The sequence below is a fragment of the Mesorhizobium sp. M4B.F.Ca.ET.214.01.1.1 genome (assembly GCF_004791545.1).
Taxonomy (GTDB): Bacteria; Pseudomonadota; Alphaproteobacteria; order Rhizobiales; family Rhizobiaceae; genus Mesorhizobium; species Mesorhizobium abyssinicae.
The window spans coordinates 1-55,645 of sequence record NZ_SRUX01000008.1 but is presented as its reverse complement, the minus strand read 5'-3'; the positions used below and the strand labels follow the sequence as shown (position 1 = coordinate 55,645).

Sequence of the window (55,645 nt, the reverse complement as noted above, 5' to 3'; positions counted from 1 at the left end):
CTCATGGCGGCCGCGCAGGCGCATGATTTCCTGTCCGACCGCGCGGCACGGGCGCCAGGCACCGATGCCATCTATCGCGCCATCCGCCAGCGCGTCGCGCACTACAGCGATGACCGCCCGCTGTCCTGGGACATGGAAAAGCTGCGCGATTTCATCCGCGAAGCCGATGTGGGTCAGTGAAAGGCAGCTCCGAGCCGCCCGCCTGCGCCAAAGCTTCGGAGGGGCAACCTGCTTCGCACGAGGAGCGGGCTGTTCCCCGAAGCTCGAAGAACGAGCAGGATGGCGGAGAGGGAGGGATTCGAACCCCCGATGCCCTTGCGAGCATGCCGCATTTCGAGTGCGGTGCATTCGACCACTCTGCCACCTCTCCGCGGTCATGGTCGGCCGTTGCCGGCGCGGCGCACTAGATAACGACTGGACGTCAAGGTTACAAGGCCAAATCTGCCGGATGTCAGGCTTCTTTGACGTGGTGTCGATTTGGTCACCGCCAAGCGCTTCCCGCGGGGCGGCCAGGTGGCCAGTCGGCGGCGTCAACGTTCGCCTCTCACATGGATGACGGCGGCCGGCCTGGGCGCCGCTAACCGCCCGACGTTCATGGTGTCGGCTGCTTGCCTTGACTTTGACCGGACCTTCGGTTAGGGAACGCGCGCAATCGGCGTGGAGGGGTCTTCCGCGCCGCTTGTTTTTTGAACCCGCAGACTGACAAAAAGACGGCCGAACCGCTTGATGCGGTTCATCGAGGCCGACCGAACAGCGAAAGGCAAAAAATGTTCGCAGTCATCAAAACGGGCGGCAAGCAGTATCGCGTCGCCGCCAACGATCTCCTGAAGATCGAGAAACTCGAAGCCAAGGTCGGCGACATCGTCGAGATCGGCAATGTGCTGGCGCATGGCGAGGGCGAGAACGTCACCTTCGGCGCGCCGTTCGTCGATGGCGCTCTGGTCACGGCCGAAGTCGTCGAGCAGGGCAAGAACCGCACCGTCATCGCTTTCAAGAAGCGCCGCCGGCAGAATTCGCGCCGCAAGATCGGCCACCGCCAGCTTTTGACCACCGTCCGGATCGCCGAGATCCTGCTGGGTGGCGCCAAGCCGGCGAAGAAGGCCGCCGCCAAGCCGGAGGCCAAGGCAGAGGTTGCCGCCGAGGCGAAGGCCGAAGCCGCTCCGAAGGAGGCCAAGGCCAAGAAGGAAGCCGCTCCGAAGGCGGAAGCTACTGTCGAGGCCGCTGCCGCGCCGCTGTTCAAGGCGCCGAAGGGCGAGCCGGACGACCTGACCGTGATCAAGGGCATCGGCCCGGTCGCCGCCAAGGATCTCAACGAGCAGGGCATCATCACCTTCGCGCAGCTCGCCAAGCTCTCCGACAAGGATGTCGCCAAGATCGACGAGCACATGCCGTTCAGCGCCGACCAGATCAAGGACTGGCGCGAGCAGGCCAAGGAGCTGGCGAAGAAGTAAGGCGGAGCCGGCGAAACGATCGCCGGATCGGACTTGAAACGGAACGCGAACGCGTTCATAAGACCATTCAAACGCCCCTCGAGGCGTATCGGAGTTAGTTAGATGGCACACAAGAAAGCTGGCGGTTCGTCGCGCAACGGTCGCGACTCGCACTCCAAGCGGCTCGGCGTGAAGAAGTTCGGCGGCGAAGCCGTGATTCCGGGCAACATCATCATTCGTCAACGCGGCACCTCGTGGCATCCGGGCACCAACGTAGGCATGGGCACGGACCACACCCTGTTTGCGCTCGAAGCCGGCGCAGTCGCCTTCAACAAAAAAGCCAACGGCCGAACCTACGTTTCGGTGAACCCGATTACCAAAGCAGCGGAATAGCCGGTTCCGCACCACAACACCGGCACCCATCTCGGGAACCGGTGTCTGGCCAGGCCAGGAAAAGGATCAGGGGAGATGGGTTTCCATCTCCCCTTTTTCTTTGCCTGGAGGACTGAAAATGGTTGCCGAAGCGGAAGACACGGACGACGAAAGTTACGCGATAGACTGCCCGGCGCTGGCCACCGAGCGGCTGGTGATGCGCGCCCCGCGCGACAGCGATGTCGGGCAACTGGTGGCGCTCGCCGACAACCGTCATGTGGCCGAGATGCTGGCCCGCATGCCGCATCCCTACGGCGAGGCCGAGGCTCGCGCCTTCCTGGCCATGGCCTCATCGCGCCGGGCAGGCATCGTCTATGCGCTGACGCTAGCCGGCACCGGCACCTTCGTCGGCTGCGCGGGCTTGAACACCACCGATCGCGGGCTGGAGCTCGGCTACTGGATCGGCGAACCCTACTGGAAGCGCGGCTATGCGACGGAGGCCGCGCACGCGCTGGTCGACCTCGCCTTCCAGAACACCTCGACCCAGGTGCTGCACGCCTCGACCCGGGTCATCAATCCGGCCTCGCGCCGGGTCATCCACAAGTGCGGCTTCCAGTATGCCGGCCAGGGCATGCTGAACTCGATCGTCGCCGGCCAGGTGCCGGTCGAGCGCTACCGGCTCGATCGCAAGACGTGGACCAGCCTGCGCAACTGGGTCCACTTCTAAAGATGGGCCGATATTCAGGTGAGGCTGGCCTGCGAACGGCGACTTCCTGCGCTTCCGGTGCTCACGTGCTTCAAGCACGCTCCGCTCCGGGTCTCGGAAGTCACCATTCTCGGCGCAGCCTGACCTGAATCTCGACCCATCTTGGGCGCATCTGAGGGCGCTCAGCCCAACTCGACCCATACCGGCAAATGGTCCGAACCCACCGCTTGCCGGTCGACCCACGAGCGCTTCAGCGACCTGGCGAGCGAGGCGCTGGTGAAGATGTAGTCGATGCGCTTGTGGCGGCTCGCATCGTCGGGCCGTTTCGGGTCGACCCAGGTGGCGAGATCCGGGACGCCGAGGCGCTCGGCGACGTCGACGGCGAGGTCGGCGGTCAAGGGCATACCGAATTCGTGGTCCGGGCGGCCGGCAAGCTCGGCATATTCCGCCGAGCCGGGCAGCATGTTGAAGTCGCCCATGACGATGAAGGCTTCAGGGTAGGGCAGGTCCGGCAGGCCGATTTCGGGAATGCCGGAAAGGCCGCCGCCCTCCAGCGCATAGTTCAACAGGCGCTGGCGCAGGAAGCGGATCTGGCTCTGGCGCTCGACGGGGCTGCGATGGTCGAGATGGGTGGAGTAGAAGCGGATGAAGCCGAGCGGTGTCTCGATCAGCGCCTCGAGCGCGCCGCGCTGGAAGTTCATCGCTTCCAGGCTGCGGCTGCGCGGCAGAAGAAGGTTGCGCGACAGATGAATGGGTGTCTTCGACAGCACCATGTTGCCGAGCTGGAAGGTGGTGGTGATGGCGCGGCCGGCCTCCAGGCGCGAGGAGATGTTGACCTCGAAATTGCTGCCATAGGCGGCAAAATAGTCGGGCAGCGCCTCGCCGAGCTCGGCCACCATGTCGCGGTTGTTGTTCCTGGGGTTGTTGCGGGTGACCTCCTTCAAGGCGATCACATCGGCGCCGCGCACGGCATCGGCGATGCGGGAAACATCGTAGCTGCCGTCGAGACCTATGCCGTACTGGATGTTGTAGGTGACAAGCTTCATTCCCGCGCCCCTCCAGCTCCGCCCGCCCACAGTGCTACCGCGTCCCTGGCAAAAGGGCATCCGGCGCTTTAGTCGCAAACCGCCCTCGCCCTTCGCCCCGCTTGATGGACCGGGTCTGCGTTTCCCGGAAACGGCGACCCGCCCTATCTCGTTCTTCCTACGCAATTCCGGACGGAAAACCGCTCACACTTTTCCTGGAATTGCTTTAGAGCAATCCCGCAAGCGCAATAGCAGAAACCCGAAGATCCGATGAAATTTCTCGACCAGGCAAAGGTTTATATCCGCTCCGGCGACGGTGGCGCCGGCTCGGTGTCGTTCCGCCGCGAGAAATTCATCGAGTTCGGCGGACCGGATGGCGGCGACGGCGGCCGCGGCGGCGATGTCTGGGCGGAGGCGGTCGACGGGCTGAACACGCTGATCGACTATCGCTACCAGCAGCATTTCAAGGCCAAGACCGGCATGCACGGCATGGGCCGCAACATGACCGGCGGCAAGGGCGCCGACGTCACGCTCAAGGTGCCGGTCGGAACCCAGATCTTTGCCGAGGACAATGAGACGCTGATCTGCGACATCACCGTCGTCGGCCAGCGCTTCCTGCTCGCCAAGGGCGGCAATGGCGGCTTCGGCAACCAGCATTTCAAGACCTCGACCAACCAGGCGCCGCGCCGCGCCAATCCCGGCCTGCCGGGCGAGGAGCTCAGCATATGGCTGCGGCTGAAGCTGATCGCGGACGCCGGCCTGGTCGGCCTGCCCAATGCCGGCAAGTCGACCTTCCTCGCGGCCGTCACCGCGGCCAAGCCGAAGATTGCCGACTACCCCTTCACCACGCTCTATCCCGGCCTCGGCGTCGCCCGGATCGACGGTCGCGAATTCGTCATCGCCGACATCCCCGGGCTGATCGAGGGCGCGCATGAGGGCGTCGGCATTGGCGACCGCTTCCTCGGCCATGTCGAGCGCACGCGCGTGCTGCTGCATCTCGTCTCCGCCCAGGAAGAGAACCCCGGCAAAGCCTACAAGACCGTGCGCGCCGAGCTCGAGGCCTATGGCCACGGGCTGGCCGAGAAGGTCGAGATCGTGGCGCTCAGCCAGATCGACATCCTCGACGCCGAGGCGCGCAAGAAGAAGACGGCCTCGCTTAAGCGCGCCGCCGGCCGCGCGCCGCTGCTGTTGTCGGCCGTCACCGGCGAAGGCGTGGAAGCGGTGCAGCGCGCGCTGATGGCTGTCGTGGCCGAGGCCCGCGACGCCGTTCCGGCGCCCGTCGACACGCGCTGGCAGTGACCATGCAATCGCTGAAGAAATACCGGCGCATCACCGTCAAGATCGGCTCGGCGCTGCTCGTCGACCGCGGCACGGGGCTGAAGCGCGACTGGCTGGATTCGCTCGCCGACGACATCGCCGGGCTTGCCCATGGCGGCGCCGAGGTGCTCGTCGTCTCGTCGGGCGCGATCGCGCTCGGCCGCACGATCCTTGGCCTGGGAAAGAGAGCGCTGAAGCTTGAGGAGAGCCAGGCGGCGGCGGCCGTCGGCCAGATCGCGCTGGCCGGCGCCTGGTCGGATGCGCTCGGCAAGGGCGGGCTGAAGTCCGGCCAGATCCTGCTCACGCTCGGCGACACCGAGGAGCGACGGCGCTATCTCAATGCGCGCGCCACGATCTCGACCTTGCTCAAGATGAAGGCGGTGCCGGTCATCAACGAGAACGATACGGTGGCGACCTCGGAAATCCGCTACGGCGACAACGACCGCCTGGCGGCGCGTGTGGCGACGATGATGGGCGCCGACCTCCTGGTGCTGCTCTCCGACATCGATGGGCTCTACACGGCGCCACCGGCCAGGGACCCGCAAGCGAAATTCATCCCGGTGGTCGACCGCATCACCCCCGACATCGAGGCGATGGCGGGCGCGGCCGCCTCCGAGCTGTCGCGCGGCGGCATGCGGACAAAGCTCGACGCCGGCAAGATCGCCAATGCGGCCGGCACCGCCATGGTCATCACGTCGGGCACCAGGCTGTCGCCGCTGATGGCGATCGAACGCGGCGAACGCGCCACTTTCTTCAAGCCGAGCGCCAATCCGGTGAAGGGCTACAAGACCTGGATCGCCGGGCAGCTCGAACCGGCGGGGCGGCTCACCGTCGATGCCGGCGCCATCGGCGCGCTGCTATCGGGCAAGTCGCTGCTGCCGGCGGGCGTCAAGCTGGTCAGCGGCAATTTTTCGCGCGGCGATACGGTGGCGATCCTATCGCCCGAGGGCCGCGAGATCGCGCGCGGCCTGGTTGCCTACGATGCCGCCGATGCCGTAAGGATCGCAGGCCTGAAGACGGCCGAGATCGAAACCGTGCTCGGCTACGAGGCGCGCTCGGCGATGATCCACCGCGACGACCTTGTGGTGAGCCATTCGAGTGATCAAGTATTGGCCGTTGATCAAGTATTGGCCGGCCGAAGCGGAGGATGAGCCATGCTGAAGCTGCATGAAAAATCCCGAGACGACACTGCGGCGCTGATGGCCGATATCGGCCGCCAGGCGCGCGCCGCAGCCCGACCGCTGGCCATTGCCACCACCGCCGCCAAGAACGCCGCGCTTGTCGCCATGGCCGAAGCCATTCTTCGCAACGAGCAGGCGATCCTCGACGCCAACGCAATCGACGTCTCGAATGGCGAGGAATCCGGCCTTTCCGGTTCCTTCATGGACCGGTTGAAACTGACACCGTCGCGCATCGAGGCGATGGCCGACGGCATTCGCGAGATCGCCGCGCTAAAGGATCCGGTCGGCGACGTGATCGCAGAATGGGACCGGCCGAACGGACTCCATATCGAGCGCGTGCGCACGCCGCTCGGCGTCGTCGGCGTCATCTATGAGAGCCGGCCGAATGTGACGGCCGATGCCGGCGCGCTCTGCCTGAAGGCCGGCAATCCGGTGATCCTGCGCGGCGGCTCGGATTCGCTCAACTCGTCCGCGGCGATCCATGCCTGCCTGGTCGAGGGGCTGAAAGCGGCCGGCCTGCCGCAGGATGCGATCCAGCTGGTGCCGACCACCGACCGCGCCGCCGTCGGCGAGATGCTGAAAGGCCTCGGCGGCAATCTCGACGTGATCATTCCGCGCGGCGGCCGCAGCCTGGTCGAGCGTGTGCAGAGCGAGGCGCGGGTGCCGGTCTTTGCCCATCTCGAAGGCATTTGCCATGTCTATGTCGATCGATCGGCCGATCTCGACATGGCGGTGAAGATCGCCGTCAACGCCAAGATGCGGCGCACCGGCGTCTGCGGCGCGGCCGAGACGCTGCTGGTCGACCGTGCGGCGGCGGGAACGCATCTGGTGCCGATCCTCGAGGCGCTGCGGGCCGCCGGCTGCGAAATCCATGCCGATAACGAGGTGCTGAAGGCGTTCTCCGACGCCAGTCCCGCGACCGATGCCGACTGGGTAACCGAGTATCTCGAAGCCATCATCGCGGTGAAGCTGGTCGATGGCGTCACCGGCGCGATCGAGCACATCGAGAGCTTCTCCTCGCACCATACGGAGGCGATCCTGGCCGAGGACGCTGAAGCGGTGGAGCGCTTCTTCAACGAGATCGATTCGGCGATCCTGTTGCACAACGCCTCGACGCAATTTGCCGATGGCGGCGAGTTCGGCATGGGCGCCGAGATCGGCATCGCCACCGGCAAGATGCATGCGCGCGGACCGGTCGGCGTCGAGCAGCTGACCTCGTTCAAGTACCGCGTGCGCGGGTCGGGACAGGTGAGGCCTTGATGCTATTTGCCGCTAGAGGTTGAAGCTTGCGCCCAGGCCCCCCTCTCTGGCCTGCCGGCCATCTCCCCCTCAAGGGGGGAGATCGACTTGCGCATAGGGCTTCGCCAATCGCCTACGTCATAAGATTTGCGCCTGCGGACGATCTGCCGATCTCCCCCCTTGAGGGGGAGATGCCCGGCAGGGCAGAGAGGGGGGCCTAGCACCGTGCTCTCGTCCCCTCAGCCCGCCGTCCCAGCGCACTATCTGCGCATGCCGCATGCCGGCAAGGGCGTTGCCGTCGGCCTGTTCGGTGGCTCGTTCAATCCGCCGCATGCCGGCCACGCGCTGGTCGCCGAGATCGCGCTGAGAAGGCTGGCGCTCGACCAGCTGTGGTGGATGGTGACGCCGGGCAATCCGCTGAAGAGCACGCGCGAGCTGGCGCCGCTGGCCGAGCGGTTGCAGCTGTCCGAGCAGATCGCAAAAAATCCGAAGATCAAGGTCAGCGCTTTCGAGGCCGCTCAACACATCCGTTTCACCGCCGACACGCTGGCGCTGGTCAAGGCGCGCAATCCCGGCGTCGACTTCGTCTGGATCATGGGCGCCGACTCGCTTCGCGATTTCCATCGCTGGCAGCGTTGGCGCCAGATCGTCATGACCTTCCCGATCGCCGTCATCGACCGCCCGGGCGCGACGCTGTCGTTCCTCTCCTCGGTGGTCGCCAAGACCTTCGACTACGCCCGCGTCGACGAGGGTGACGCGCCGCGGCTTGCTCGTATGAAGGCGCCGGCCTGGACTTTCATCCACGGCCCGCGCTCGTCGCTGTCGTCGAGTGCCATCCGCAAGGCGGCAAGGAGCTGAAACGTCCCCCTTAGCGAGAAGGGGAAAGTTCGGCCATGTCGCTTTTGCGGCGGCCTTTCGCCGGCAGGTCGGCGATGCTGCGTGAATGCTGGAGAAGAACCGCACCACCATCGAGCCAGATGACGGCAACCAGCCGGCGCCGCTGATCGCCATTGCCAGCGTCGTGGCGTCGATGGCGCTGATCGCGATCGGCAACGGGCTGATGTTCGCCTTCATCCCGGTGCGGCTCGGCGCCGACGGCTTCGATCCGACCTGGGCCGGGCTGATCGTCACCGGGCTTTCGGCCGGTGGGCTCGCCGGCTGCATCCTGACCGGGCCTCTCGTCCGGAGAGTTGGTCACGCCCGCGCGTTCATGGTGCTTTCGGCGCTGATCGCGCTCTCCAACGCGGCGATCGGCGCTGGCCCGATCCCGCTTATCTGGATCGCGGCGCGCGCGCTTTACGGCTTTGCCATTTGCGGTCTGTTCATCGTCGCCCAGAGCTGGCTGAACGATGCCGTCCCCAATGCCATACGCGGCCGCGTCATGGCGGTGTTCTACGTCGCCTATGTCGCCGGCCTCGGCGTCGGCTATGCGACGCTCGCCGCCATCGACATCCGCACCGCGGCAGCGCCGCTGATCGGCATCACCTTCACGGCGCTGTCGATCCTGCCGGTCGGCATGACGCGGCTGGCGCAGCCGCCGCCGCCGCAGGCGGCCTCGGTGGCGCTCGGCCGCGCCTGGCGGATCTCGCCGGTCGGGGTGGCGGGCATGCTCGCCGTCGGCGGCCTGTCGATGATCATTTCCGGTTTCGCGCCGATCCATGCCACCGCCAAGGGCTACAGCCAGGCGGATGTGGCGCTGCTGCTGTCGGCGATGCCGGTCGGCACGCTGATCCTGCAGATACCGCTCGGCTGGATCTCGGACCGGACCGACCGGCGCTATGTGCTGATCGGCGCGGCACTGCTTGCCCTCGTTGCCAGCCTGCTCGCCATCGCCTTCGACGGCGGCGCGCTGGCCGTTCTGCTCGTGGTCTATCTGATCTGGGATGGCGCGTCGGAATCGATCTATTCGCTGTCCAGCGCGCATGCCGCCGACCGCGCCGGCAAGGACGATCTGCTCGCCCTGTCGAGCTCGATGCTGTTTGCATGGTCGCTGGCGGGGTTTGTGGTGCCGGGCATCGTGACAGGGCTTTCCGCGGTCTATGGCACCGGGACGTTCATCTATGTCGGGATTGTCATCGCCTCGGCGTTTTGCCTGTTCGTGTCGTGGCGGGTGCTGGCGGCACGGCCGGTCCCAGCCACCGCGACAGGCAGCTTCGCGCCGATGTGCGCGCAGGCGCCGCTGCCGGTGGAGCTTGCCTTCGCGCCGGACGAGCAGCCTCGCCCCGGCAATTGAGGCGCGTTGTCGACAGCTTGCGCTACTGCCTGGTTGAGGGCGGTTCCTGGTGCGATGCTTCCGGCGGCGGCACCGGGACGGAAATGCCTTCGGTGTCGAAGGCCTGCTTGGCGCGTTTGGTGAGATCGATCTGGGTGGCGAAGAAATCGGCGGACGAAGTCCAGTAGCGCAGGCTGATGGCGACGCCGCTGTCGCCGACCGTGGCGACGAAGGCGATCGGCGCCGGCTCGCGCCTGACGCGCCGCTCGGTGGCGGCGACGGCGAGCATCGTCTTTTGCGCGAGGTCGATGTCGTTCCAGGAGCCGATGGTCAGCGTGACGTCGCCGCGGCGGACGCCGTTGCGCGTATAGTTGCGCACCGGCTGGTTCCACAGCGTCGAATTGGGCGCCAGCACATAGACGCCGTCGACCGTCCGCAGCCGGGTCGCGAACAGGCCGATCTCCTCGATGGTGCCGGAAATGGGGCCGACCTCGACATACTCGCCGATGCGAAACGGTCTCAGCGCAAGCAGCATGATGCCGGCGGCGATGTTCTGCAGCGTGCCCTGCAGCGCCAGGCCGATGGCGAGGCCGATGGCGCCGATGGCGGCGATGATCGAGGCGGTCTGCACGCCGAACTGGCCGAGCACCATGATCACGACGAGGATCAGGATGGCGTAGCGGACGATCTTCGAGAAGAAATGGCGCAGCGTCGCGTCGAAGCCGTGGATGTGACCGAGGCCGGCGAAGATCGAGCGCTCGGCAAGGCCGGCGACGAGATAGCCGACGACCAGCAAGATGACGGCGCCGACGGCCGAGAAGGAGTAGGAGACGATCAGGCTGCTGAGTTGCGCGAGGCCAGCCTGCACGGAGAGGAGCGTGTCCTGGGGATCGATCGGCATGGTGGGAAATCCGGTTGGTGGGCGAGCCGATAACCCATGTGGACGCCATGGGTTCCCGACTTTTTTCCCGCTTTGCGGAACCAAGCGGAGGGGGTCGCGTTGGCGAGCGCGGGGCCACCGTCTTGAAACTGCAACGGAACTCTGCCTATCTAAGTGGTGTCACCTGATTTCACGGGTGATTTGGTTGTTCTTGCTGCGAAAGGAAAGACACTGAGAACAGCACTGCGGAAGAAGGCCGACATCGTGCCTTCGCCGGCCGGGATCAGCGGAAATGACGCCGTGTCCCGCGCCATCAAGACAGTCCTTGCCAGTCTGGAAGACTCCAAGGCCGAAAACATCGTCTCAATCGAGATCCAGGGGAAATCGAGCCTCGGCGACTACATGGTCGTAGCGTCGGGCCGATCGCACCGTCATGTCTCGGCTGTCGCCGATCATCTCCTCAAGGCGCTCAAGGATGCCGGCCTCGGCATGGCGCGCGTCGAGGGGCTGGCCAGCGCCGACTGGGTCCTGATCGATTCGGGCGACATCATCGTCCATGTCTTCCGTCCCGAAGTCCGCGAATTCTACAATCTCGAAAAGATGTGGCAGGCGCCGGACCTCGAGGAAGAGACCCTTCACTGAGCCGTAACCGTTGGGGTGCGTGTCCCCGAATCCCTGGGTGACATGCACTAGCGGCTCTTCGAGGCAAGGATGAAGATCACCGTTCATGCCGTGGGCCGGATGAAAGCCGGCCCCGAGAGAGAACTCGCCGACCGCTATTTCGAGCGCTTCGCTAGGAGCGGCCCGGCGGTGGGGCTGGAATATGCCGGCCTCGTCGAGATTGCCGAAGGCCGCGCCCAGACCGCCAACGAGCGCCGGCGCGAGGAAGGCCAGAAGCTGCAGACGATGCTGCAGCAAGGCACGGCGCTGATCCTGCTCGACGAGCGCGGCAGGAGCTTCTCCTCCGAGGAATTCGCCGGCCGCCTCGGCCTGCTGCGCGACAGCGGCCGAAAGGCGCTGGTGATCGCCATCGGCGGCGCCGACGGCCACGACCAGTCGCTGCGCGACCAGGCAGATCTGGTGGTCTCGTTCGGCGCGCTGACCTGGCCGCATCAGCTGGTGCGGGTGATGCTGGGCGAGCAGCTCTACCGGGCCGCGACGATTCTTGCTGGACACCCCTACCATCGCTCCTGATGTCGCGGCCAAAGGACACGCCAGGGTCAGCACGCTCGGCCCAAGCTTTCCGGCGGCCGGATCGGCGTCATGAGCCATCCTGCATGATCGGATGGACGTGCCTGTACGCCTGGCCGAGGACCTGAGGACCCTGGAAGCGCGATCGGAAGATGCGTAGTTCTCCGAATTTCCGCCTCAATGGCCCGACATCACGGTAGTTGTGGGTTCTCCATCATGGTTGATGGTTCGTTAACGAAGCGGCGGATAGAGTCTGGGCCTGATGTCTGAAGGCTGGAATTCGAGAACGCGCGCCTGGCGCAGCCGCTGCGGCCTGACATTTGTCGCCGCGCTGATTGCGTTCCGTCCGGCGCTGGCGGCGGAAAACACCCTTGATCCAGCGCCCGATCCCGACCGGAGCCGGGCCGAATACGAACAGGTCTCGAAGGAAATCACGCTCTCGTCCGAGCGGCTGGCCAAGCTCGCCGCCGACATTGCGGCGGTCAAAAAGGACCATGCCTCGATTACCGCGGCGTTGATCCAGTCGGCGATGACCGAGCAGAAGCTCGGCCAGGACATCGAGGACATCGGCGCCAAGCTGGAAGGCCTGAAAGCGGAAGAGCAGAAGATACGTGCCTCCCTGGCGGCGCGGCGCGACGTGCTGGCCGAAGTGCTGGGCGCGTTGCAACGCATGGGCCTCAATCCGCCGCCGGCGATCCTGGTCAAGCCGGAGGACGCGCTGTCGTCGGTGCGTAGCGCCATCCTGCTCGGCGCGGTGGTGCCGGAATTGCGCCAGCAGACCGAGGTGCTGCTCGCCGACCTCAAGGAACAGACGCGGGTGACGACCTCGATCGAGGCGGAGCGGGCCAGGCTGACGACGGCGGTCGGCGAACAGGCGGCGGAAAAGAAGCGGCTGAGTATGCTGCTCGAGGCCAAGCAGAAGCTTCAGGCCGACACCGAGACGGAGATCGCCGCCGAGAAGCAGCGCTCACAGGTACTGGCCGCCAGGGCGGGCAGCCTCAAGGAACTGATCGCCTCGCTGGAGGCCGACAAGGCGCGCAGGGCGACAGACCAGGCCAAGGCGGCCGAGCGCAAATCGGCCGATGGCGACCAGGCTCCGGGAGGAGACGGCAAGACGCCGGCGCCGGCGGAATTGGCCGCGCTGCCGGTGCCGGAAGGCAACCGGCTCACGGCCGCGGCACCGTTCTCGGCGCTGCAGGGACAGATCGCGCTGCCGGTGACCGGCAAGATCAAGCGGCGCTTCGGCGCCGATGACGGTAACGGCGCGGTGATGCAAGGGGACATGGTTGCGACACAATCGGGAGCCATCGTCACCGCGCCGGCGGATGGAAATGTGCTTTATGCGGGGCCGTTTCGCTCTTATGGTCAACTCTTGATCCTCAATGCCGGCGACGGGTATCATGTCGTCCTGGCTGGGATGAGCAGAATCAGTGTCGCGACTGGCCAGTCGGTGCTCGCAGGAGAACCGGTCGGCGCGATGGGAGAGGCCCGGGTGGCGAGCACCTCGGCCTCGCAGAATGGAAATGCCACGCCGGAGCTCTATGTCGAGTTCCGCAAGGATGGAAAACCCGTCGATCCGACCCCATGGTGGGCGGACCGTTTTTCTGGAAGGACGTGAAATGATGCGGAAACTTTCGCTTCTGTTCGCCGGCGCGCTGATGGGCGCGTCAGCGATGAGCCTGGTCTACGGCGCGCCAGGCTCGACGGCGAACGCTGCGGGCTCCGAGACCTACAAGCAACTGGCGATCTTCGGCGACATTTTCGAGCGCGTGCGGGCGCAGTATGTGACGCCGCCGGACGACAAGTCGCTGGTCGAGAACGCCATCAACGGCATGCTGGCCTCGCTCGATCCGCACTCGTCCTACATGAACGCCGAGCAGGCGCAGGACATGCGCGTGCAGACCAAGGGCGAGTTCGGCGGCCTCGGCATCGAGGTCACCATGGAGAACGACCTGGTCAAGGTGATCACGCCGATCGACGACACGCCGGCCGCCAAGGCGGGCGTGCTGGCCGGCGACTACATCGCCAAGATCGACGGCGAGGAGGTGCGCGGCCTGACCCTCAACGACGCCGTCGAGAAGATGCGCGGACCGGTCAACACGCCGATCAAGCTGACCATCCTGCGCCAGGGCGCCGACAAGCCGATCGAGCTGACGGTGGTGCGCGACATCATCAAGGTCAAGGCGGTCAAGTTCCGCGTCGAGAACGACGTCGGCTACATGAAGATCACCTCGTTCACCGAGAAGACCTACGACGATCTCGAGAACGCCATCGACACCATCAAGAAGCAAGTGCCGGCCGACAAGCTCAAGGGCTATGTGCTCGATCTGCGCCTCAATCCGGGCGGCCTGCTCGACCAGGCGGTGAGCGTGTCGGATGCCTTCCTCGACCGCGGCGAGATCGTCTCGACGCGCGGCCGCGATCCGAAGGACGTCACCCGCTTCGACGCGAGGGCGGGCGACGACATCGGCGGCAAGCCGCTGATCGTGCTGGTCAATGGCGGTTCGGCGAGCGCGTCGGAAATCGTCGCCGGCGCGCTGCAGGACCTGCGCCGCGCCACCGTGGTGGGCACCCAGTCCTTCGGCAAGGGCTCGGTGCAGACCATCATCCCGCTCGGCGAGAATGGCGCGCTGCGGCTGACGACGGCGCTCTATTACACGCCTTCGGGCAAGTCGATCCAGGGCAAGGGCATCACGCCCGACATCAAGGTCGAGCAGCCGCTGCCGGCGGACCTGCAGGGCAGGGACCTGACGCGCGGCGAATCGGACCTCAAGGGCCATATCAAGGGCGCGGACGAGAGCTCGACCGGCTCCGGCTCGGCCGCCTATGTGCCGCCGGATCCGAAGGACGACCTGCAGCTGATCTACGCCGAGCAGCTCCTGCGCGGCCAGAAGACCGATCCGGCGTTCCCGCCGAATCCGCAGAAGGCCGTGCTCAACCAGTAAGGATTCGGCGGACCAGACCGAGAGGTCTGGCCGCCCGTTCGAAGCAATGCGATGCTGCCGGGACCGCGAGGTTCCGGCAGTTTGATTCGGGGGGTCGCGGCCGGCGCGCCGCGCCCGAGGCGTGGCAGGCGCCGAGGAGACTTGGATTGGCGTGGCGTTCCGGGAGGTGAGCCCACCTGCCGGTCCCAACGCTTCGGGGTTGCGGCTTGGTGGACATCGGCAAGGACATAGAACGACCGCTCGGGCAGGCTCCCAGGCCGCAGCGCGTTGCCTCGCGCGGCATCAGCACCGGCGCGGTCGCGGCGACGCTCGCTGTGCTTGCGGTGATCGGTGTCTCCGGCGCGATCGCCTTGCGCGAAAAACCGTTCCGCAAGCCGCAAGAGGTCGCGGTGTCGACGCCGAAGGTGACGCCGGCCGCGGCCGCGACGCCTGCCCCGGCACCCGCCGCGGAGACGGCGACGGCAGCACCCAAGGTCGAAACGCCCAAGACCGGCGGACCGCAGATCATCCATGTCCAGACCGAGGAAGGCGATGGCCCGCCCAAGGCGGCCATCGTCATCCGCGATCCTTCCTCGATCGGCCAGAACCTGAAGATCGCGCATATCCCTGACAAGGCGTTGATCGAAGCCAGCGACACCGGCCCGCTGCCGGTCCGCGCCGCCGACGGCAGGCGGCCGTTCGACGTCTATGCGCGGCCGTGGTCGGGATCGCGGGGCGCGCGCGTGGCGATCGTCATCGGCGGGCTCGCCGTCTCCCAGACCGGCACGCAGGCGGCGATCGCCAAATTGCCGGCCGAGGTGACGCTGGCCTTCGCTCCGCAAGGCAACAGCATCGGTCGCTGGATGCAGGCGGCGCGGCAGAGCGGGCACGAGATCGTCATGCAGATACCGCTCGAGCCGTTCGATTACCCCAACGTCAATCCCGGCCGCAACACGCTGACGGTGGCGGCGAGCCCGGACGAGAACCTGAAGAACCTGCACTGGGCGCTGTCGCGGACGACCAACTATACAGGCGTCATGAATTACATGGGCGCGCGCTTCTCGGCCGATCCAGGGGCGATGGCGAGTTTCATGGCGGAGCTCGGCAAAAGGGGTCTCGCCTATGTCGACGACGGCTCGTCGGCGCGCAGCCTGGCGCCCGACCTGGCGCTGAAGGACGGCGTGCCCTTCGTCGCCGGCGACACATCGATCGACGCCGTGCAGGATCGTGGCGCGATCCTGAAGAAGCTGGACGAGCTGGAAGCCACCGCGCGGGCGAAGGGCACTGCCGTCGGCATCGGCTCGGCCTTCGATCTCACCGTCGATACGGTTTCGGCCTGGGTGGCCGAGGCGAGGAAGCGCGGCATCGAGATCGTGCCGATTTCGGCGGTAGCCATCGATCCGCAAAAAGGGTGAATAGTGAATAGTGAATAGTGAATAGTTTCGGTGCCGTGATCTGATTCTGCCAGCTATAGGTACTTACTACTCACTACTCACTACTCACTACTCACTACTCAGACGTCACGCCGCAGCGCAGAAGGTCCGACGATGGCCAAGAATATCGATCCCGAAACGCTGCCTTACCGTCCCTGCGTCGGCCTGATGATCCTCAATGGCGACGGGCTGGTCTGGGTCGGCCATCGCATTGCCGAGCCGGACAGCGAGTTCGCCGGCACGACGCAGCTCTGGCAGATGCCGCAAGGCGGCATCGACAAGGGCGAGGAGCCGTTCGAGGCGGCGGGACGGGAACTTTACGAGGAAACCGGCATGCGCTCGGTCTCGCTGCTCGCCGAGGCGCCGGAATGGATCAACTACGATTTGCCGGCGCACTTGGTCGGCGTTGCCTTCAAGGGGCGCTATCGCGGCCAGACGCAGAAATGGTTCGCCTATCGCTTCCACGGCGACAGCGGCGAAATCCAGATCAACCCGCCGCCTGGCGGCCACACCGCCGAGTTCGACAAATGGGCTTGGCGGCCGATGCAGGACCTGCCCGGGCTGATCGTGCCGTTCAAGCGCAAGGTCTATGAAGAGGTGGTGGCGGCGTTCCGGCATCTCGTCCCGTAGAGGCGCGTTCGATCGCACTGTTCGGGATCGGGCACTCTTGATATTGATGCCGGTGCGCCGCAAGTACCAGAGGCTGACATGAACCATGCATGGCAAGAGCATCATAGAGGAGCGCCGGCGCTGCCCCTCACCTGCCTGCCGGCATCCTCTCCCCGTATAGTGACGGGGAGAGGGAAGCTGTCGGCGCCGATTTCGCTAATCGCCAACGTTGCAGGAAGACAACCGAGGCTGCGGCCAGCCCCTTCTCCCCGTCACTATACGGGGAGAAGTGGCCGGCAGGGCGATGAGGGGCGGCGCCGGCGTCGGCAATCGCGCGTCTTCGCAACAGGCGCAACCCTGGCGCGGTCGCCTCGATGAGCGGCGACAAGGCGCCTTTGCCGCAAGCGCCTGACGCGGGTAGCTGCATGCCTAGCGAGGCCACAGCCGGGGCGATCCTGACCATCGATCTTGGCGCCATCAGGGAAAACTACCGGCGGCTGAAGGCGCGACTCGGCGCCGCGCAATGTGCCGGCGTGGTCAAGGCGGACGGCTATGGGCTGGGTGCCGCCGAAGTGGCGCGGGCGCTGGCGGCGGAAGGCTGCACGAGCTTTTTCGTTGCGCTGCTCGCCGAAGGCGTGGCGCTGCGTCGGGCGCTCGGCCCCGGACCGGCGATTTATGTGCTGAACGGGCTGCCGCCCGGCTCGGAAAACGAGGCGGTCGAAGCCGAACTTGCTCCCGTCATCAACAGCGCCGCGCAGCTCAAGGCCTGGGGTGAGGCCGGCCAGGCCGCCGGCCGCAAGCTGCCAGCTGCGATCCAGGTCGACAGCGGCATGTCCAGGCTCGGCATGTCGCCGGCGGAGGTCGAGGCGCTGAGCCGTGAGCCGACTTCCTTCGACGGCGTCGCGGTCACCCTCGTCATGAGCCATCTCGCCTGCGCCGACGAGCCGGCGCATCCGGCCAACGAGCGACAGTGGCTGGCCTTCGAGCGCCTGCGCAAGATGCTCCCCGAGGCGCCCGCGTCGCTCGCCAACTCCTCCGGCATCTTCCTCGGACCGGCCTTCCATTTTGATCTCGTGCGCCCCGGCGCGGCGCTCTACGGCATCAATCCGACGCCGGCGGAGCCGAATCCGATGCTGCCGGTGGTGCGGCTGCAGGCCAAGGTGGTACAGACGCGAAGCGTCGAGAAAGGTGCCGGCGTCGGCTACGGCCACACCTATCGCGCGGAGGATCCGCTCGGGCTGGCGACGATCTCTCTCGGCTATGCCGATGGCTGGCATCGCCGCGCAGCCTCGGCCGCCTGGTTCGAAAACGTGCGGCTGCCCTTTGTCGGGCGGGTGTCGATGGATTCGATCATCCTCGACATTTCCGCGCTGCCGCAGGGCAAGCTCGGCGCAGGCGACCTGGTCGAGCTGCTCGGACCGTCGCAAAGCGTCGACGCCGCAGCCGGCCATGCCGGCACGATCGGCTACGAGATCCTGACCAGCCTCGGGCCGCGCTTTCACCGGCGCTATACCGGCTGAACGAGTGCCTTGCTTGACAAGCAGGCGCTTCTCGGCAAGGGTTCCGGGATGAGCAACCTCGCCCATACCAGAACCTTTTTCAGGGTCTGCCCCATCGCGGGAGCGTAGCCCCGGCCCGGCCACCAAGCTGGCGGCCGCCTGAACCGGGGCATTTGAATTCCATACATCGCCATTGAGCCGGCCGGCCTTGTGCGGCTGCCGGCTTTGTCCGCCGCCCCTGATTTGGCGCCAGCGCAGTCGTCCTGTGCGCCGGGCCCATGAGGTTTGCCATGCCTGCAACAACTCCATCACGTTACCGAAACCTGCTCCTCGTCAGCGACGCCGATCACAACAGGCTGACCGGCCTAGCCAGAGCCTGTCTCGACCGAGCGCCCGACATTGCCGAGGGTCTGCTCGCGGAAATGGACCGCGCCAGGGTCGCGGCAGCGGCGGCCATGCCGGCAGATGTAGTGCGGATGGGCTCGACAGTGACTTTGCGCAACAGCGATGGAAGTTGCCAACGCGTCACGCTGGTCTATCCCGGCGAAGCCGACATCGCCGAGAAGCGCATTTCCGTGCTGACGCCGCTCGGAACAGCGCTGATCGGAGCGCGTGCCGGCGGGTCGGTGCACTGGCAAAGCCGTGACGGCCGGGTCCTGTCGGGCACAATCGACGCTGTCGAGCAACTCCCGTCCGGGAGGCCGTCATGACCAAGACCATCTACTGCGTGACGACGAAGGATTTGGGGATGATTGAGGTGATGCTGTTGCGCAGGCGCGCCTTTGCCGATCCGATCGTGCCAGTGCTCGAGCGCAAGCTCTCGCAGAGCAGCATTGTTCCGGTCGACCTGGTCGGGCCCGACTTGGCGACGTTGGCCAGCCGCGTGACTTTTTGCATAGATGGCGGCCCGGCGGAGACGCGAACGCTGGTGCAGAGCGAAACATTCGCTTCCATAGGGGCCGGCCTGTCCGTCAGCACGTGGCGGGGCCTCAGCCTACTCGGCATGAGGAAAGGCCAGAGCCTACTGGTCGAACGGCCCGACGGCAGGAACGAGCGGATTGTGGTCGAAGATGTACCTTACCAGCCTGAGGCTGCGCGACGAGCAGCTCGGAACGTCGGCGGACGTCTGTCGCAGGGCCTGACCCTTGTCCACAGCGCCTCAGCGACCAGCAGGCCCCTTGGCGAGACGGGCAAAATCCGGCAGACAGAGGAAGACGATCCGGGCCCTTCGGCGGCATGATCGGCCTTTGAGGGAGCAAGCGATGAAGATCTTCGTGCTGGGCGGCGGCGTGATCGGGGTCACCACCGCCTACTTCCTCGCCGAGGCCGGCCACGAAGTGACGGTGTTCGACCGCCAGAAAGGTCCGGCGCTGGAAACCAGCTTCGCCAATGCCGGCGAGGTCTCGCCGGGCTATGCCTCGCCCTGGGCCGGCCCCGGCATTCCGCTGAAGGCGATCAAATGGCTGCTGATGAAGCATGGTCCGCTGGTGGTGCGGCCGGCCTTCGACCCGCATATGTGGACGTGGCTGCTGAAGATGCTGCGCAACTGCACGGCCGAGCGCTACGCGCTCAACAAGTCGCGCATGGTGCCGCTTGCCGAATACAGCCGCGACACGCTGAAGGCGCTGCGCCAGGCCACCGGCATCGCCTATGACGAGCGTTCCAAGGGCACGCTGCAGCTTTTCCGGACGCAAAAGCAGCTCGACGGCACCGGTGGCGATGTCGAGGTGCTGAAGAAATACGGCGTCCCCTATGAAGTCCTCGATCCCGAAGGCTGCATCGCGGCCGAGCCGGCGCTGGCCAACGTGCGCGGCAAGTTCGTCGGCGGCCTCAGGCTGCCGGGTGACGAAACCGGCGACTGCAAGATGTTCACCGACCGCCTGGCCGAGCTCTGCGTGGCGCGCGGCGTGACCTTCGAATACGACACCCTGATCAGGCGCATCATCCGCAGCCGCAACCGCGTCCACAACATGCATACCAGCACGGGCTGGAGGGCGGCGGATGCCTATGTGATGGCGATGGGCAGCTACTCGGCGCAGGCGATGCGCTGGCTGAAACGGCCGATCCCGGTCTACCCGGTCAAGGGCTATTCGATCACTGTGCCGATCAAGGATGCCGAGGCGGCGCCGGTTTCGACCGTCATGGACGAGACCTACAAGGTGGCGATCACCAGGCTCGGCGACCGCATCCGCGTCGGCGGCACGGCGGAGATTTCAGGCTTCGACATGAGGCTGCACGAATCGCGCCGGCGCACGTTGGAGCATTCGGTCGGCGATCTCTTCCCGGGCGGCGGCGATCTCAAGGCCGCAACCTTCTGGTGCGGCTTGCGGCCGATGACGCCGGACGGGCCGCCGCTGGTCGGCCGCAGCGAGCTGTCCAACCTCTATCTCAACACCGGCCACGGCACGCTCGGCTGGACCATGGCCTGCGGCTCGGCGAAGGTGCTGGCAGACATCATCTCCAGCCGGGTGCCCGAGATCAACGCCCACGACCTCGGGCCGGAACGCTACCTGAAGTAGGGCAACTGCTCCTTCAGGTTGTCCCCAGGACCGCAGCGCGCTTTGGGGCGACCTGCCTTAAAACGCCTGCTTCACCCAGCCCTCTCTGAACAGCAGCCGGTAGGCCCAGGGGATGGTCACGTTGGTGGCGACCGGCTTTGAATGGGCAAGATAGTCGTCATAGACCGGTTTCATCCTGGCGTAGAAGGCGGGGTCGAGAACGGTCATGCCGTTCTCCGAATCGTGGAAGAAGCTGCGGTTGTTGAGGTTGACCGACGAAATCGTCACCAGCCTCTCATCGATCATCATGATCTTGGAATGCAGGACCACGTCGGGCGCCTTGAATTCGCGGATATCGATGCGGTCGCCATACTTCTCGACGAACAGCTTGTTGAGCGCGGTGAGGAACTTGCCGCCGATGTCGCCCTTGAGGTCGATGCGGCCGACAATGTCGATCTTCACGCCTCTGGCCAGCGCCCGGTCGAAAGCCAGCGCAAGCTTTGGCGTCAAGTTCAGGTAAGGGTTGACGATCTGGATATGGTGCTCGGCGGTGTCGATCAGCTCGACGAAATAGCTCTCCAGCGCGTGCCCGTCTTCATAGGGCACGGAGATGAAATGCCGGGCGACGCCTTGCGGCGGCCGGCCGCTGGCGCGGACCGGGATCGAAAACGGGCGCGAGATGTTGGTGTCGGGATCGCGCAGCCACACGGTCGAAAGATGCGCGGCCAGCGTCTCGACCGTGGCCGGATCGGCGATCTCGACGTCGAAATCGCTCCAGTTCGAATAGTAGTTCAGCGAGAAGCCGTCGGTCCTGCCGTATTGCTGCAGGTCCGGATAGCGCGACAGGTCGACCGGCTTGTGGAACAGGAAGCCGTCATGGATGTTGCGGCCGCCGATGATGACGCGCGATCGGCCGGGATCCTCGGCCAGCGTCGCCAGCATCTTGACGTGGTGGGTCTTGTGCAGCTGTGAGATCTGCTCGTCGATCGGCGCGCCGTGGTCGGCCCGCCAGCGGTATTCCTGAAGCTGGATATTGGGGAATTCGGCCGCCAGTCGGTGCAGCATGGCGTCGTCCTTCTCGCGCTCCAGCACGTCGGTCACCAGGATGCGCACCTTGGTGCCCGAGGCGGCATGATGGCGGATCAGCCGCTCGATGATGCGGCCGGAAAAGTCCGCCTTGAACTCCAGCGACGATAGATAGATCAGCCTGAGTTTCGGCGCGTGCGAGAAATCGAGCGGCAGCTCGGGATCGGCCTTGTCGAACGCGCTGTCGGGAAGCCGCTCTCCCAGCAGCGCCTCGACCTTGGCGTTGAAGCCGTCGCGCGACTTGCGCAGCAGCAGCGGTTTGCCAAGTGGCAGCGCGCAAGTCTGCGACAGCCAGCGGCCGGCGTAGAAAACGCGGTCGAGCTCCTTGAGCCCATCGGGATCGGGCACCGGGCAGCGGTCGTAGCGGCTGTCGAGGCCGGCGACCCAAGGGTCGGCAACCTCCTCGCGGAAAATGGTCAGCGGCGCGCCGGCCGGCGCCAGGCCGGAGCTGACGCTGAGGTCGCAGCGGCTGAGCGCCTCGCCGGGATAGAGGCTCGCGGATGCCTCGCCCGCCGGCAGGGTGAGATGGAATGCCGAGCCCGCGGCGATTGTGCTCGATCGTCCCGACGCGCGGATCGCCAACGGCCCATCGCAGGTGCCGCCGATGTCGAGGGGCTTCTGGCCGGCCTGGCTGAGCACAATCTCGACCGAGCGCGCCTCCAGTCCGGAAAAGCTGAATGTCTTGGGCGCAAAGGGTCGGGCGGCGGCATCGAGATAGAGTGTCTGCCGCGACATGCGCCAGCGCCCGGTGAAATGATCCTCGCCGGGTTTGCCGCGCGCCGGCGTCACCGCGGTCGTGTCGAGCGGCTTTGCCAGCTGTTGCAGCGCCCGGTAGGTCGCCTGGAAACGGCTGTTGTGAATGTCGCGCCAGTCATGCCCGAAACGGCCGGTGCCGTTCGTGCGGTCGAGCGCGTCGAGCCGGCTTTGGGCCAGCAGCGCCTGGAAGCGTTTCTCGTAGGCGCTGTCGCCGGCCTTGAAGTAATGCGCGGTGGCGATCGCGGCGCCGGTGCTGTCGGCCGAGATCGGCGGCCGGTCGCAGGCATCGTCGCCTGGAAAGAAGGCGCAGGCGGAGCGGCCGGGCATGCCGGCGCAGCCGGCCATCGCCGCGAGCGCCAATCCGAACAGCGCTTTTGTTGCCGCGGACCTTACGTTCACCCGGTCGCCCCGTTCATCGCCTTGAGCTGAGCGGGGTCGCGCGGCGGCATGAAGCCTTGCGGAAAGACCTTGCAGACCGGGACGGCGAAAGTGGCGATCAAAAGCTCGGCCTCGTTGCGCATCGTCCTCGGGGCGGTCTTGTCGTCGCGGATCACTTTCGCCGAGGCGACAAGCGCACCGTCGCAGTCGCAATGGTTGCGGCGGGCGATGTAGCAGGCGTCGTGGACCTGGCAAGCGGCGTCGAGGCGGCCGACCGGCCGCAGCGACAGATCGCCGGAGCGGGTCCCCGGCCCGCAATAATTGCCGAAGACGAAAGCCGAGGGGCGCGCCATCGCAGTGCGGATCGGCTTCGGAAGTTCAGCCTCCGGCACTTTCGTCCACGGGTTGGCGCAAGCCGAGAGGAAGGCCAGCGGCAGGATGGCAAGAACGGCTCGCATTTTATCCGCGCCAGCTTTCTGAATGACTTTCCCACGCGGGCTATCGTTCCCGCGCCGACGGCCGCGTGCCTGATGCCACACTGGCCGGTTTTGTGGCAAGTAAAAGGCCGCGTGTATCGCCCGATTGTGATATGCCGCCTTGTCCCATCCACCCGGGCATAGCTCCCGTCTTGGCATTTCGCGAGCATCGTGATGCGTTTCTGCTTTCTGACTACCAGTGTTGGATTTCTGTTCTACGCCTCCGTGGTCAGCGCCGCGGACAAGACCGTCCACGACCAGCAGAACGGGTTTTCTCTGACCTTTCCAGAGGAATGGATCAACGAGCCGCTCTCCGAAGAAGAGATACGGCTGAGCGTGAAATTTGCCGATCTCATCTGCATGGTATCGGCTTCATTTTACGATCAATCGGCACCGGGCTCGCCGTCCGATACGGGCAAATTCATGGAGGGCTGGTCGATGAATAATTGGGAAAAGACAATAGGCACCTCATTCAGCACAGCCGATTTCAGCAATGATAGCCTTGCAAGGTTTCCCGACGGCTACCCCGTCCGCCTGGCCGACGTGGACTTCACGGTTCTCAGCGGGAATGCCACCTTTTATGGCCATTCCAGGTTCGCGTTCTCCGTCCGGGCGCGCGCTACGGTTATGTGAACTGCGGCGTGATGGGCGAGAGCGCCGAGCAGGTGGCGCGGATGTGGGCGCCGCTGGCGGACAAGGCTGAACGAGTGGTGAATTCGTTCATTCTCGACACGCCTTGAAACACGAACTGCGTTGCAGGCTTGTGAAATCAGCTAAACAGGCCGCGCTCCCGCTCCACCGCCCTGTTGATGAAATTGGCGACGAGCTGGACGCGACGCAGCGGCCTCACCGATTCGTGATAGACCAGCCAGTAGGCGCGGCGGATCGGCGCCACGATATCGACCGGCACCAGCTCCGGCATCGAGCGGGCGACGAAAGTGTGCAGGATGCCGATGCCGGCGCCGGAGCGCACCGCTTCGGCCTGGCCGAGCGCCGAGGAGATGGCGAAGCTCGAACTCCAGTCGGCGCTGAACTCGGCGGCATAGTCGAGCGAAGGGCTGACGATGAGGTCGGGCACGTAGCCAATCAGCGTGTGCCGGCCGAGCTCGGCCGCTGTCGCCGGCAGACCATTGGCTTCGGCATAGGCGCGCGAGGCGAACAGGCCGAGCGTGTAGTCGACCAGCTTTCCCGCCACCAGCCGGCCTTCGGTCGGGCGTTCCACGGTAATGGCGATGTCGGCCTCGCGCCGCGACAGCGAAAACGAGCGCGGCACCGGCACAAGCTGGATGGTGAGCTCGCGGTGGAGGGCGGTCAGTTCTCCCAGCCGTTTTGCCAGGAAGGCGACGCCAAAACCGTCCGGCGCGCCTATGCGCACCGTGCCCGAGACATCGTCGCCTTCGCCGGCAATGGTCGCACGCGCTGCGATCATGTCGCTTTCCATGCGCTCGGCAATGTCGAGGAAACGCTCGCCGGCCGGCGTCAGCTCGCTGCCGGTGGTCAGGCGGCGGAAGAGTTTTGTGCGCAGCGCGTCCTCGAGCGCGGCGATGCGGCGCGAGACGGTGGCATGGTTGAGCTCCAGGCGTTTCGCCGCGCCGAGGATCTGGCCGGCGCGCGCCACGGCGAGGAAGATGCGGACGTCATCCCAGTTCATGGGAGTGACCTTGATGACAACTCACCCTGAAAAATCCTTCACGACACGGCAGCTCGCTATTTGCGAGAATTAATGCACAGTCGGCTGCCGTTGTCCATTTCCTGCACAACGGTTGCGATTCCGCTCGCGTTGCCATCGCCGCCGCAAAGGCGGACAATGCCTCATCACCAAAACAGGGAGAGAAACCATGATCGACTACGGTCATTTCATCGGCGGCAAGCGTGTCGCCGGCACCAGCGGCCGCAAGCAGGACGTGATGCAGCCGATGGACGGTTCCGTGCGCGGCACGGTGGCGCTGGCTTCGCAGGCGGAACTGCGCGCCGCTGTCGAAGACGCCAAGGCGGCGCAGCCCAAGTGGGCGGCCACCAACCCGCAGCGCCGCGTGCGCGTGCTGATGAAGTTCCTCGAACTGGTCCAGCGCGACTATGACGAACTGGCCGACATCCTGGCGCGCGAGCACGGCAAGACCATCGCAGACGCCAAGGGCGACATCCAGCGCGGCCTCGAAGTGGTTGAAGTCTGCATCGGCGCGCCGCACATGATGAAGGGTGAGTTCACCGACGGCGCCGGCCCCGGCATCGACGTCTATTCGATGCGCCAGCCGCTCGGCGTCGTCGCCGGCATCACGCCGTTCAACTTCCCGGCGATGATCCCGCTGTGGAAAATCGCGCCGGCGATCGCCTGCGGCAATGCCTTCATCCTGAAGCCGTCGGAGCGCGATCCTGGCGTGCCGATCCGCATCGCCGAGCTGTTCATCGAGGCTGGCCTGCCTGCCGGCATCCTCAACGTCGTCAACGGCGACAAGGAAGTGGTCGACGCCATCCTCGACGATCCCGACATCAAGGCCGTCGGCTTCGTCGGTTCGACGCCGATCGCCCACTACATCTATTCGCGCGGCACCGCCGCCGGCAAGCGCGTGCAGTGCTTCGGCGGCGCCAAGAACCACATGATCATCATGCCCGACGCCGACATGGACCAAACTGTCGACGCGCTGATCGGCGCCGGCTACGGCTCGGCCGGCGAGCGCTGCATGGCGATCTCGGTGGCGGTTCCCGTCGGCAACGATACCGCCAACCGGCTGATGGAAAAGCTGGTGCCGCGCGTCGAGAGCCTGAAGGTCGGCCCGTCCACCGATTCCTCGGCCGATTTCGGCCCGCTGGTGACGGCGCAGGCGCTGGAGCGCGTCAAGGGTTATGTCGACATCGGCGTCAAGGAAGGCGCGAAGCTCGTCGTCGACGGCCGCGGCTTCAAGATGCAGGGCTATGAGAACGGCTACTATATGGGCGGTTGCCTGTTCGACAACGTCACCGCCGACATGCGCATCTACAAGGAAGAGATTTTCGGCCCGGTGCTCTCCGTGGTGCGCGCGCCGACCTACGAGAACGCCATCAAGCTCGCCAACGACCACGAGATGGGCAATGGCGTCGCCATCTTCACCCGCGACGGCGACGCCGCGCGCGACTTCGCATCCAGAGTCCAGGTCGGCATGGTCGGCGTCAACGTGCCGATCCCGGTGCCGATCGCCTACTACACGTTCGGCGGCTGGAAGGCCTCGTCCTTCGGCGATCTCAACCAGCACGGCCCGGATGCGTTCCGCTTCTACACCAAGACCAAGACGGTCACCTCGCGCTGGCCGTCCGGCATCAAGGACGGTGCCGAGTTCGTCATCCCGACGATGAACTAGCCGGACGGTTTACTGCTTGCGCGTCCTCGCCGCGATGCGGCTGCGGGCGCGCGGGCAGGCATCAAGGATGGTGCCGAGTTCGTCATCCCGACGATGAACTGATCCAGATCCGACGACCGACTGATAAAGGCCCGGCCATCGCCGGGCCTTTACGCTTTCCGATCGCGGCCGGTATCCGCCAAAACACCGATGTGATGGAACCAAGCGGGCTCGATCCGTCTTAGGTTGTATTCCTGCAAACTTGCAGGCCAATCCAACAGCGCCGGTGGCTGCCGGGGTTCTCGTCTGGCGCAAGGAGTTGTCAGATGACACGACGTCTTTTGGCGGGAACGTGCTTTGCGGTGTTTGCGATATGCGGTGGTGTCGCGCAGGCCGTTGCGGGGGGACAATGCGCCGCGCGTGCCGACGTCATCAAGGCGCTCGGCGAGAAGTTCCATGAAAGCGAGGCCGCGCGCGGTCTGGTCAACCCGAATGTGATTCTCGAAATCTTCGTGTCGGAAAAGGGCACTTGGACCATCCTGGCCACCGACACGCACGGCCTGAGCTGCATCATCACGGCGGGCGACGGTTGGGACGGAGCCATGATGGCGGCTGCCCTGCCGGGCACCTGAGCGGACGTCGTTCCCGCTGTCGTAGGGAGGCGGCCCGCGGCCGGGTCTTTTGGCATTTCGAATGGATTGCGGGCGCCCGAAAGGGTGCCCGCTTGTGCTTTGCCTTCGCCGTCACCATATATGGAACATAATGGGAACATCCGGAAGGTTCCCATTGGTGGCAGACCGGAACGCAGAAAGGAACGACGCGATGATGACGTCGGAACCGGGCTGGGCCGCTCCGGCAAAATGAGGCTGTCTCCTTTTGCCGGGACGCGATGGCAAAAGGAGGTGCCCCATGGCACGCAAATCCCTGTTGGGTTGGGTGAGAAACCTGGTTCTTGCCAGCGCGCTGGCGATGGGTACGAACAGCGCCGGCGCTCAATATCAAAACTGTGCCGAACACAGCGCTCTGGTTACCCACCTGAGCGAGAACTTCCAGGAACGGCAGTTTGCCTTCGGGCTGATCGGCCAAGTCGCGATCATGGAAATGTTTGTCGGCCAGAGCGGAACGTGGACCATCATCGTCACTGACGTTACCGGCACGAGCTGCATAATCGCCGCCGGCAACAGTTGGGAAAGCGTGGCGGCGCCGGCCGACCATAGCGCGCGATACTGAGATCGAGCATCGCTCAGCGGGTGGCGGCCACCTCGGCATGGCTGCGCAGCAGCGCCATCAGCCGCTTGGCATCCTTGGCCGCCCCCTCCTCGTCGCCGTCGAGGATCGAGCGGATCAGCGCGACATGATGTTCGGCCGATTCGGCCAGGCCGGTATCCGACTTGTAGCGGAACCAGAAGCGGCGGCTGTGGGTCTGCAAGGGCGCCGCCAACCGCGCCGCGAAGGGGTTGTCGGCGGCCAGTGCGAGCGCCTCGTCGAGCGCCTTGTCGGCCTGGATGAAGGCCAGCACATTGCCCGAGATGACCGCCTTCTGCATGGCAAGGGCGGCGTCGTGAAAGAGGTCGGCTGCCTCGCGGGTGACGAAACGCGCGGCCGAGCGGGCCAGCACCACCTCGACGCCGCGCCTGGCATCGAGGACACGCAGCCAGTCGCCGGGATGGAGCGGCGCAATCGCGATGCCGGCGCGCGGCCGGACATCGAGCAGGCCCTCCCAGGCCAGACGCTGGATCGCCTCGCGCACCGGCGTGCGGCCGAGCCCGAGACGCTCGATCAGCGCACCCTCGGTGACAAAGCTCGACGGCGCCAGTTCGAGCGTGACGATCATGTGCTCGAGCGCGCGATAGGCCTTCGCAGCCGCCGGCTCGAAACGAGATATATCTTCCAATAGAGCCATTGGGCCTCCTGATATATTTTCCATATATCATAGCAGATTCCGCATTGACAGCCGGTTTCCTGTTAGATATATCACTGATATATCAGATTGGAGATGATGCCATGTGGACTGGAGTTTTCCCCGCCGTCACGACCAAATTCACCGAGGACGACCGTCTCGATCATGCCGAGATGGAGCGCTGCTTTTCGCTGCAGATGGAGGCCGGCTGCGACGGCATCATCGTCTGCGGCTCGCTCGGCGAAGGGCCAATGCTGTCGCATGACGAGAAGATCGAGGTGCTGAAGACGGCGCAGCAGGTCGCCGGAGGCAAGCCGGTGCTGCTCACTGTGAACGAGCCCGGCACCCGCGAGGCGGCAAGCATCGCGCGTCGCGCCGCGCAGGCCGGAGCCAGCGGGCTGATGGTGGTGCCCAGCCCGATCTACCATACCGACCCGGCAGAGACGGCCGCCGCCCTGCGCGCCGTGGCCGAGGCCGGCGACCTGCCGGTCATGATCTATTCGAACAGGCTGGCGTACCGCGTCGACGTCACCGTCGACCTGATGGAGGAGCTGGCGTCCGACGCGCGCTTCGTCGCCATCAAGGAATCCTCCGACGACATCCGCCGCTCGACCGAGATCATCAACCGGTTCGGCGACCGCTACGACCTGTTCACCGGCGTCGACAATCTTGCCTTCGAGGCACTGTCGGTCGGCGCCATCGGCTGGGTGGCGGGGCTGGTCACCGCCTTCCCGCGCGAGACGGTGGCGATCTACCAGCTGATGAAGCAGGGCCGGCGCGAGGAGGCGCTGACGATCTATCGCTGGTTCCGGCCATTGCTCGACCTCGACGTCTCGACCTATCTGGTCCAAAACATCAAGCTTGCTGAAGTGCTGGCGATCAATACCAATGATCGCGTTCGCATGCCGCGCCGGCCGCTGTCGGGCGAGCGCCGCAAGGCGGTGGAAAAGATCGTCATGGATGCGCTGGCTGTGCGGCCGAAACTGCCGGCGCTGCAGGCGTCTCCTCGATCGGCGGACAAGCTGGTGGCAGCCGAATAGGGGTAGCATCGCGTGCAGGAAAATTCCGATGAGACCGAGGAGGGACGCCGCCCCTCATCCGCCCTTCGGGCACCTTCTCCCCGTGAACGGGGAGAAGGGCAAGACATCGCCATCATCGGCGGCGGCATCATCGGCATCTGCGCCGCCACCTACCTGACCGAGGCAGGGCGAAACGTCACGATCTTCGATCGCACGGGCATCTGCGAGGAAACGAGCTCGGGCAACGCCGCCGCCTTCGCCTTCACCGACGTGCTGCCGCTGGCGCATAAGGGCATGGTGCGGCAATTGCCGAAATGGCTTGCCGATCCGCTCGGCCCGCTCACCATTCCGCCCGCCTATCTGCCGAAGCTGCTGCCCTGGCTGATCCGCTTTTGGCGCGCCGGGCGCGGCGCCCGCTACGAGACCAGCCTTGCCGCACAGGCCGCGATGATGAGGCTTGCCGAAGCGGAGTGGATGGGCCTGCTCGACCGCTCCGGGACGAGGCCGATGCTGCGCGAGGACGGCTCGCTCGAACTCTACGAGAGCGAGGCCGAGTTCCGCGCCTCGCTTTCCGGCTGGGCGGCACGTGAGCGCTACGGCATCGGCTTCAACCATGTCGAGGGCGCGGAGATGGCTGCCCTGCAGCCGGGGCTTTCGCCGCGCTTCATCAAAGCCACCTTCGTGCCGGGCTGGAAAACGGTCTCCGACCCCAAGCTGCTCGGCAAGGCGGTCTGGGCCCACGCCGCACGGCTCGGCGCCCGCTTCGAGCACGCGCTCGTCGCGCGGATCGTGGGCGGCGCGGATGGAGCGACGATCGTGCTTGCCGACGGCTCGACCCGGAAGGCGAACCAGCTCGTCATCGCCGCTGGCGCATGGTCGCATCTTCTGGCCAGGGACCTCGGCGAGCGCATCCCGCTGGAGACCGAGCGCGGCTACAACACCACGCTGCCTAAGGCCGCGTTCGATGTCAGGCGGCAGCTGATCTTCTCCGGGCACGGTTTCGTCATCACGCCGCTGGAAACCGGCCTGCGCGTCGGCGGCGCCGTCGAACTCGGCGGCATCGAGCGCCCGCCTAATTTCGCGCGGTCGAAGGCCATGCTGGAAAAGGCCAGGCGCTTCCTGCCGGGGCTCGATCCGTCGGGCGGGCGCGAATGGATGGGCTATCGCCCGTCGCTGCCGGATTCGCTGCCCGTCATCGGCCGGGCGCGCGCGCCGAACGCTTTCTATGCTTTCGGCCACGGCCATCTCGGCCTGACCCAGGCAGCGGCAACCGGGCGCTTGATCCGCGATCTCGTTCTCGGGCAGGCTCCGCCCGTCGATCTCGCCCCCTTCAGTCCGCAGCGGTTCTGACCGGTCTCTCTTGTCTTGACGCAATTGCGGACGGAAGGTTACGGCGAAGGCGCCGAACTTAACCGCTTCACACTTTTCCTGAAATTGCTTTAGGAAGCATCATCATGGCCAAGAAAACCTTCTCCTGCATCGACGGCCACACTTGCGGCAATCCGGTCAGGCTGGTCGCCGGCGGTGGGCCGCTGCTCGAGGGCAAGACGATGATGGAGCGGCGGGCGCATTTCCTCGCCGAGTACGACTGGATCCGCACCGGGCTGATGTTCGAGCCGCGCGGCCATGACGTGATGTCGGGCTCCATCCTCTATCCGCCGACGCGCGAGGACTGCGACATCGCCATCCTGTTCATCGAGACGTCGGGCTGCCTGCCGATGTGCGGCCACGGCACCATCGGCACGGTGACGATGGCGATCGAGCATGGGCTGGTGCAGCCGAAGACGCCGGGGATCTTGCGGCTCGACACGCCGGCCGGCCTGGTCATCGCCGAATACAAGCAGGTCGGCGAGTATGTGGAGGAGGTGCGCATCACCAACGTGCCCTCCTTCCTCTATGCCGAGGGGCTGACGGTCGAGTGTCCCGGCCTCGGCGAGATCAGCGTCGACGTCGCCTATGGCGGCAATTTCTACGCCATCGTCGAGCCGCAGGCGAACTATCGCGACATGGCCGACCATTCGGCCGGCGACCTCATCGCCTGGAGCCCGGTGGTGCGGCAGCGGCTCAACGAGAAGTACTCCTTCGTGCATCCGGAGAACCCCGGCATCAACCGGCTGTCGCACATGCTGTGGACCGGCCAGCCGACCAATCCGGAAGCCGATGCGCGCAATGCCGTTTTCTACGGCGACAAGGCGATAGACCGCTCGCCTTGCGGCACCGGCACCTCGGCGCGCATGGCGCAGCTGCACGCCAAGGGCAAGCTCAAGGCCGGCGACAGCTTTGTCCACGAATCGATCATCGGTTCGCTGTTCAAGGGCAGGGTCGAAAAGGAGGTCGTCGTCGCGGACAAGCCGGCGATCGTCCCCTCGATCGGCGGCTGGGCGCGGATGACCGGGTTGAACACCATCTTCATCGACGACCGCGATCCGTTCGCGCACGGGTTCGTCGTCACCTAGAGCAATTCCAGGAAAAGTGTGTAGCGGTTAAGTTCGGCGCCTTCGCCGTAACCTTCCGTCCGGAACTGCGTAAAAAGCAAATAAGGCGACGCCGTCGCTGCTCGAGGGCGTCAGGCTTCCTCGCCGTTCGTCGAGACCTGATCGCGGAACCAGTCGGCGAAGGTGATTTCGGCGGCCGAGGGTTGCGCCGACATGGTCAGATAGTAGCCCTTGTCCGTGTCGGTCGCGATGTCGGAGACGACGACGAGATCGCCGCGCCGCAGCTCCTCGCGAAAAACCTCGATCGGGCAAAGGGCGACGCCGTGACCGGCGATGACGGCCGTCGCCAGTATGTTGAAATCGGCAAAGACAGGCCCGGTGCCCACGTCGGCCCCGGCCATGCCGGCTTGCGAGAACCACTCGCGCCAGCCCTGACGGGTCTCGTCATGCAGAAGGTCCGCCGCGGCAATCTCCGCCGGCGACCCGAGCCGGCCCTTGCGCGCCAGATAGTGCGGGCTGCAGGCGGGCCGGCTCATGCGCGAAAACAGCTTGAGGCTGGCGGCGGTGGGAGACGGGTCCGCGCCAAGCGTGATGAGGACGTCGTTGTCGTCGTCCTCGAGCCGGTCTTCGGCTTTCGCGTAGGCGACGCGGATGGCGATCTCCGGGTGGCGTTCGGTGAAGTCCGGCAAGCGCGGCACCAGCCATCGGCTGGCGATGGATGGAATGCAGCCCACCGACAGCGATGCTACGGCCGCGTTCCTGCGGATGCGCCGGCAGGCGGCGGCAAGGTCGGAGAGCGCGGCGTTCGCCGAGAGCTGCAGGGTCAGGCCGGCATCGGTCAGGCGGACCTTGCGGGCATCCCGGTGGAACAGAGGCACGCCCAACCATTCCTCCAGCCGCCTGATCTGATGGCTGATCGCCGGATGGGTGACATGCAGCTCCTCGCCGGCGGCCGAGAAGCTGAGATGGCGCGCGGCGGCCTCGAAAGCGCGGATGGCGTTCAGCGGCAGATAGTCCATTTGTAAATTTTTCTAATGTGTCTAACGAAAAACGGTCATTTGAAACCCGCCTCGGGTCGCGACATGCTGAAGGAAGCTTCGAATGTTGATCCAGAAAATAGCAGCCAAAACAGAGCGAAGCCAGATCATTCCGTCGTCGTGGTCGTCCCACGCCCCTTTCATAGAGAGAGATACCATGTTCACCAGGCAACTGGCCGATGTAGAAAAAACTGACTTCTTCGTCGACTGGGGCAACGGCACCAGCCACCGGCTGCTGACCCAGCGAGACGGCATGGGGTTCACCGTCTGTCATACAGTCGTGCGGGCAGGGAGCGAGTCGCGCCTGCAATACCGGCGGCATCTCGAGGCCTGCTATTGCATCTCGGGCCAGGGCGAAGTCGAGGATATGTCGGGCGCGATCCATCGCATCGAGCCCGGGACCATCTATGTGCTTGACGCGCATGACGATCATTACCTGCGCGCCGATGCCGCCGGCGACATGGTGCTGGTCAGCGTCTTCAACCCGCCGCTGAGCGGCACCGAGCGGCACAGCCTGAGCGGAGAAGGCGGCTCCGCCTACTGAAACTTCATGCCCCGCAAGCAACCCCAACGAGCAGGCCGGCGCTCGCCCACGGCCGAGCCGTCACACGAATGTCATATGTCAAAGAATCCCGACCTGGCGAAAGGCGAAGGAGCGCGAGACGGGCGACCTTCGCCGACGCAAGGAATCGCTCCATCACCTAATCTTGACGGCGATTTCTTCGAAACGAAGCGCATCATACGGCCGAATCGTCAAAGACATTGCGTTATGCCAATGATAGGGTCCGCGATAGTCCAGGGGTCGGACGGCGTAAAACGGGCAATCGGACGGCGTGCTTCCAAAACACGCGAGGCGATTGAAAAATCACGTTGCAATCCGGGCTCGAAACTTTACGACTAGGGGAAATACGAAAAGGAGTGCGACCCGAAAGCGGGCGACATTCCAGGGGAGCCACGGCAGTATGCAGTACTTCGTCCAGCAGCTTATCAACGGGCTGACGCTGGGATCGATCTATGGCCTGATCGCGATCGGCTACACGATGGTCTACGGCATCATCGGCATGATCAATTTCGCCCATGGCGACATCTTCATGGTCGGGGCCTTCACCGCCCTCATCGTCTTCCTCATCCTCGGCGCCCTGTTCTATTCGGTGCCGGTCGTCATCGCGCTCTTGATCATGATGATCGTGGCGATGCTTCTGACCAGCCTCTACAACTGGACGATCGAGAAGGTAGCCTACCGGCCACTGCGTGGTTCGTTCCGGCTGGCGCCGCTGATCACCGCCATCGGCATGTCGATCGCGCTGTCCAATTTCGTCCAGGTCACGCAGGGCCCCCGCAACAAGCCGATCCCGCCGCTGGTGTCCAAGGTCTACAGCTTCGACGGGATCAGCGTGTCGCTGAAGCAGATCATCATCGTGGTGGTCACCGTGGTGCTGCTGGCGCTGTTCTGGTACCTGGTCAACAGGACGGCGCTCGGCCGGGCGCAACGCGCCTGCGAGCAGGACCGCAAGATGGCCGCGCTGCTCGGCATCGACGTCGACCGCACCATTTCGATCACCTTCATCATGGGCGCTGCGCTGGCCGCCGTCGCCGGCACGCTGTTCCTGATGTATTACGGCGTGGTGGTGTTCTCGGACGGCTTCGTGCCCGGCGTGAAGGCCTTCACCGCCGCGGTGCTCGGCGGCATCGGCTCGCTGCCCGGCGCCGTGCTCGGCGGCCTCTTGATCGGCTTCATCGAGAGCATGTGGTCGGCCTATTTCTCCATCGACTACAAGGACGTCGCCGCCTTCTCGATCCTGGCGATCGTCCTGATCTTCCTGCCTTCCGGCATTCTGGGCCGGCCTGAAGTCGAAAAGGTCTGAGCTCATGGCCGTTACCGTGTCCCCGGAGAGCGATACCGTCGCCACTCCCATCCAGCGCGCTTTCCGCGAGGCGCTCTATGCCGGCGCCGTCTCGCTCGGCCTGTTCGTGCTGTTCATCGGTCTCAGGACCGACCAGAACATCTCCAACGAACTGATCCTGGTGCAGCGCTGGGGCCTGCTTGCCCTGGTGGTGATCCTCACCGCCGTCGGGCGCTTCCTCTATGTCGGCTTCGGGCAGCCGGCGCTGGAGCGCGCCAAGGCGCAGAAGGCTGCGGCGCCCGCCGTCGCGGCTGAACCCAGCTTCGTGCGCCGCAACTTCAACAAGATCGGCATCGCCGTGCTGTTCCTGTACCCGATCGCGATGGTCCTGCTTTTCGGCTTCCAGGGCTCGCTGAAATGGGTCGATAATTTCGGCATCCAGATCCTGATCTACGTGATGCTTGCCTGGGGGCTGAACATCGTCATCGGGCTGGCCGGCCTGCTCGACCTCGGCTACGTCGCCTTCTACGCGGTCGGCGCCTATGCCTACGCGCTGCTCGGCACGCATTTCGGCCTGTCGTTCTGGATCCTGCTGCCGGCCGCCGGCTGCATGGCCGCCTTCTGGGGCGTCATGCTCGGCTTCCCGGTGCTGCGGCTGCGCGGCGACTATCTGGCCATCGTGACGCTTGCCTTCGGCGAGATCATCCGCCTGGTGCTGATCAACTGGCGCGAGGTGACCAACGGCTCGGCCGGCATTTCCGGCATTCCGAAAGTCTCCTTCTTCGGCCTGATATCGTTCAACGTCTCGGATCCGAACTACATCTCCAAGGTGCTGGGCATCGCCCAGTCGGGCGCCTACTACAAGATCTTCCTCTACTATCTCATCCTGCTGCTTTGCCTGCTCACCGCCTTCGTCACCATCAGGCTGCGCCGGCTGCCGGTCGGCCGGGCCTGGGAAGCGTTGCGCGAGGACGAGATCGCCTGCCGCTCGCTCGGCATCAACACCACCACCACCAAGCTGACGGCGTTCGCCACCGGCGCCATGTTCGGCGGCTTCGCCGGGTCGTTCTTCGCTGCCCGCCAGGGCTTCGTCAGTCCGGAGTCCTTCGTCTTCCTGGAATCGGCGATCATCCTTGCCATCGTCGTGCTGGGAGGCATGGGCTCGCTGGGAGGCATCGCGGTCGCGGCGGCGGTGATGATTGGCGGCACCGAGATCCTGCGCGAGCTGGACTTCCTCAAGACCGGCCTGAGATGGGGCGACACAACCCTCATTCCCGGCTTCGGTCCCGACTTCACGCCGGAACTCTACCGCATGCTTTTGTTCGGCGTGGCGATGGTCGTCGTCATGCTATGGAAGCCGCGCGGCTTCGTCGGCAGTCGCGAGCCGACAGCCTTCCTGAAGGAGCGAAGAGCGGTCTCAGGCTCCTTCACCAAGGAGGGTCACGGCTGATGAACGCGACCCCTTCCTCGAGCGACTTCATCCTGCAGGTCGAGCACCTGTCCATGAAGTTCGGCGGCCTCATCGCCATCGGCGACCTGTCCTTCCAGGCCAGGCGCGGCGAGATCACCGCGCTGATCGGCCCCAACGGCGCCGGCAAGACCACCGTGTTCAACTGCATCACCGGCTTCTACAAGCCGTCGGAAGGCATGATCACGCTCAACCGGAAAGACGGTTCAAGCTATCTGCTCGAGCGCCTGCCCAACCATGAGATCCCGGCGCGCGCCAAGGTGGCGCGCACCTTCCAGAACATCCGCCTGTTCTCCGGCATGACGCTGCTCGAGAACCTTCTGGTCGCTCAGCACAACAAGCTGATGAAGGCCTCCGGCTACACGTTCCTCGGCCTGTTCGGCTTCTCGAGCTACCGGCAGGCCTCGGCCGAATCGATCGAGCTTGCCAAGCACTGGCTGGAGAAGGCCAACCTGGTCGATCGCGCCGACGATCCGGCGGGCGACCTGCCCTATGGCGCGCAGCGGCGCCTGGAGATCGCGCGCGCCATGTGCACGGGCCCCGAGCTTCTGTGCCTCGACGAGCCGGCCGCCGGCCTCAATCCGAAGGAATCGGCGGCCCTCAACGAGCTGCTGAACGACATCAAGGACAACACCGGCACCTCGATCCTGCTCATCGAGCACGACATGTCGGTGGTGATGCAGATCTCCGACCATGTCGTCGTGCTCGAATACGGCCGCAAGATCTCCGACGGCAGTCCGCAGTCGGTCAGGACCGATCCACGCGTCATCGCCGCCTATCTCGGCGTCGACGACGAGGAGGTCGAGACGGTGCTGACCGAGGTCGGCGACGAGGCCGTGATCGAGCAGCTCGACACCGGCCCCGATTCCGCGCACGGGCCAGGAAGCTCGGCTTCGATGATGGCGGGCCCGGTTTCCGATTCTGTCGAGCATGCGGACCAGGGCGAGCGGGTCACGGTGTCGAGGGGCGCCTCGAAGGCAGCTCAGGTCGATGCGCGCGCGCGCGCCGCCGTTGCGAGCAAACCTGTGAAGCCCGTTGCCGCCGCGAAGCCCGCTTCGCCGGCCCCGGCCAAGCCGACCGGAAGATCCCCGACACCCAAGCCGCGTGGAGGGCGCAAGTAATGGCCGGCACAACGCTGCTCGATATCAAGGGCGTCCAGACCTACTACGGCAACATCCGGGCGCTGAATGGCGTCGACGTCACCGTCAACCAGGGCGAGATCGTGGCGCTGATCGGCGCCAACGGCGCCGGTAAGTCGACGCTGATGATGACCATCTTCGGCGCGCCGCGCGCCCGCGCGGGCACCATCACATTCGCCGGCACCGACATCACACAGTTGCCGACGCACGAAATCGCCCGCATGCGCATCGCCCAGTCGCCGGAAGGACGCCGCATCTTCCCGCGCATGACGGTGATGGAAAACCTGCAGATGGGCGCCAGCCTCGACAACCTCAAATACTATGACGAGGACGTCGAGAAGGTGTTCACGCTGTTCCCGCGGCTCAAAGAGCGCATCGGCCAGCGCGGCGGCACGCTGTCGGGCGGCGAGCAGCAGATGCTGTCGATCGGACGCGCGCTGATGGCGCGGCCGAAGCTGCTCCTGCTCGACGAGCCGTCGCTGGGCCTGGCGCCGCTGATCGTCAAGCAGATCTTCGACGCCATCCGCGAGCTGAACCGCATGCAAGGGCTGACCGTGTTCCTGGTCGAGCAGAACGCCTTCGGCGCGCTGAAGCTCGCCAATCGCGGCTATGTCATGGTCAACGGCAATGTGACGATGAGCGGTTCCGGCAAGGAACTGCTCGCCAATCCGGAAGTGCGCGCCGCCTATCTCGAAGGCGGCCACCACTGAGATTGGAGCGGAATATGTGCATCCGGTATTCCGCTCCACCTTGTTTGTTTGTCGCATGATCGTTGTCCGAAAAGTCTGCACCTTTTCGGGATCGTGCTAGGGAGACTTCATCATGCAGGGCATTCTCTACGAGGAACCCTCGATCTTCCAGTTCCTGTTCGTCACCTGCCTGCTCGGCGGCTGGGCCGCCTGGATGACCGGCAAGGCCAGCGCGCAGACATGGCGCAGCTTCTTCCAGCTGTTCCTCTACATGCTCGGGCTCGGCATCGGCATCCGGTTCATCCATCATGCGCTGTTCGACGGCACGATGTTCTCGCTGCATTACTATATCGTCGACACCATCGTGCTGATCATACTGGGCTTCCTTGGCTATCAATACACGCGCACCAACCAGATGGTGACACAGTATAATTGGCTCTACGAAAGAGCCTCGCTTTTGAGCTGGAAGCCGAAAGGCTGACGTTCATGATTAACGCCGTCTCGGGGATGAAACGGCGTGACAAGTGCCTGAAAATCGGCAAACTATGCTTTCTGCGATAAGGGTGGGCATCGCATGAAAGTATCATCCACGCCCACTCCGTAAATGGGAGCGTTTATATGAAAAAGTCACTCTTGTCCGCCGTGGCTCTGACCGCGCTTGTCGCGTTCAGCGGCAGCGCGTGGGCTGACATCCTGATCGGCGTCGCCGGTCCGATCACCGGCCCGAACGCCGCCTTTGGCGCGCAGCTGCAGAAGGGCGCCGAGCAGGCCGCCGCCGACATCAATGCTGCAGGCGGCATCAACGGCCAGCAGATCAAGCTCGAGATCGGCGACGACGTGTCGGATCCGAAGCAGGGCATCTCGGTCGCCAACAAGTTCGTCGCCGACGGCGTCAAGTATGTTGTCGGTCACTTCAACTCGGGCGTCACCATCCCGGCCTCGGAAGTCTATGCCGAGAACGGCATCCTGGTGATCACGCCTTCGGCCACCAACCCGCAGCTGACCGAGCGCGGCCTGTGGAACACGTTCCGCACCTGCGGACGCGACGACCAGCAGGGCAAGGTCGCCGGCGACTATCTCGCCAAGAACTTCAAGGACGCCAAGATCGCCGTCATCCACGACAAGACGCCTTACGGCCAGGGCCTCGCAGACGAAACCAAGAAGGCGCTGAACGGCAATGGCGTCACCGAAGCCCTCTATGAAGGCATCAATGTCGGCGACAAGGACTTCTCGGCCCTCATCGCCAAGATGAAGGAAGCCGGCGTCTCCGTCGTGTACTATGGCGGCCTGCACACCGAAGCCGGCCTGATCATGCGCCAGCTGGCCGACCAGGGCCTCAAGGCCCAGTTCATGTCGGGCGATGGCATCGTCTCGAACGAACTGGCCTCGATCGCCGGCGACGCCGTCAACGGCACGCTGATGACGTTCGCTCCGGATCCGCGCAAGAACCCGAACGCCAAGGAACTCGTCGAGAAGTTCCGCGCCGCCGGTTTCGAGCCGGAAGCCTACACGCTCTACTCCTATGCCGCCCTGCAGATCGTCGCCGCTGCCGCCGCCAAGGTCGGTTCCGCTGACGACGCGCAGAAGGTTGCGGACGAGATCAAGAAGAGCGGCCCGTGGAAGACCGCCATCGGCGACATCGGCTATGACGCCAAGGGCGACATCACCCGCCCTGACTACGTGCTGTACACCTGGAAGAAGGGTGACGACGGCAAGTACACCTACTTCGAGCAATAAGCCGGCAAAACGGCCTCAATTGCGAATGCCCGGCGCTACGCGCCGGGCATTTTCTTTTGTTCGAACAAGGTTGGCGCGAACGAACTATTTAAATCGGTTTAGGTGTCGCGCGAATCCGTTTGCACTGCAGCATTTTCACGCTAATCATTGCTCCAGCCCCCATCCTCCCAGCCTTTGGAGCCCTGTCCTTGGCCATCACGAAGATCCTCGTCGCCAACCGATCCGAAATCGCCATCCGCGTCTTTCGCGCGGCCAACGAGCTCGGCCTCAAAACCGTGGCGATCTGGGCCGAGGAGGACAAGTACTCGCTGCACCGCTTCAAGGCTGACGAAAGCTACCAGGTCGGGCGCGGACCGCATCTTGCCAAGGACATGGGGCCGATCGAAAGCTACCTGTCGATCGACGAGGTGATCCGCGTCGCCAGGCTGTCGGGAGCCGACGCCATCCACCCGGGCTATGGCCTGCTTTCGGAAAGCCCGGAATTCGCGGAGGCTTGCGCCGCCGCCGGCATCACCTTCATCGGCCCGAAGCCGGAGACGATGCGCCGGCTCGGCAACAAGGTCGCGGCGCGCAATCTGGCGATCGAGGTCGGCGTGCCCGTCGTGCCTGCCACCGATCCGCTACCGGACGACATGGAAGCGGTGAAGAAGCTTGCCGAGAAAATCGGCTATCCGGTGATGCTTAAGGCCTCGTGGGGTGGCGGCGGCCGCGGCATGCGCGCCATCCGCGCCGAAGCCGACCTTGCCCGCGAGGTGATGGAAGGCAAGCGCGAGGCCAAGGCCGCCTTCGGCAAGGACGAGGTCTATCTCGAGAAGCTGATCGAACGCGCCCGCCATGTCGAGGTGCAGGTTCTCGGCGACACGCATGGCAATGCCGTGCATCTGTTCGAGCGCGACTGCTCGATCCAGCGCCGCAACCAGAAGGTCGTCGAGCGGGCGCCGGCGCCTTATCTGAGCGAAGCGCTGCGCCAGGAGCTGTGCGGGTACGCGCTGAGGATCGCCAACGAGACCAGCTATATCGGCGCCGGCACGGTCGAGTTCCTGCAGGACGCCGATACCGGCAAATTCTACTTCATCGAAGTCAATCCGCGCATCCAGGTCGAGCACACCGTCACCGAGATGGTGACCGGCATCGATATCGTCAAAGCGCAGATCCACATCCTCGACGGCTTCGCCATCGGCACGCCGGACTCGGGCGTGCCGGCGCAGAAGGACATCAGGCTGAACGGCCACGCGCTGCAGTGCCGCATCACCACCGAGGATCCGGAGCACAATTTCATCCCGGACTATGGCCGCATCACCGCCTATCGCGGCGCCACCGGCTTCGGCATCCGGCTTGACGGCGGCACCGCCTATTCGGGCGCGGTCATCACCCGCTTCTACGATCCGCTGCTGGAGAAGGTGACGGCGTGGGCGCCGACGCCGGCCGAGACGATCGCTCGCATGAACCGCGCGCTGCGCGAGTTCCGCATTCGCGGCGTGGCAACCAACCTCACCTTCCTCGAGGCGATCATCAATCACCCGAGCTTCGCCGACAATTCCTATACGACGAAGTTCATCGACACGACGCCGGAACTGTTCCAGCACGTGAAGCGGCAGGACCGCGCCACCAAGCTGCTCAACTACCTTGCCGATGTCAGCGTCAACGGCCATCCGGAAACGCGCGGCCGGCCGATGCCCAAGGCCGATGCGGCGGCGCCCGTGGTGCCCTATCTCAACGGCAAGGTGCCGGACGGCAGCAAGCAGCAGCTCGATGCGCTCGGCCCGGAAAAATTCGCCGCCTGGATGCGCGCCCAGACCCAGGTGCTGGTCACCGACACGACGATGCGCGACGGCCACCAGTCGCTGCTCGCCACCCGCATGCGCACGCATGACATTGCCGGCATCGCCGGCACCTATGCGCGGGCGCTGCCGCAGTTGCTGTCGCTGGAATGCTGGGGCGGCGCCACTTTCGACGTCGCCATGCGCTTCCTCACCGAGGATCCCTGGGAGCGGCTGGGCAAAGTGCGGGAGGCCGCGCCGAACCTTTTGCTGCAGATGCTTTTGCGCGGCGCCAACGGCGTCGGCTACACCAACTATCCCGACAATGTCGTGCAACATTTCGTCCGCCAAGCCGCTGCCGGCGGCGTCGACCTGTTCCGCGTCTTCGACTGCCTGAACTGGGTCGAGAACATGCGCGTCGCGATGGACGCGGTCGGCGCCGAGGGCAAGCTGATCGAAGCGGCGATGTGCTACACCGGCGACATCCTCGATCCGGCAAGGGCCAAATACGACCTCAAATACTATGTCGGGCTGGCGAAGGAACTCGAGGCCGCCGGCGCCCACATCATCGCCGTCAAGGACATGGCCGGACTCTTGAAGCCGTCGGCGGCGCGCGTGCTGTTCAAGGCCTTGCGCGAGGCGACCGACCTGCCGATCCATTTCCACACCCATGACACGTCGGGCCTGTCGGCGGCCACCGTGCTGGCGGCGGTCGAGACCGGCGTCGATGCCGTCGACGCGGCGATGGATTCCTTCTCCGGCAACACCTCGCAGCCCTGCCTCGGCTCGATCGTCGAGGCGCTGAAGGGCACCGAGCGCGATCCCGGCCTCGATCCGCAATGGATCCGCAAGATCTCGTTCTACTGGGAAGCGGTGCGCAACCAGTACGCGGCCTTCGAAAGCGACCTCAAGGGGCCGGCCTCGGAAGTCTACCTGCACGAAATGCCCGGCGGACAGTTCACCAACCTCAAGGAACAGGCGCGCTCGCTCGGCCTCGAAACGCGCTGGCACGAGGTGGCGCAGGCCTATCACGACGTCAACCTGATGTTCGGCGACATCGTCAAGGTGACGCCGTCGTCCAAGGTCGTCGGCGACATGGCGCTGATGATGGTGAGCCAGGACCTCACCGTCGCCGATGTCGAAAACCCGGCGCGCGACATCGCCTTCCCGGATTCGGTGGTCTCGATGCTGCGCGGCGATCTCGGCCAGTCGCCCGGCGGCTGGCCGCCGGCGCTGCAAAAGAAGGCGCTGAAGGGCGACAAGCCGATCACGGTGCGGCCAGGCTCGCTGCTTAAAGCGGCCGACCTCAAGGCCAGCCGCAAGGACATCGAGGGAAAGCTTGAGCGCAGGCTCAGCGAGTATGAATTCGCCTCCTGGCTGATGTACCCGAAGGTGTTCACCGACTTCGCCGCCGCGCAAGAAACCTATGGGCCGGTCAGCGTCTTGCCGACGCCGACCTATTTCTACGGCATGAAGTCGGAAGACGAGATCTTCGTCGATATCGAGAAGGGCAAGACGCTGGTGGTGCGCTGCCTTGCCATCGGCGACGTCGACGAGAAGGGCATGGTCACCGTGTTCTTCGAGCTCAACGGCCAGCCGCGGCGCGTCAAGGTGCCGGACCGCGCGCATGGCGCGTCAGCCGCCAAGGCGCGGCGCAAGGCGGAGCCCGGGAACGAGGCGCATGTCGGCGCGCCGATGCCGGGCGTGGTCTCGGCACTTGCCGTTGCCGCCGGCCAGGCGGTCAAGGCCGGCGACGTGCTGCTTTCAATCGAGGCGATGAAGATGGAGACGGCGCTGCATGCCGAGCGCGACGGGGTGGTCGCCGAAGTGCTGGTCAAGGCCGGCGACCAGATCGATGCCAAGGATCTGCTGATCGCATTCAGCTAAAGTGTGTTGCCATTCAGGTGATGCCGGCCTGCGAATGGCGGCTTCCTGCGCTTCCGGTGCTCACGTACTTCAAGTACGCTCCGCGCCGGTTCTCGGAAGCCACCATTCTCGACTCGGCCTGACCTGAATCTCAACGCACCTTGGGGCGTGCCTAACCGTTCATGCCGCACCGATAATGTCTTGACCCGCCGCGCCTGCTCGGGCATCGAACCCGCTCCAATTTGCCGGCCGGCCTTCGCGAGTCGCCGGTAGCCAAACGATGCGGAGAGAAAAATGGCCGACGATATCACCGAGACCAGCCAGACTGTTGCCGCCGGCCAGCTGCGCGCCTTCATCGAGCGCATCGAGCGGCTCGAGGAAGAGAAGAAGACGATTTCCGACGACATCAAGGACGTGTTCGCCGAGGCCAAGGGCACCGGCTTCGACACCAAGGCGATGCGCAGCATCATCCGGCTGCGCAAGAAGGACCAGGCGGAGCGCCAGGAGGAGGAGTCCATTCTCGACCTCTACAAAGCCGCCCTCGGCATGGTCTGAGAACGCGGTCCGATCCGCTTTCGCAATTCTTTCGGACTGACGCGGGCGAGGCATCTGGAGCCTCGCCCCATAGCCTCCTCGCTTTAGCCTGGAGGCATTGCCGCGCGCGATAGCCGGCGGAGCGGCGTCGACTGCATTCACCACGACATGATTGACCCGGCCGCCCTTGGCGACCGGGATGTATCAGTTGTGCTCCGGCCGGCTGCTGTGCTGTAAGACAGGCTCTATACCTTTGCATTGACGCAATTCCGGACGGAAACGGTTTCACACTTTTCCTGGAATTGCTCTGGGCAGGCTGCTGCGAGCATCAGACCATGAGCGAATTCGACTTTGGCGGCCGCCGCGCCTCGGAGTTCCGCCAGCGCGGCTTCTGGACCCTGTTCGCGGAGCGGCACCCTGAGGAAAGGGCCTCGCTGGCGCGCCGCGGGCCCTGGTTCTGGCAGCGCGGGCTGCCGGATTTCGCACTGGTCCTTTCCATGTATGTCGCGCCGGCGCAGAACCATGTCGGCGTCTTCTTCGGCCGCAATGAAAAGTTCGGCGCCACCGAATCGTGGTCGCGGCTGAAGCCGTTTCAGCCGGCGATCGAGGGCAGGCTGAAACTCACATCCGAACAGAGTTGCGAGGGCCTAGGCATCAATTCGATGTGGCGGGTGAATTGCTACGCCGAGGACAACTGGCCGGCGATGGCCGACTGGCTGGTGACGGAATGCTCGCGCTTCGAGCAGGCCGTCGTCATGGTTTTGGGGGAAGCCCGGCCTTAGGCCCGACGGTCGTTCGCTCTCCCGACCTGCCTGCTTCTCAGTTTGGCCCGGACCCGTCGCGGCCGATTTCGTCCAGATGCTGCTGCAGCGCCAGTTTGTCGAGCGAACCCATCGGCAGGTTGGTGAACACCGCGATGCGGTTGCTCAGCATGCGATAGGCTTCGGCGAAGGCGAGATGCTGTTCGGCCTCGGTGCCGGATGCCTTGGCGGGGTCCGGGACCGCCCAAAGCGCGGTCATCGGATGGCCGGGCCAGATCGGACAGCTTTCATTCGCCGTGTTGTCGCAGACGGTGAAGACGAAGTTCATCTCCGGCGCGTCAGGTCCGGAAAACTCCTCCCAGCTTTTCGACCGGGCGAAAGACGTGTCGTATTTCAGGCTTTCCAGCAGCTGCAGCGCATAGGGGTTGACGGTTCCTTTCGGCTGCGAGCCGGCAGAATAGGCTTTGAAACGACCGGCGCCGACCCGGTTCAGGATGGCCTCCCCCATGATCGACCGGGCCGAGTTCGCATTGCAGAGAAAAAGTACATTGTAGACATGATCGCTCATTTTGAACTCCTCCATGCTGGCGCTGCAAAATGACTGGCTGGCAATGCGGAACACAGGTTTCCGGCCCGCTTGAGCATTGATGCCAGATTTCCGTGTCATATTCGCGTCACGTGTCGCGGGGGCTTGCTTTGACGGCAGGCTCCGGCATTTTCGAAGCGGCATGATCGCAAGCGGGGCCCCAACCGATGGACGATTCGCATCCGGCCGGCATGGTGTCCAGCAAGCTCGTTGGCCTGGCCGGCTTCTTCCGCTCGCGCTGGCGGGGCCGGGCGCCGCTCGAGCGGCTGTTCTGGCGCGACATGGCCTTTGTCGGCACGGCCATCAACATCGCATCGTCGGTGCTGGCGCTGATCCTGCTCGGGCTGAAGCTGCCGCTCTGGCTGGTCCTGAGCGTGCATTTCGCGCCGGTGCCCTACAATCTCTTCCTGACCTTCGCCGTCTGGCGAACCGCGGAAAAGTCAGGCGGTGGCAAGGCCTCGCTGATGATGCTGGGCTCGGCGCTGTGGCTGATCGCGACAGTCGTGGCTTGAAACGAAAAAGGGCGGCCGGAGCCGCCCTTTGCAGACAATGAGGTTGCGACGGCCGTTAGTGCGGTTCAGCGTTTCATGAGATCGCTGACCCGCCCTAACTATTTATTTTTACGCAATTCCGGACGGAAAACCGCTGCGCACTTTTCCTGGAATTGCTCTAGGCGGCCGGCTCGAATTTCAGCGCCACGCCGTTGATGCAGTAGCGCAGGCCGGTCGGCGGCGGGCCGTCCTCGAAGACATGGCCGAGATGGCTGCCGCAGCGGGCGCAGTGGCATTCGGTCCGCACCATGCCGTAGCTGCGGTCGACCGTGGTCTCGACGGAGCCCGGCACCGGGTCGTTGAAGCTAGGCCAGCCGGTGCCGCTCTCGAATTTCAGCTTGGATTCGAACAGCGGCTGGTCGCAGCCGACGCAGGAAAACGTGCCGGCGCGCTTCTCGTAAAGCAGGGCGCAACTGCCGGGCCGCTCGGTGCCATGATTGCGCATCACGGCATATTGCTCGGGCGTCAGCCGGGCGCGCCATTCGGCATCGGTACGGGTGACGGGATAGGCGTGGGTGTCCATGAAAATCTCCTCGGCCTTGGCGGCTCGTTGTTGGTTGGCGCCTCATATTCGCACCAAGATAGGTGTTTGTTACACCACTGACCAGCGCAGGGACTGACAAGGCAATCGCCGCTGGCTTCGAATTGGCCTCTCCTTATTGTCGTCGGCGCCGCCCCTCACCTGCCTGCCGGCATCCTCTCCCCGTATCGTGACGGGGAGAGGGGCGCTCTCATTGATGGTTTCGCCAATCGCCAACGTCGCAGGAAGAAGTGTTGAGCTTGCGGCCGGCCCCCTTCGCCCCGTCACTATACGGGGAGAAGGTGCCGGCAGGCGGATGAGGGGCGGCGCCGACTTCCGCGAATTACCGCCACGCTCAATGCTTCCTTGAAAGCTGCTTCGTCGCGGCTTCCAGCCCGGCAAGCGTCAGCGGAAACATGCGGCCGCCGAAGGTGTCGCGGATCATCCCGATAGAATGGGTGTAGCCCCAGTTCTTCTGGCTCTCCGGATTCAGCCATATCGCATTCGGCCATTGCTGCAGCAGGCGGCCGAGCCAGACGTTGCCGGCCTCAGGGTTCCAGTGCTCCACCGAGCCGCCGGGATGCGCCAGCTCGTACGGGCTCATCGAGGCATCGCCGACGACGATCACCTTGTAGTCAGGGCCGTATTTGTGGATGAGGTCGAAGGTCGGAATCGTTTCGGCCAAGCGGCGGCGATTGTCCTTCCAGACGCGCTCGTAGAGGCAATTGTGGAAGTAGAAATATTCGAGCTGTCGGAATTCGGCGCGAGCGGCGGAGAACAGCTCCTCGACGCCTCTGATATGATCGTCCATCGAACCGCCGACATCGAAGAACATCAAAAGCTCGACCGCGTTGCGCCGCTCCGGCCGCGTCTTGACGTCGAGATAGCCGTGCTCGGCGGTGGCGTGAATGGTGCCGGGCAGATCGAACTCCTCCTCGGCGCCTTCGCGTACCCAGCGGCGCAGCCGCTTCAGCGCCACCTTGATGTTGCGCGTGCCGAGCTCGACGCCGTCGTCGAAATTCCTGAATTCGCGCTTGTCCCAGACTTTTACCGCGCGGCGGTGGCGGCTTTCGTGCTGGCCGATGCGCACCCCTTCGGGGTTGTAGCCGTAGGCGCCGAAGGGCGAAGTGCCGCCGGTGCCGATCCATTTCGAGCCGCCCTGGTGGCTGCCCTTCTGCTCCTCCAGCCGCTGCTTCAGGGTCTCCATCAGCTTCTCGAAGCCCCCCAGAGCCCCGACCAGCTTTTTCTCCTCCTCGGTCAGGTGCTTCTCGGCGAGCCGGCGCAGCCATTCCTCGGGGATGTTGGCGACTTCGACGGCGTCCGGCCCGCCAAGCGCCTCGACGCCCTTGAAGACATGCGCGAACACCTGGTCGAAGCGGTCGATATGGCGCTCGTCCTTCACCAGGGCCGCGCGGGCGAGGTAATAAAAACCCTCGACATCATAGTCGACCAGCCCGGCTTCCAGCCCCTCCAGCAGCGACAGATATTCCCTGAGCGAAACGGGAACCCGCGCGGCTTTCAATTCGAGGAAGAAGGGCATGAACATGCGGCCATCTATAGCAGATCGTATTCGATGAAGCCCGTGCGGCGCGCGACATGGTCGTAGAGCCGGCGCGCCGTGGCGTTGGTCTCGTGCGTCATCCAGTAGACGTTCTTCACCCCGATCTTGCCGGCCTCGTCCTGCACCGCCTTGATCAACGCGGCGCCCACGCCCTTGCCGCGCACGCCCGGGTCAGCGAACAGGTCCTGCAGGTAGCAGTTGTTGACCAGCGACCAGCAGGAGCGGTGGTAGAGATAGTGGGTGAGGCCGACGGCCTTGCCGTCGAGCGTGGCGATAAAACCCTTCGGCTCGAACTCGCCTTCCGTGAACAGCCGCTTCCAGGTCAGGTCGTAGACCTCGTCCGGCAGCTTGGTCTCATAGAAGGTGAGGTAGGCCGTCCACAGGCGCCGCCAGTCGGCATGGTCTGACTGCGCGAGCGGGCGGATGGTGATCTGGGTCATTTCGTTTCCTCCGAACTTTTCCGATAAGACGCTGCCTCGGAGGCCGGTTGACGGCAAAGGTCCACAGCCGGGGAAAGCGCTGTTGCTGGCGGCCTAGCCCTGCCGTCTCGCCATGAAGGCCAGGCGCTCGAAAAGATGCACGTCCTGTTCGTTCTTCAGCAGCGCGCCGTGCAGCTTCGGCAGCATGTTCTTGGGGTCGGCGCGCAGGTCTTCCAGCGCGATGTCGTCGGCGACCAGCAGGCGGATCCAGTCGAGCGCCTCGGAGGTCGACGGCTTCTTCTTCAGGCCCGGCACGTCGCGGATCTCGTAGAACTGCGTGAGCGCCGCCCGCACCAGGTTCTGCTTGATGCCCGGATAGTGGACGTCGACGATGCGGTGCAGCGTCTCGATGTCGGGGAAGCGGATATTAGTGGAAGAAGCAGCGGCGCAGGAAGGCGTCCGGGAGTTCCTTCTCGTTGTTCGAGGTGATGATGACGATCGGCCTCAGCGCCGCGTGGATCGTCTCGCCGGTCTCGTAGACGAAGAATTCCATGCGGTCGAGTTCCTGCAGCAGGTCGTTGGGAAACTCGATGTCGGCCTTGTCGATCTCGTCGATCAGAAGCACCACCTTCTTCGGCGCAGCGAAAGCATCCCAGAGCTTGCCGCGCTTGATGTAGTTCCTGATGTCGCTGAAGCGGTCGTCGCCGAGCTGGCTGTCGCGCAGCCGCGAAACGGCGTCATACTCGTAGAGGCCCTGCTGCGCCTTGGTGGTCGACTTGACGTTCCATTCGATGAAATCCAGCCCGAGCGCTGACGCCACCTGGCGGGCAAGCTCGGTCTTGCCGGTGCCGGGCTCGCCCTTGACCAGCAAGGGCCGCTCGAGCGCGATCGCCGCGTTGACCGCAACCATCAGATCCTTGTCGGCAACATAGGCCGCGGTGCCTTCGAAACGCATTTTTTCTCCTGGCCGTTTTGCGGCGACCGTAAGGAGGCGAACTCGGCGGCGCAAGAGCGGGGCAGGGGGACGCTTCATTCGGCGGTCCCGGAAGCGGCGAATAACGTCGGTGCGGCCAGCCGTTTCTCTGGCGCTCGGGCAGCCATCGGCCTATATTGGTCTCGGCGGTCTGCGCTTCCCGGCAGGTGAAACTTATCCCCGGGGCCTTATCGATCCTTAGGGAGCTGTCCCTGGGAAGACCCGTGGGTTTTCTCACACGGCGCCCACCTACTTTGTAGGCACCCGGGATCGACCTCTCCACCGGTTGTGTGGATCGTCACCTGACGGCAAAGGATCCACTCCCCGTGGATGATGTGTCAGAAAACGTCGCTCCTAAAGCTCCCTCCAGATCTGACCTTTTCTAGCGTCCGCGCATGACCTCTTCCAAAGACCTGAAAAAACATCTGCGCAAGGAAGCGCTGGCGCGCCGCGATGCGCTCGACGAATTCTGGCGCGTGGAGATCGCGCTCGAGATGGCCGAGACGGCGCGCGACCAGATCGCCGTCGAGCCGGGGCAGATCATCTCCGGCTTCTGGCCGATGCGCTCCGAGGTCGACGTGCGGCCGCTGATGTTCGCGCTCCGCGAAAAGGGCGCCAGGCTCTGCCTGCCGGCCATCCTCGACAAGAGCACGATCGTCTTTCGCGAGCTGGTGCGCGGGGCGCCGATGGTCGAGATGGGCTTCGGCACGGTCGGACCGCATGAGGAGGCGGCGGTGCTCGATCCGTCCGTCATGCTGGTGCCGCTCGCCGCCTTCGACGCGCGCGGCCATCGCATCGGCTACGGCGCCGGCTACTACGACCGTGCCATCGGCAAGCTGGCCGACAAGGGGCTGACGCCGAGGCTGATCGGCATCGCCTTCGACTGCCAGGAGGTGGCACAGGTCCCCGATGAGAACCACGACGTCATCATTCCGGAAATACTGACAGAGAGCGGGTTGCGCCGGTTCACGCCGGAATTGTAGAAAAGCGTTTGAGAACGCATGATCTTTTGCGGAAAGTCATGCAGCTTTTGCTTGGCGGACTTTCGGCACGGGATCATATGAGACTTCTTTTCCTCGGCGACATGGTCGGAAAAACTGGACGCACGGCGGTGTGGGAGCAACTGCCGGGCCTGATCTCCGACTTCAAGCTCGACTTCGTCATCGTCAACGGCGAGAACGCCGCCGGCGGCTTCGGCATCACCGAGGAGATTTTTCGCGAGACGCTCGCCGCCGGCGCCGACGTCGTCACCACCGGCAATCACGTCTGGGACCAGCGCGACGCGCTGGTCTTCGCGCCGCGCGAGGAGCGCTTCCTGCGTCCGTCCAATTTCCCCAAGGGCACGCCCGGGCGCGGCTCCGGCGTCTACATCGCCCGGAACGGCGCGCGCGTGCTGGTCGCCAACATCATGGGGCGGGTCTTCATGCATCCCGAGCTCGACGATCCATTCCAGGCCGGCGAGCGCGAGCTCGCCGCCTGCCCGCTCGGCGAGCAGGCTGATGCCGTCGTCATCGATTTCCACGCCGAGGCAACGTCGGAAAAGATGTGCTTCGCGCATTTCGTCGACGGCCGCGCCAGCCTGGTCGTCGGCACCCATACCCACCAGCCGACCGCCGACCACCAGATCCTCAACGGCGGCACCGCCTACCTGTCGGATGCGGGCATGTGCGGCGACTACGATTCCTCGCTCGGCATGGACAAGGAGGAGCCGCTCAACCGCTTCCTGTCGAAAGTGCCGAAAGGCCGCTTCGAGGCGGCGAGCGGGCCGGCGACGCTGTGCGGCATCGGCGTCGACATCTCCGACCGCACCGGGCTGGCCGAGAAGATCGCGCCGTTTCGTCGCGGGCCGCGGCTCGAGGAAACCGCACCGTCCTTCTGGTCGTGACATTGATATGAGCGGCGTCAGTACCTAACTGGCGGCGACATCTGCTTCAGATCGTAGAGGGGACGACCTCCATGCAGCTCATCGAATTCCTGGCGCCACACTTTGCCTTCGTCTCCGACCCGACCGCCTGGGTGGCGCTGCTGACGCTGGTGGTGCTGGAGGTCGTGCTCGGCATCGACAATCTGATCTTCATCTCGATCCTGACCAACAAATTGCCCGAGGCGCAAAGGGCGCGCGCGCGCCGGCTCGGCATTTCGGCGGCGCTGATCATGCGGCTGGTGCTGCTCGCCACCATCTCGATCATCGTCCAACTGACGACGCCGGTGTTCACCGCGCTCGGCCACGGCTTCTCCTGGCGCGACCTGATCCTGATCGCCGGCGGCCTGTTCCTGGTCTGGAAGGCGACCAAGGAAATCCACCACACGGTCGATCCCGAGGATCACAAGGACACGATGCTCGGCGAGACGCTGCAGATCTCGCTCGCCGGCGCGATCTTCCAGATCCTGTTGCTCGACCTCGTCTTCTCGATCGATTCGATCATCACCGCCGTCGGCATGACCGACGAGATCGCCATCATGTACATCGCCGTCATCGTGGCGGTGAGCGTGATGATGCTGGCGGCCGGGCCGCTTGCCGACTTCATCGCCAAGAACCCCAGCATCGTCATGCTGGCGCTGGGCTTCCTTTTGATGATCGGCATGACGCTGATCGCCGACGGCATGGGCTACCACGTGCCGAAGGGCTACATCTACGCGGCGATGGGTTTTTCGGCGCTGGTCGAGGGCCTCAACATGCTGGCGCGGCGGCGCAAGAAGGCAAGGTCCGGCGAAGGGCATTGAAGCGAAGCAGGTTTCGTCGTCAACTCCGAGGCCTGCGGCAGATGCCTTGCGCATCCGATGTCACGCGCGGCTGGACGAATTGAGCCGATTTATCTATAAGCCGGCCATTCCGACAGCGAGCGCCATATGCCCTACAGGCGTATCAGGGACGCTCTGAAATTTTGAATTCGAGCATTTTGAGAAGAGCGAGGTGTCTTCACCTGGCTTCAGGATGCTCTAGCCGAACACGACAGGGGTGCCATGGCTGGCCATTCACAGTTCAAGAACATCATGCACCGCAAGGGCCGCCAGGACGCGGTGCGGTCGAAAATGTTTTCCAAGCTGGCGCGCGAAATCACCGTCGCCGCCAAGACCGGCACGCCGGACCCGGCGATGAATCCGCGGCTGCGCCTTGCCGTGCAGAACGCCAAGGCCGTGTCGATGCCGAAGGACAACATCCAGCGCGCCATCAACAAGGCTTCGGCCGGCGACGGCGAAAACTACGAGGCCGTGCGCTATGAAGGCTACGGCCCGGGCGGCGTGGCGCTGATCGTCGAGGCGCTCACCGACAACCGCAACCGTTCGGCTTCGAACGTGCGCGCCGCCTTCACCAAGGCCGGCGGGGCGCTGGGCGAAACCGGCTCGGTGTCGTTCATGTGGAACCGGGCCGGCGAGATCTACTATCCGGCATCGGCCGGCGACGCCGACAAGGTCATGGAAGCGGCGATCGAAGCCGGCGCGGACGACGTCGAATCGGACGAGGAAGGCCACACCATCTACTGCGCCTTCGAGAATCTCGGCGACGTGTCGAAGGCGCTGGAAGCCTCGCTCGGCGAGGCGGAATCGGTGAAGCCGATCTGGCAGCCGCAGAACAACGTTCCGGTCGACGAGGAACGCGCGCAGTCGCTGATGAAGCTGGTCGCCACGCTCGAGGACGACGACGACGTGCAGAGCGTCTACGCCAATTTCGAGGTCGACGACGAGACCATGGCCAAGCTCAGCGCGGCCTAAGTCCGAAATATGAGCGAAGCTCAATCCGAAATGAGCGACAAACCGCTGCCCACCGTCCGCATCACCTATTGCACGCAGTGCCAGTGGCTGCTCAGAGCCGGCTGGATGGCGCAGGAGCTGCTCTCGACCTTCGGCACCGATCTCGGCGAAGTGACGCTGGTGCCCGGCACCGGCGGCATCTTCAGCATTTCCTGCAACGACACGCTTGTCTGGGAGCGCAAGCGCGACGGCGGGTTTCCCGACGCCGCGAAGCTCAAGCAGCTGGTCCGCGACGTCATCGATCCGGAGCGGGATCTCGGCCACTCGGATCGCAAGGGCCACAAAACGAAAGACCCGGCTTGAAGCCGGGTCTTTTGCGTTGAGCCAGACGCCTTTCAAATCAGCGCCATGATAAAGCAGGCCATCGACACGATGGCGGTGACGGTGCGGACGTGGTTCCACATCACCCATGCATTCAGATGGTTCGCCCACACGGCGGCGCCGTTGGCACTTGCCGGGTCGACGGCGGCGAGCGCGTCGTTGAGCGGCACGTTGAAGACCATGGTCACGATCGGGTTGCCGATCAGGTAGATCACGGCGCCGACCACAAGCCAGTACGAGCCCGACTGGCTCCAGCCAAAGAGAACGGCGGCAATGAGCACGAGACAAATGAGGCCGGTGCCGAACAGCGCCGTCATGAAGGTCGGCGTGATCACCGTGACGTTGATCGAATTCATTGCAGCGATGCCGCTTGGGACAGGAAGCCGGGCGAGCGCCGCCATGACGAAATTGGAAAAGGCGAAGAAGACGCCGCCGACGACGCCGGAGCCGATCGCGGCGATGAAGGTGAGTGTGGGAAGCAGTTTCATCATCTCAGTTGCTCCAGACGCCGCTGGCGGCGGTTTCGGTTGCGTAAGCGGAAAAGTCCTTCGGCTGGCGGCCGAGCGCGCGCTGCACGCCGTCGGCCAGCGTCTCGTTGCGGCCGTCGAGCACCTTCGTGAAGAGCTCGTCGAGCAGCCAGGCGAATTCCGGCGGCAGGTTGTGCGCCGCCACCGCCTCGGTGAATTCGGCATGTGAGATCTGCCGGTAGCGGATGTCACGGCCGGCGGCCTTGCCGATCTCGGCGACGGCGTCGGCGAAGCTCAGCAGGCGCGGGCCGGTGAGCTCGTAAAGCTGGCCGATATGACCTGGCTCCGTCAGGACGGTTGCGGCGACGTCGGCGATGTCGTCGACATCGACGAAAGGTTCACCGACATTGCCGACCGGTAAGGCGACCTCGCCTTCGAGGATAGACTCGATCAGGAAGCCCTCGCTGAAATTCTGCGAGAACCAGGGGCAACGCAGGATGGTCCAGTCGGCGCCCGAGGCCTTCAACATCTCCTCGGCGCGCTGGGCTTCAGGCTCGCCGCGACCGGAGAGCAGCACCAGGCGCTTGACGCCGCGTTCGACGGCAAGCCGGGCAAACGCCTCGACGGTTTCGGCGGCGCCCGGCACGGCGATGTCTGGATAGTAGCTGATGTAGACGGCGCCGACGCCTTCGAGCGCACGGCCCCATGTTTCCTTGTCCAGCCAGTCGAAGGGTGGCGTGCCAGCGCGGGAGCCGATGCGCACGGGAATGTTCCTGGCGGTCAGCCGTTCGGCCAGGCGCCGGCCGGTCTTGCCGGTGCCGCCCAGGATCAAAATAGGTTTTGTAGTCATCTCGATCTCCTCGGTTCATAAATATGAGTAATCCTCACATTTGCAAAACGTGATAAACCCTCGTATTTTGTGAGTCAAGCCAGTCGTCGCAGAATCTTTCCGGAGGGCTCCATGGAAGGCAGAAGTGCCGCGCCGCATCAGCAGGACGGATCAGTGGCCTCGCCACGCCGCTCCCCGACCCAGCAGCGCAGCCGCGAACGGGTCGAACGCATGCTCGCCGCCGCCTCGGCGCTGATCGCCGCGCAAGGCAGCGACGCCATGCGCATGGGCGAGGTGGCAGAGCGGGCAGGCGTGTCGATCGGCTCGCTCTACCAGTTCTTCCCCGACAAGCGGGCGATCGTCTGGGCGCTGGCCGAGCGCTACACGGCCGAAAGCCAGGCCTGTATCGCCGCGGCGCTCAAGGATGTCGCAGACGCCGAGGGCTTGCGGCGGGCATTCTCGGAACTGGTCGATATTTACTACCGGCTGTTCCTGGCCGAGCCGGTGATGCGCGACATCTGGTCGGGCACCCAGGCCGACAAGGCGTTGCGCGAGCTCGAGCTCGCCGACAGCCGGGCCAATGCCGAATTCCTGGTCGCGGTGCTGAAGCGACTGCGGCCCGACGCCGATCCGGTGGCACTGGAAACCACAGCCTTCCTGGTCTGGCAGATGGGCGAGGCGGCCATGCGGCTGGCGATCTCCGTCGACCGGCAGGAGGGCGACAGGCTGGTCGCGGCCTACAAGCGCATGGCGCTGAGGGAGCTGGTGGACGCGTGAGAGTTTGCGAAACCGCCGGCGAGAGCGCCCCTCTCCCCGTCACTATACGGGGAGAGCGACTGTCTTGGCTGTCAAGCTGTTTGCCATGGTTTTTGGTCGCGGATGATGGCGTTGAGAATGGTCAGCAGCTTTCGCATGACGGCCACGACGGCGACGATCTTCGGCTTGCCGAC

55 protein-coding genes, 1 tRNA gene, 1 other RNA gene and 3 pseudogenes (1 of these 60 cut by a window edge) are annotated in these 55,645 nt (G+C 64.8%); 44 read left to right on the top strand and 16 right to left on the bottom strand.

Annotated elements, in window-relative coordinates; all coding sequences use genetic code 11:
* Positions 1-180, top strand: the end of a protein-coding gene (gene hutH, locus EN857_RS17035; protein ID WP_135858907.1) for a histidine ammonia-lyase. It extends 1,308 nt beyond the left edge of the window; 180 of the gene's 1,488 nt are visible here — the last part of the coding sequence; its start codon lies beyond the left edge, outside the window; it ends in the stop codon at positions 178-180.
* A gap of 100 nt (positions 181-280) precedes the next feature.
* Here hutH and EN857_RS17030 read toward each other — a convergent pair.
* A tRNA-Ser gene (locus EN857_RS17030) sits at positions 281-370 on the bottom strand.
* Positions 371-767: 397 nt separating this feature from the next.
* Between EN857_RS17030 and EN857_RS17025 the strand changes: the two genes are divergently transcribed.
* From EN857_RS17025 to EN857_RS17015, 3 genes are all read left to right on the top strand, one after another.
* Complete coding sequence (locus EN857_RS17025) at positions 768-1,451, top strand: 50S ribosomal protein L21 (RefSeq protein WP_127390818.1); 684 nt, start codon at positions 768-770, stop codon at positions 1,449-1,451.
* 102 nt (positions 1,452-1,553) lie between these two features.
* Entirely contained in the window at positions 1,554-1,823 is a 270-nt protein-coding gene (gene rpmA, locus EN857_RS17020; RefSeq protein ID WP_126057796.1) for a 50S ribosomal protein L27, read from the top strand.
* A 118-nt stretch (positions 1,824-1,941) separates the two neighbouring features.
* Positions 1,942-2,529 (top strand): GNAT family protein, encoded by a 588-nt coding sequence (locus EN857_RS17015; protein WP_127390819.1) that lies wholly within the window; start codon positions 1,942-1,944, stop codon positions 2,527-2,529.
* Positions 2,530-2,690: 161 nt separating this feature from the next.
* On the opposite strand, the gene EN857_RS17010 is transcribed toward EN857_RS17015, so the two are convergent.
* Positions 2,691-3,554, bottom strand: coding sequence for an endonuclease/exonuclease/phosphatase family protein (locus tag EN857_RS17010; protein WP_135858903.1), 864 nt, complete (start codon positions 3,552-3,554; stop codon positions 2,691-2,693).
* Between the two features lie 249 nt (positions 3,555-3,803).
* Between EN857_RS17010 and obgE the strand changes: the two genes are divergently transcribed.
* The 5 genes from obgE to EN857_RS16980 all read left to right on the top strand — a co-directional run bounded on the left by obgE (position 3,804) and on the right by EN857_RS16980 (position 9,503).
* Positions 3,804-4,832 carry a GTPase ObgE gene (gene obgE / locus EN857_RS17005; protein ID WP_127284549.1) on the top strand — a complete coding sequence of 343 codons (1,029 nt, stop codon included), beginning with the start codon at positions 3,804-3,806 and terminating at the stop codon, positions 4,830-4,832.
* Positions 4,833-4,834: 2 nt separating this feature from the next.
* Positions 4,835-6,001 (top strand): glutamate 5-kinase, encoded by a 1,167-nt coding sequence (gene proB, locus EN857_RS17000; protein ID WP_127390820.1) that lies wholly within the window; start codon positions 4,835-4,837, stop codon positions 5,999-6,001.
* A gap of 3 nt (positions 6,002-6,004) precedes the next feature.
* Complete coding sequence (locus EN857_RS16995) at positions 6,005-7,291, top strand: glutamate-5-semialdehyde dehydrogenase (RefSeq protein ID WP_127390821.1); 1,287 nt, start codon at positions 6,005-6,007, stop codon at positions 7,289-7,291.
* A 249-nt stretch (positions 7,292-7,540) separates the two neighbouring features.
* Positions 7,541-8,128, top strand: a complete 588-nt coding sequence (locus EN857_RS16985; RefSeq protein WP_127394277.1) for a nicotinate-nucleotide adenylyltransferase — start codon at positions 7,541-7,543, stop codon at positions 8,126-8,128.
* 85 nt (positions 8,129-8,213) lie between these two features.
* On the top strand, positions 8,214-9,503 hold the full coding sequence (locus EN857_RS16980; protein ID WP_135858899.1) for an MFS transporter: 1,290 nt from the start codon (positions 8,214-8,216) through the stop codon (positions 9,501-9,503).
* Positions 9,504-9,525: 22 nt separating this feature from the next.
* On the opposite strand, the gene EN857_RS16975 is transcribed toward EN857_RS16980, so the two are convergent.
* Positions 9,526-10,383 carry a mechanosensitive ion channel family protein gene (locus tag EN857_RS16975; RefSeq protein ID WP_127310251.1) on the bottom strand — a complete coding sequence of 286 codons (858 nt, stop codon included), beginning with the start codon at positions 10,381-10,383 and terminating at the stop codon, positions 9,526-9,528.
* Positions 10,384-10,626: 243 nt separating this feature from the next.
* Here EN857_RS16975 and rsfS point away from each other — a divergent pair, with 243 nt between their 5' ends.
* From rsfS to EN857_RS16925, 10 genes are all read left to right on the top strand, one after another.
* Positions 10,627-11,004: a ribosome silencing factor gene (gene rsfS / locus EN857_RS16970; protein WP_135858894.1), complete on the top strand. Its 378-nt coding sequence runs from the start codon at positions 10,627-10,629 to the stop codon at positions 11,002-11,004.
* Between the two features lie 69 nt (positions 11,005-11,073).
* Complete coding sequence (gene rlmH / locus EN857_RS16965; RefSeq protein ID WP_127284555.1) at positions 11,074-11,556, top strand: 23S rRNA (pseudouridine(1915)-N(3))-methyltransferase RlmH; 483 nt, start codon at positions 11,074-11,076, stop codon at positions 11,554-11,556.
* 259 nt (positions 11,557-11,815) lie between these two features.
* The gene (locus EN857_RS16960; RefSeq protein ID WP_128345955.1) at positions 11,816-13,171 is read left to right on the top strand and encodes a murein hydrolase activator EnvC; all 1,356 of its coding nucleotides are present in this window, start codon (positions 11,816-11,818) and stop codon (positions 13,169-13,171) included.
* A 1-nt stretch (position 13,172) separates the two neighbouring features.
* The gene (locus EN857_RS16955; RefSeq protein ID WP_187331394.1) at positions 13,173-14,498 is read left to right on the top strand and encodes a S41 family peptidase; all 1,326 of its coding nucleotides are present in this window, start codon (positions 13,173-13,175) and stop codon (positions 14,496-14,498) included.
* A 206-nt stretch (positions 14,499-14,704) separates the two neighbouring features.
* The gene (locus EN857_RS16950) at positions 14,705-15,892 is read left to right on the top strand and encodes a divergent polysaccharide deacetylase family protein (RefSeq protein ID WP_127391008.1); all 1,188 of its coding nucleotides are present in this window, start codon (positions 14,705-14,707) and stop codon (positions 15,890-15,892) included.
* A 132-nt stretch (positions 15,893-16,024) separates the two neighbouring features.
* The gene (locus EN857_RS16945; protein ID WP_127391009.1) at positions 16,025-16,540 is read left to right on the top strand and encodes an RNA pyrophosphohydrolase; all 516 of its coding nucleotides are present in this window, start codon (positions 16,025-16,027) and stop codon (positions 16,538-16,540) included.
* Positions 16,541-16,944: 404 nt separating this feature from the next.
* Positions 16,945-18,039 (top strand): alanine racemase, encoded by a 1,095-nt coding sequence (gene alr / locus EN857_RS16940; protein WP_127391010.1) that lies wholly within the window; start codon positions 16,945-16,947, stop codon positions 18,037-18,039.
* Positions 18,040-18,308: 269 nt separating this feature from the next.
* Positions 18,309-18,728, top strand: a complete 420-nt coding sequence (rnk, locus tag EN857_RS16935; protein ID WP_127286148.1) for a nucleoside diphosphate kinase regulator — start codon at positions 18,309-18,311, stop codon at positions 18,726-18,728.
* Positions 18,725-19,258 (top strand): nucleoside-diphosphate kinase, encoded by a 534-nt coding sequence (locus EN857_RS16930; RefSeq protein WP_127286147.1) that lies wholly within the window; start codon positions 18,725-18,727, stop codon positions 19,256-19,258. Before rnk ends, EN857_RS16930 begins: the two co-directional genes overlap by 4 nt.
* A 22-nt stretch (positions 19,259-19,280) precedes the next feature.
* Positions 19,281-20,537, top strand: coding sequence for a D-amino acid dehydrogenase (locus EN857_RS16925; protein ID WP_127310258.1), 1,257 nt, complete (start codon positions 19,281-19,283; stop codon positions 20,535-20,537).
* A gap of 57 nt (positions 20,538-20,594) precedes the next feature.
* Here the strand turns inward: EN857_RS16925 and EN857_RS16920 are convergent, their stop codons facing one another.
* Positions 20,595-22,757 (bottom strand): phosphatidylserine/phosphatidylglycerophosphate/cardiolipin synthase family protein, encoded by a 2,163-nt coding sequence (locus tag EN857_RS16920; protein ID WP_187331396.1) that lies wholly within the window; start codon positions 22,755-22,757, stop codon positions 20,595-20,597.
* Entirely contained in the window at positions 22,754-23,194 is a 441-nt protein-coding gene (locus tag EN857_RS16915) for a hypothetical protein (protein WP_127286145.1), read from the bottom strand. The genes EN857_RS16920 and EN857_RS16915 overlap by 4 nt, the downstream gene beginning before the upstream one ends.
* A gap of 192 nt (positions 23,195-23,386) precedes the next feature.
* Here EN857_RS16915 and EN857_RS16910 point away from each other — a divergent pair, with 192 nt between their 5' ends.
* A complete protein-coding gene (locus EN857_RS16910; RefSeq protein WP_245511333.1) occupies positions 23,387-23,845 on the top strand; it encodes a hypothetical protein in 459 nt (152 codons plus the stop codon).
* 136 nt (positions 23,846-23,981) lie between these two features.
* On the opposite strand, the gene EN857_RS16905 is transcribed toward EN857_RS16910, so the two are convergent.
* Positions 23,982-24,863 carry a LysR family transcriptional regulator gene (locus tag EN857_RS16905; protein ID WP_127309973.1) on the bottom strand — a complete coding sequence of 294 codons (882 nt, stop codon included), beginning with the start codon at positions 24,861-24,863 and terminating at the stop codon, positions 23,982-23,984.
* Between the two features lie 187 nt (positions 24,864-25,050).
* Between EN857_RS16905 and EN857_RS16900 the strand changes: the two genes are divergently transcribed.
* The 3 genes from EN857_RS16900 to EN857_RS16890 all read left to right on the top strand — a co-directional run bounded on the left by EN857_RS16900 (position 25,051) and on the right by EN857_RS16890 (position 27,756).
* Positions 25,051-26,547 carry a CoA-acylating methylmalonate-semialdehyde dehydrogenase gene (locus EN857_RS16900; protein ID WP_127282950.1) on the top strand — a complete coding sequence of 499 codons (1,497 nt, stop codon included), beginning with the start codon at positions 25,051-25,053 and terminating at the stop codon, positions 26,545-26,547.
* A 305-nt stretch (positions 26,548-26,852) separates the two neighbouring features.
* Positions 26,853-27,158 carry a hypothetical protein gene (locus tag EN857_RS16895; protein ID WP_127282951.1) on the top strand — a complete coding sequence of 102 codons (306 nt, stop codon included), beginning with the start codon at positions 26,853-26,855 and terminating at the stop codon, positions 27,156-27,158.
* A 277-nt stretch (positions 27,159-27,435) separates the two neighbouring features.
* Positions 27,436-27,756: a hypothetical protein gene (locus EN857_RS16890; RefSeq protein ID WP_127282952.1), complete on the top strand. Its 321-nt coding sequence runs from the start codon at positions 27,436-27,438 to the stop codon at positions 27,754-27,756.
* 13 nt (positions 27,757-27,769) lie between these two features.
* Here EN857_RS16890 and EN857_RS16885 read toward each other — a convergent pair whose 3' ends face one another.
* Positions 27,770-28,429, bottom strand: coding sequence for a GntR family transcriptional regulator (locus EN857_RS16885; protein ID WP_127282953.1), 660 nt, complete (start codon positions 28,427-28,429; stop codon positions 27,770-27,772).
* A 101-nt stretch (positions 28,430-28,530) separates the two neighbouring features.
* Between EN857_RS16885 and EN857_RS16880 the strand changes: the two genes are divergently transcribed.
* The 3 genes from EN857_RS16880 (at position 28,531) to EN857_RS16870 (ending at position 31,901) form a co-directional block, all read left to right on the top strand.
* Entirely contained in the window at positions 28,531-29,466 is a 936-nt protein-coding gene (locus tag EN857_RS16880; RefSeq protein WP_127282954.1) for a dihydrodipicolinate synthase family protein, read from the top strand.
* Positions 29,467-29,478: 12 nt separating this feature from the next.
* A complete protein-coding gene (locus EN857_RS16875; protein ID WP_127309972.1) occupies positions 29,479-30,795 on the top strand; it encodes an FAD-dependent oxidoreductase in 1,317 nt (438 codons plus the stop codon).
* Between the two features lie 104 nt (positions 30,796-30,899).
* A complete protein-coding gene (locus EN857_RS16870; RefSeq protein WP_127282956.1) occupies positions 30,900-31,901 on the top strand; it encodes a 4-hydroxyproline epimerase in 1,002 nt (333 codons plus the stop codon).
* Between the two features lie 110 nt (positions 31,902-32,011).
* Here EN857_RS16870 and EN857_RS16865 read toward each other — a convergent pair whose 3' ends face one another.
* Positions 32,012-32,899 carry a LysR substrate-binding domain-containing protein gene (locus EN857_RS16865; protein ID WP_127309971.1) on the bottom strand — a complete coding sequence of 296 codons (888 nt, stop codon included), beginning with the start codon at positions 32,897-32,899 and terminating at the stop codon, positions 32,012-32,014.
* 175 nt (positions 32,900-33,074) lie between these two features.
* Between EN857_RS16865 and EN857_RS16860 the strand changes: the two genes are divergently transcribed.
* From EN857_RS16860 to EN857_RS16815, 10 genes and pseudogenes are all read left to right on the top strand, one after another.
* Entirely contained in the window at positions 33,075-33,461 is a 387-nt protein-coding gene (locus EN857_RS16860; protein ID WP_127282958.1) for an ectoine synthase, read from the top strand.
* A gap of 418 nt (positions 33,462-33,879) precedes the next feature.
* Positions 33,880-34,782, top strand: a complete 903-nt coding sequence (locus EN857_RS16855) for a branched-chain amino acid ABC transporter permease LivH (RefSeq protein WP_127282959.1) — start codon at positions 33,880-33,882, stop codon at positions 34,780-34,782.
* 4 nt (positions 34,783-34,786) lie between these two features.
* Positions 34,787-36,211 (top strand): high-affinity branched-chain amino acid ABC transporter permease LivM, encoded by a 1,425-nt coding sequence (gene livM, locus EN857_RS16850; protein WP_127309970.1) that lies wholly within the window; start codon positions 34,787-34,789, stop codon positions 36,209-36,211.
* A pseudogene (locus EN857_RS16845) lies at positions 36,211-37,299 on the top strand (ABC transporter ATP-binding protein); the annotation flags it as partial. The gene livM and the pseudogene EN857_RS16845, both read left to right, overlap by 1 nt.
* 50 nt (positions 37,300-37,349) lie before the next feature.
* Positions 37,350-38,078: an ABC transporter ATP-binding protein gene (locus EN857_RS16840; protein ID WP_127282962.1), complete on the top strand. Its 729-nt coding sequence runs from the start codon at positions 37,350-37,352 to the stop codon at positions 38,076-38,078.
* 112 nt (positions 38,079-38,190) lie between these two features.
* A complete protein-coding gene (locus tag EN857_RS16835; protein WP_127282963.1) occupies positions 38,191-38,538 on the top strand; it encodes a DUF6867 family protein in 348 nt (115 codons plus the stop codon).
* 137 nt (positions 38,539-38,675) lie between these two features.
* Positions 38,676-39,794, top strand: coding sequence for a branched-chain amino acid ABC transporter substrate-binding protein (locus EN857_RS16830; protein ID WP_127282964.1), 1,119 nt, complete (start codon positions 38,676-38,678; stop codon positions 39,792-39,794).
* Positions 39,795-39,982: 188 nt separating this feature from the next.
* Positions 39,983-43,441, top strand: coding sequence for a pyruvate carboxylase (gene pyc / locus EN857_RS16825; RefSeq protein ID WP_135858892.1), 3,459 nt, complete (start codon positions 39,983-39,985; stop codon positions 43,439-43,441).
* Positions 43,442-43,714: 273 nt separating this feature from the next.
* Positions 43,715-43,975: a DUF2312 domain-containing protein gene (locus EN857_RS16820; RefSeq protein ID WP_127282966.1), complete on the top strand. Its 261-nt coding sequence runs from the start codon at positions 43,715-43,717 to the stop codon at positions 43,973-43,975.
* Positions 43,976-44,289: 314 nt separating this feature from the next.
* On the top strand, positions 44,290-44,736 hold the full coding sequence (locus EN857_RS16815; protein ID WP_127391012.1) for a hypothetical protein: 447 nt from the start codon (positions 44,290-44,292) through the stop codon (positions 44,734-44,736).
* 37 nt (positions 44,737-44,773) lie between these two features.
* On the opposite strand, the gene EN857_RS16810 is transcribed toward EN857_RS16815, so the two are convergent.
* A complete protein-coding gene (locus EN857_RS16810) occupies positions 44,774-45,283 on the bottom strand; it encodes an arsenate reductase ArsC (RefSeq protein ID WP_127391013.1) in 510 nt (169 codons plus the stop codon).
* 185 nt (positions 45,284-45,468) lie between these two features.
* On the opposite strand from EN857_RS16810, the gene EN857_RS16805 reads away from it, so the two are divergent.
* On the top strand, positions 45,469-45,813 hold the full coding sequence (locus EN857_RS16805; RefSeq protein ID WP_245493219.1) for a hypothetical protein: 345 nt from the start codon (positions 45,469-45,471) through the stop codon (positions 45,811-45,813).
* 157 nt (positions 45,814-45,970) lie between these two features.
* Here the strand turns inward: EN857_RS16805 and msrB are convergent, their stop codons facing one another.
* The 4 genes and pseudogenes from msrB to EN857_RS16780 form a co-directional block, all read right to left on the bottom strand.
* Positions 45,971-46,375 carry a peptide-methionine (R)-S-oxide reductase MsrB gene (msrB, locus tag EN857_RS16800; protein ID WP_127391014.1) on the bottom strand — a complete coding sequence of 135 codons (405 nt, stop codon included), beginning with the start codon at positions 46,373-46,375 and terminating at the stop codon, positions 45,971-45,973.
* 352 nt (positions 46,376-46,727) lie between these two features.
* Positions 46,728-47,918, bottom strand: coding sequence for a VWA domain-containing protein (locus EN857_RS16790; RefSeq protein WP_135858890.1), 1,191 nt, complete (start codon positions 47,916-47,918; stop codon positions 46,728-46,730).
* Positions 47,919-47,926: 8 nt separating this feature from the next.
* Positions 47,927-48,373, bottom strand: coding sequence for a GNAT family N-acetyltransferase (locus EN857_RS16785; protein ID WP_128272223.1), 447 nt, complete (start codon positions 48,371-48,373; stop codon positions 47,927-47,929).
* 93 nt (positions 48,374-48,466) lie between these two features.
* Positions 48,467-49,307, bottom strand: a pseudogene (locus tag EN857_RS16780) (MoxR family ATPase).
* A gap of 163 nt (positions 49,308-49,470) precedes the next feature.
* On the opposite strand from EN857_RS16780, the gene ssrS reads away from it, so the two are divergent.
* The 6 genes from ssrS (at position 49,471) to EN857_RS16750 (ending at position 53,381) form a co-directional block, all read left to right on the top strand.
* Positions 49,471-49,626, top strand: a non-coding RNA gene (ssrS, locus tag EN857_RS16775) — 6S RNA.
* A 94-nt stretch (positions 49,627-49,720) separates the two neighbouring features.
* The gene (locus EN857_RS16770; RefSeq protein WP_127282973.1) at positions 49,721-50,308 is read left to right on the top strand and encodes a 5-formyltetrahydrofolate cyclo-ligase; all 588 of its coding nucleotides are present in this window, start codon (positions 49,721-49,723) and stop codon (positions 50,306-50,308) included.
* A gap of 77 nt (positions 50,309-50,385) precedes the next feature.
* Entirely contained in the window at positions 50,386-51,210 is an 825-nt protein-coding gene (locus tag EN857_RS16765; RefSeq protein ID WP_127393446.1) for a YmdB family metallophosphoesterase, read from the top strand.
* A 71-nt stretch (positions 51,211-51,281) separates the two neighbouring features.
* On the top strand, positions 51,282-52,049 hold the full coding sequence (locus tag EN857_RS16760; RefSeq protein ID WP_127282975.1) for a TerC family protein: 768 nt from the start codon (positions 51,282-51,284) through the stop codon (positions 52,047-52,049).
* A gap of 240 nt (positions 52,050-52,289) precedes the next feature.
* Positions 52,290-53,039, top strand: coding sequence for a YebC/PmpR family DNA-binding transcriptional regulator (locus EN857_RS16755; protein ID WP_127282976.1), 750 nt, complete (start codon positions 52,290-52,292; stop codon positions 53,037-53,039).
* Between the two features lie 30 nt (positions 53,040-53,069).
* Entirely contained in the window at positions 53,070-53,381 is a 312-nt protein-coding gene (locus EN857_RS16750) for a SelT/SelW/SelH family protein (protein WP_281015742.1), read from the top strand.
* A 32-nt stretch (positions 53,382-53,413) separates the two neighbouring features.
* Here the strand turns inward: EN857_RS16750 and EN857_RS16745 are convergent, their stop codons facing one another.
* Positions 53,414-53,890: a DUF1772 domain-containing protein gene (locus EN857_RS16745; RefSeq protein ID WP_127393444.1), complete on the bottom strand. Its 477-nt coding sequence runs from the start codon at positions 53,888-53,890 to the stop codon at positions 53,414-53,416.
* Between the two features lies 1 nt (position 53,891).
* Positions 53,892-54,716: an NAD(P)H-binding protein gene (locus tag EN857_RS16740; RefSeq protein WP_128345954.1), complete on the bottom strand. Its 825-nt coding sequence runs from the start codon at positions 54,714-54,716 to the stop codon at positions 53,892-53,894.
* 111 nt (positions 54,717-54,827) lie between these two features.
* Here EN857_RS16740 and EN857_RS16735 point away from each other — a divergent pair, with 111 nt between their 5' ends.
* Positions 54,828-55,472 carry a TetR/AcrR family transcriptional regulator gene (locus EN857_RS16735; RefSeq protein ID WP_127394341.1) on the top strand — a complete coding sequence of 215 codons (645 nt, stop codon included), beginning with the start codon at positions 54,828-54,830 and terminating at the stop codon, positions 55,470-55,472.
* A 71-nt stretch (positions 55,473-55,543) separates the two neighbouring features.
* Here EN857_RS16735 and EN857_RS16730 read toward each other — a convergent pair.
* Positions 55,544-55,645, bottom strand: a pseudogene (locus EN857_RS16730) (IS110 family transposase); the annotation flags it as partial.

Coding starts and splice junctions, on each gene's coding strand:
- EN857_RS17025 (WP_127390818.1), top strand. CDS start 768: ATGTTCGCAGTCATCAAAACGGGCGGCAAGCAGTATCGCGTCGCCGCC.
- rpmA (WP_126057796.1), top strand. CDS start 1,554: ATGGCACACAAGAAAGCTGGCGGTTCGTCGCGCAACGGTCGCGACTCG.
- EN857_RS17015 (WP_127390819.1), top strand. CDS start 1,942: ATGGTTGCCGAAGCGGAAGACACGGACGACGAAAGTTACGCGATAGAC.
- EN857_RS17010 (WP_135858903.1), bottom strand. CDS start 3,554: ATGAAGCTTGTCACCTACAACATCCAGTACGGCATAGGTCTCGACGGC.
- obgE (WP_127284549.1), top strand. CDS start 3,804: ATGAAATTTCTCGACCAGGCAAAGGTTTATATCCGCTCCGGCGACGGT.
- proB (WP_127390820.1), top strand. CDS start 4,835: ATGCAATCGCTGAAGAAATACCGGCGCATCACCGTCAAGATCGGCTCG.
- EN857_RS16995 (WP_127390821.1), top strand. CDS start 6,005: ATGCTGAAGCTGCATGAAAAATCCCGAGACGACACTGCGGCGCTGATG.
- EN857_RS16985 (WP_127394277.1), top strand. CDS start 7,541: ATGCCGCATGCCGGCAAGGGCGTTGCCGTCGGCCTGTTCGGTGGCTCG.
- EN857_RS16980 (WP_135858899.1), top strand. CDS start 8,214: ATGCTGGAGAAGAACCGCACCACCATCGAGCCAGATGACGGCAACCAG.
- EN857_RS16975 (WP_127310251.1), bottom strand. CDS start 10,383: ATGCCGATCGATCCCCAGGACACGCTCCTCTCCGTGCAGGCTGGCCTC.
- rlmH (WP_127284555.1), top strand. CDS start 11,074: ATGAAGATCACCGTTCATGCCGTGGGCCGGATGAAAGCCGGCCCCGAG.
- EN857_RS16960 (WP_128345955.1), top strand. CDS start 11,816: ATGTCTGAAGGCTGGAATTCGAGAACGCGCGCCTGGCGCAGCCGCTGC.
- EN857_RS16955 (WP_187331394.1), top strand. CDS start 13,173: ATGATGCGGAAACTTTCGCTTCTGTTCGCCGGCGCGCTGATGGGCGCG.
- EN857_RS16945 (WP_127391009.1), top strand. CDS start 16,025: ATGGCCAAGAATATCGATCCCGAAACGCTGCCTTACCGTCCCTGCGTC.
- alr (WP_127391010.1), top strand. CDS start 16,945: ATGCCTAGCGAGGCCACAGCCGGGGCGATCCTGACCATCGATCTTGGC.
- rnk (WP_127286148.1), top strand. CDS start 18,309: ATGCCTGCAACAACTCCATCACGTTACCGAAACCTGCTCCTCGTCAGC.
- EN857_RS16930 (WP_127286147.1), top strand. CDS start 18,725: ATGACCAAGACCATCTACTGCGTGACGACGAAGGATTTGGGGATGATT.
- EN857_RS16925 (WP_127310258.1), top strand. CDS start 19,281: ATGAAGATCTTCGTGCTGGGCGGCGGCGTGATCGGGGTCACCACCGCC.
- EN857_RS16915 (WP_127286145.1), bottom strand. CDS start 23,194: ATGCGAGCCGTTCTTGCCATCCTGCCGCTGGCCTTCCTCTCGGCTTGC.
- EN857_RS16910 (WP_245511333.1), top strand. CDS start 23,387: ATGCGTTTCTGCTTTCTGACTACCAGTGTTGGATTTCTGTTCTACGCC.
- EN857_RS16905 (WP_127309973.1), bottom strand. CDS start 24,863: ATGAACTGGGATGACGTCCGCATCTTCCTCGCCGTGGCGCGCGCCGGC.
- EN857_RS16900 (WP_127282950.1), top strand. CDS start 25,051: ATGATCGACTACGGTCATTTCATCGGCGGCAAGCGTGTCGCCGGCACC.
- EN857_RS16895 (WP_127282951.1), top strand. CDS start 26,853: ATGACACGACGTCTTTTGGCGGGAACGTGCTTTGCGGTGTTTGCGATA.
- EN857_RS16890 (WP_127282952.1), top strand. CDS start 27,436: ATGGCACGCAAATCCCTGTTGGGTTGGGTGAGAAACCTGGTTCTTGCC.
- EN857_RS16885 (WP_127282953.1), bottom strand. CDS start 28,429: ATGGCTCTATTGGAAGATATATCTCGTTTCGAGCCGGCGGCTGCGAAG.
- EN857_RS16880 (WP_127282954.1), top strand. CDS start 28,531: ATGTGGACTGGAGTTTTCCCCGCCGTCACGACCAAATTCACCGAGGAC.
- EN857_RS16870 (WP_127282956.1), top strand. CDS start 30,900: ATGGCCAAGAAAACCTTCTCCTGCATCGACGGCCACACTTGCGGCAAT.
- EN857_RS16865 (WP_127309971.1), bottom strand. CDS start 32,899: ATGGACTATCTGCCGCTGAACGCCATCCGCGCTTTCGAGGCCGCCGCG.
- EN857_RS16860 (WP_127282958.1), top strand. CDS start 33,075: ATGTTCACCAGGCAACTGGCCGATGTAGAAAAAACTGACTTCTTCGTC.
- EN857_RS16855 (WP_127282959.1), top strand. CDS start 33,880: ATGCAGTACTTCGTCCAGCAGCTTATCAACGGGCTGACGCTGGGATCG.
- livM (WP_127309970.1), top strand. CDS start 34,787: ATGGCCGTTACCGTGTCCCCGGAGAGCGATACCGTCGCCACTCCCATC.
- EN857_RS16840 (WP_127282962.1), top strand. CDS start 37,350: ATGGCCGGCACAACGCTGCTCGATATCAAGGGCGTCCAGACCTACTAC.
- EN857_RS16835 (WP_127282963.1), top strand. CDS start 38,191: ATGCAGGGCATTCTCTACGAGGAACCCTCGATCTTCCAGTTCCTGTTC.
- EN857_RS16830 (WP_127282964.1), top strand. CDS start 38,676: ATGAAAAAGTCACTCTTGTCCGCCGTGGCTCTGACCGCGCTTGTCGCG.
- EN857_RS16820 (WP_127282966.1), top strand. CDS start 43,715: ATGGCCGACGATATCACCGAGACCAGCCAGACTGTTGCCGCCGGCCAG.
- EN857_RS16815 (WP_127391012.1), top strand. CDS start 44,290: ATGAGCGAATTCGACTTTGGCGGCCGCCGCGCCTCGGAGTTCCGCCAG.
- EN857_RS16810 (WP_127391013.1), bottom strand. CDS start 45,283: ATGAGCGATCATGTCTACAATGTACTTTTTCTCTGCAATGCGAACTCG.
- EN857_RS16805 (WP_245493219.1), top strand. CDS start 45,469: ATGGACGATTCGCATCCGGCCGGCATGGTGTCCAGCAAGCTCGTTGGC.
- msrB (WP_127391014.1), bottom strand. CDS start 46,375: ATGGACACCCACGCCTATCCCGTCACCCGTACCGATGCCGAATGGCGC.
- EN857_RS16790 (WP_135858890.1), bottom strand. CDS start 47,918: ATGTTCATGCCCTTCTTCCTCGAATTGAAAGCCGCGCGGGTTCCCGTT.
- EN857_RS16785 (WP_128272223.1), bottom strand. CDS start 48,373: ATGACCCAGATCACCATCCGCCCGCTCGCGCAGTCAGACCATGCCGAC.
- EN857_RS16770 (WP_127282973.1), top strand. CDS start 49,721: ATGACCTCTTCCAAAGACCTGAAAAAACATCTGCGCAAGGAAGCGCTG.
- EN857_RS16765 (WP_127393446.1), top strand. CDS start 50,386: ATGAGACTTCTTTTCCTCGGCGACATGGTCGGAAAAACTGGACGCACG.
- EN857_RS16760 (WP_127282975.1), top strand. CDS start 51,282: ATGCAGCTCATCGAATTCCTGGCGCCACACTTTGCCTTCGTCTCCGAC.
- EN857_RS16755 (WP_127282976.1), top strand. CDS start 52,290: ATGGCTGGCCATTCACAGTTCAAGAACATCATGCACCGCAAGGGCCGC.
- EN857_RS16750 (WP_281015742.1), top strand. CDS start 53,070: ATGAGCGACAAACCGCTGCCCACCGTCCGCATCACCTATTGCACGCAG.
- EN857_RS16745 (WP_127393444.1), bottom strand. CDS start 53,890: ATGATGAAACTGCTTCCCACACTCACCTTCATCGCCGCGATCGGCTCC.
- EN857_RS16740 (WP_128345954.1), bottom strand. CDS start 54,716: ATGACTACAAAACCTATTTTGATCCTGGGCGGCACCGGCAAGACCGGC.
- EN857_RS16735 (WP_127394341.1), top strand. CDS start 54,828: ATGGAAGGCAGAAGTGCCGCGCCGCATCAGCAGGACGGATCAGTGGCC.